49 protein-coding genes, 1 tRNA gene and 1 rRNA gene are annotated in these 53,218 nt (G+C 55.2%); 22 read left to right on the plus strand and 29 right to left on the minus strand.

Annotated features, from left to right (window positions below; genetic code table 11):
* Positions 1-70 precede the first annotated feature (70 nt).
* Positions 71-146, plus strand: a tRNA-Thr gene (locus DBY73_RS20690).
* 43 nt (positions 147-189) lie between these two features.
* A 5S ribosomal RNA gene (gene rrf / locus DBY73_RS20695) occupies positions 190-305 on the plus strand.
* Between the two features lie 107 nt (positions 306-412).
* Here the strand turns inward: rrf and DBY73_RS20700 are convergent.
* The 7 genes from DBY73_RS20700 to DBY73_RS20735 form a co-directional block, all read right to left on the minus strand.
* Positions 413-1,171: an amino acid ABC transporter ATP-binding protein gene (locus tag DBY73_RS20700; protein WP_112013089.1), complete on the minus strand. Its 759-nt coding sequence runs from the start codon at positions 1,169-1,171 to the stop codon at positions 413-415.
* 7 nt (positions 1,172-1,178) lie between these two features.
* Positions 1,179-2,282: an amino acid ABC transporter permease gene (locus DBY73_RS20705; RefSeq protein WP_112013090.1), complete on the minus strand. Its 1,104-nt coding sequence runs from the start codon at positions 2,280-2,282 to the stop codon at positions 1,179-1,181.
* A 10-nt stretch (positions 2,283-2,292) separates the two neighbouring features.
* Complete coding sequence (locus tag DBY73_RS20710; RefSeq protein ID WP_112013091.1) at positions 2,293-3,474, minus strand: amino acid ABC transporter permease; 1,182 nt, start codon at positions 3,472-3,474, stop codon at positions 2,293-2,295.
* A gap of 67 nt (positions 3,475-3,541) precedes the next feature.
* The gene (locus tag DBY73_RS20715) at positions 3,542-4,567 is read right to left on the minus strand and encodes an amino acid ABC transporter substrate-binding protein (protein WP_112013092.1); all 1,026 of its coding nucleotides are present in this window, start codon (positions 4,565-4,567) and stop codon (positions 3,542-3,544) included.
* A gap of 465 nt (positions 4,568-5,032) precedes the next feature.
* Complete coding sequence (locus DBY73_RS20725; RefSeq protein WP_112013094.1) at positions 5,033-5,254, minus strand: hypothetical protein; 222 nt, start codon at positions 5,252-5,254, stop codon at positions 5,033-5,035.
* A 259-nt stretch (positions 5,255-5,513) separates the two neighbouring features.
* The gene (locus tag DBY73_RS20730; RefSeq protein WP_112013095.1) at positions 5,514-8,627 is read right to left on the minus strand and encodes an efflux RND transporter permease subunit; all 3,114 of its coding nucleotides are present in this window, start codon (positions 8,625-8,627) and stop codon (positions 5,514-5,516) included.
* 11 nt (positions 8,628-8,638) lie between these two features.
* Positions 8,639-9,778 carry an efflux RND transporter periplasmic adaptor subunit gene (locus DBY73_RS20735; RefSeq protein ID WP_112013096.1) on the minus strand — a complete coding sequence of 380 codons (1,140 nt, stop codon included), beginning with the start codon at positions 9,776-9,778 and terminating at the stop codon, positions 8,639-8,641.
* Positions 9,779-10,157: 379 nt separating this feature from the next.
* Between DBY73_RS20735 and envR the strand changes: the two genes are divergently transcribed.
* Complete coding sequence (gene envR / locus DBY73_RS20740) at positions 10,158-10,805, plus strand: acrEF/envCD operon transcriptional regulator (RefSeq protein ID WP_112013097.1); 648 nt, start codon at positions 10,158-10,160, stop codon at positions 10,803-10,805.
* On the opposite strand, the gene DBY73_RS20745 is transcribed toward envR, so the two are convergent.
* The 14 genes from DBY73_RS20745 to DBY73_RS20810 form a co-directional block, all read right to left on the minus strand.
* Positions 10,800-12,884, minus strand: a complete 2,085-nt coding sequence (locus DBY73_RS20745; protein WP_112013098.1) for a bifunctional diguanylate cyclase/phosphodiesterase — start codon at positions 12,882-12,884, stop codon at positions 10,800-10,802. The two genes, envR and DBY73_RS20745, sit on opposite strands and share 6 nt — an antisense overlap.
* Positions 12,885-13,025: 141 nt before the next feature.
* Positions 13,026-13,190, minus strand: coding sequence for a DUF2556 family protein (locus tag DBY73_RS20750; protein WP_112013099.1), 165 nt, complete (start codon positions 13,188-13,190; stop codon positions 13,026-13,028).
* Between the two features lie 178 nt (positions 13,191-13,368).
* On the minus strand, positions 13,369-13,665 hold the full coding sequence (fis, locus tag DBY73_RS20755) for a DNA-binding transcriptional regulator Fis (protein ID WP_000462905.1): 297 nt from the start codon (positions 13,663-13,665) through the stop codon (positions 13,369-13,371).
* Between the two features lie 23 nt (positions 13,666-13,688).
* Complete coding sequence (dusB, locus tag DBY73_RS20760; RefSeq protein WP_112013100.1) at positions 13,689-14,654, minus strand: tRNA dihydrouridine synthase DusB; 966 nt, start codon at positions 14,652-14,654, stop codon at positions 13,689-13,691.
* A 330-nt stretch (positions 14,655-14,984) separates the two neighbouring features.
* Positions 14,985-15,725: a carbonic anhydrase family protein gene (locus tag DBY73_RS20765; protein WP_112013101.1), complete on the minus strand. Its 741-nt coding sequence runs from the start codon at positions 15,723-15,725 to the stop codon at positions 14,985-14,987.
* 137 nt (positions 15,726-15,862) lie between these two features.
* Positions 15,863-16,744 carry a 50S ribosomal protein L11 methyltransferase gene (prmA, locus tag DBY73_RS20770; protein ID WP_112013102.1) on the minus strand — a complete coding sequence of 294 codons (882 nt, stop codon included), beginning with the start codon at positions 16,742-16,744 and terminating at the stop codon, positions 15,863-15,865.
* An 11-nt stretch (positions 16,745-16,755) separates the two neighbouring features.
* Complete coding sequence (gene panF, locus DBY73_RS20775; RefSeq protein ID WP_112013103.1) at positions 16,756-18,207, minus strand: sodium/pantothenate symporter; 1,452 nt, start codon at positions 18,205-18,207, stop codon at positions 16,756-16,758.
* Positions 18,197-18,439, minus strand: a complete 243-nt coding sequence (locus DBY73_RS20780) for a YhdT family protein (RefSeq protein ID WP_112013104.1) — start codon at positions 18,437-18,439, stop codon at positions 18,197-18,199. Before DBY73_RS20780 ends, panF begins: the two co-directional genes overlap by 11 nt.
* A 108-nt stretch (positions 18,440-18,547) precedes the next feature.
* Positions 18,548-19,897, minus strand: a complete 1,350-nt coding sequence (gene accC / locus DBY73_RS20785) for an acetyl-CoA carboxylase biotin carboxylase subunit (protein WP_112013105.1) — start codon at positions 19,895-19,897, stop codon at positions 18,548-18,550.
* A gap of 10 nt (positions 19,898-19,907) precedes the next feature.
* The gene (gene accB / locus DBY73_RS20790; protein WP_112013106.1) at positions 19,908-20,369 is read right to left on the minus strand and encodes an acetyl-CoA carboxylase biotin carboxyl carrier protein; all 462 of its coding nucleotides are present in this window, start codon (positions 20,367-20,369) and stop codon (positions 19,908-19,910) included.
* A gap of 21 nt (positions 20,370-20,390) precedes the next feature.
* Positions 20,391-20,843 (minus strand): type II 3-dehydroquinate dehydratase, encoded by a 453-nt coding sequence (gene aroQ / locus DBY73_RS20795; RefSeq protein WP_112013107.1) that lies wholly within the window; start codon positions 20,841-20,843, stop codon positions 20,391-20,393.
* Between the two features lie 234 nt (positions 20,844-21,077).
* Complete coding sequence (gene msrQ, locus DBY73_RS20800) at positions 21,078-21,677, minus strand: protein-methionine-sulfoxide reductase heme-binding subunit MsrQ (protein ID WP_112013108.1); 600 nt, start codon at positions 21,675-21,677, stop codon at positions 21,078-21,080.
* Positions 21,678-22,679 carry a protein-methionine-sulfoxide reductase catalytic subunit MsrP gene (msrP, locus tag DBY73_RS20805; protein ID WP_112013109.1) on the minus strand — a complete coding sequence of 334 codons (1,002 nt, stop codon included), beginning with the start codon at positions 22,677-22,679 and terminating at the stop codon, positions 21,678-21,680. It lies immediately after the preceding gene.
* 77 nt (positions 22,680-22,756) lie between these two features.
* On the minus strand, positions 22,757-23,731 hold the full coding sequence (locus DBY73_RS20810) for an MDR family oxidoreductase (protein WP_112013110.1): 975 nt from the start codon (positions 23,729-23,731) through the stop codon (positions 22,757-22,759).
* 183 nt (positions 23,732-23,914) lie between these two features.
* Between DBY73_RS20810 and csrD the strand changes: the two genes are divergently transcribed.
* The 8 genes from csrD to tldD all read left to right on the plus strand — a co-directional run bounded on the left by csrD (position 23,915) and on the right by tldD (position 36,178).
* Positions 23,915-25,855, plus strand: coding sequence for an RNase E specificity factor CsrD (csrD, locus tag DBY73_RS20815; protein WP_112013111.1), 1,941 nt, complete (start codon positions 23,915-23,917; stop codon positions 25,853-25,855).
* A gap of 281 nt (positions 25,856-26,136) precedes the next feature.
* The gene (gene mreB / locus DBY73_RS20825; protein ID WP_000913396.1) at positions 26,137-27,180 is read left to right on the plus strand and encodes a rod shape-determining protein MreB; all 1,044 of its coding nucleotides are present in this window, start codon (positions 26,137-26,139) and stop codon (positions 27,178-27,180) included.
* Positions 27,181-27,241: 61 nt separating this feature from the next.
* Entirely contained in the window at positions 27,242-28,258 is a 1,017-nt protein-coding gene (gene mreC, locus DBY73_RS20830; RefSeq protein WP_112013112.1) for a rod shape-determining protein MreC, read from the plus strand.
* The gene (gene mreD / locus DBY73_RS20835) at positions 28,258-28,746 is read left to right on the plus strand and encodes a rod shape-determining protein MreD (RefSeq protein WP_112013113.1); all 489 of its coding nucleotides are present in this window, start codon (positions 28,258-28,260) and stop codon (positions 28,744-28,746) included. The genes mreC and mreD overlap by 1 nt, the downstream gene beginning before the upstream one ends.
* A 9-nt stretch (positions 28,747-28,755) precedes the next feature.
* Positions 28,756-29,349, plus strand: a complete 594-nt coding sequence (locus DBY73_RS20840; protein ID WP_112013114.1) for a Maf family protein — start codon at positions 28,756-28,758, stop codon at positions 29,347-29,349.
* Positions 29,339-30,808: a ribonuclease G gene (gene rng, locus DBY73_RS20845; RefSeq protein WP_112013115.1), complete on the plus strand. Its 1,470-nt coding sequence runs from the start codon at positions 29,339-29,341 to the stop codon at positions 30,806-30,808. Before DBY73_RS20840 ends, rng begins: the two co-directional genes overlap by 11 nt.
* A 43-nt stretch (positions 30,809-30,851) precedes the next feature.
* Positions 30,852-34,649 (plus strand): AsmA2 domain-containing protein YhdP, encoded by a 3,798-nt coding sequence (yhdP, locus tag DBY73_RS20850; RefSeq protein ID WP_112013116.1) that lies wholly within the window; start codon positions 30,852-30,854, stop codon positions 34,647-34,649.
* A gap of 83 nt (positions 34,650-34,732) precedes the next feature.
* On the plus strand, positions 34,733-36,178 hold the full coding sequence (gene tldD, locus DBY73_RS20855; RefSeq protein WP_112013117.1) for a metalloprotease TldD: 1,446 nt from the start codon (positions 34,733-34,735) through the stop codon (positions 36,176-36,178).
* A 49-nt stretch (positions 36,179-36,227) separates the two neighbouring features.
* On the opposite strand, the gene DBY73_RS20860 is transcribed toward tldD, so the two are convergent.
* Together DBY73_RS20860 and aaeR are read right to left on the minus strand one after the other, a co-directional pair.
* Complete coding sequence (locus tag DBY73_RS20860; protein WP_112013118.1) at positions 36,228-36,842, minus strand: YagU family protein; 615 nt, start codon at positions 36,840-36,842, stop codon at positions 36,228-36,230.
* Between the two features lie 221 nt (positions 36,843-37,063).
* Positions 37,064-37,990 (minus strand): HTH-type transcriptional activator AaeR, encoded by a 927-nt coding sequence (gene aaeR / locus DBY73_RS20865; RefSeq protein WP_112013119.1) that lies wholly within the window; start codon positions 37,988-37,990, stop codon positions 37,064-37,066.
* A 178-nt stretch (positions 37,991-38,168) separates the two neighbouring features.
* On the opposite strand from aaeR, the gene aaeX reads away from it, so the two are divergent.
* The 5 genes from aaeX to DBY73_RS20890 all read left to right on the plus strand — a co-directional run bounded on the left by aaeX (position 38,169) and on the right by DBY73_RS20890 (position 43,122).
* Entirely contained in the window at positions 38,169-38,372 is a 204-nt protein-coding gene (aaeX, locus tag DBY73_RS20870; RefSeq protein WP_003860416.1) for a p-hydroxybenzoic acid efflux pump operon protein AaeX, read from the plus strand.
* 7 nt (positions 38,373-38,379) lie between these two features.
* Complete coding sequence (aaeA, locus tag DBY73_RS20875) at positions 38,380-39,312, plus strand: p-hydroxybenzoic acid efflux pump subunit AaeA (RefSeq protein WP_112013131.1); 933 nt, start codon at positions 38,380-38,382, stop codon at positions 39,310-39,312.
* Between the two features lie 5 nt (positions 39,313-39,317).
* Positions 39,318-41,285 carry a p-hydroxybenzoic acid efflux pump subunit AaeB gene (gene aaeB, locus DBY73_RS20880; RefSeq protein ID WP_112013120.1) on the plus strand — a complete coding sequence of 656 codons (1,968 nt, stop codon included), beginning with the start codon at positions 39,318-39,320 and terminating at the stop codon, positions 41,283-41,285.
* An 85-nt stretch (positions 41,286-41,370) separates the two neighbouring features.
* On the plus strand, positions 41,371-42,825 hold the full coding sequence (locus DBY73_RS20885) for an NAD-dependent succinate-semialdehyde dehydrogenase (RefSeq protein WP_112013121.1): 1,455 nt from the start codon (positions 41,371-41,373) through the stop codon (positions 42,823-42,825).
* Between the two features lie 24 nt (positions 42,826-42,849).
* On the plus strand, positions 42,850-43,122 hold the full coding sequence (locus DBY73_RS20890) for a barstar family protein (RefSeq protein WP_112013122.1): 273 nt from the start codon (positions 42,850-42,852) through the stop codon (positions 43,120-43,122).
* Between the two features lie 62 nt (positions 43,123-43,184).
* Here the strand turns inward: DBY73_RS20890 and yhcN (DBY73_RS20895) are convergent, their stop codons facing one another.
* The 3 genes from yhcN (DBY73_RS20895) to argR form a co-directional block, all read right to left on the minus strand.
* Positions 43,185-43,451 carry a peroxide/acid stress response protein YhcN gene (yhcN, locus tag DBY73_RS20895; RefSeq protein ID WP_112013123.1) on the minus strand — a complete coding sequence of 89 codons (267 nt, stop codon included), beginning with the start codon at positions 43,449-43,451 and terminating at the stop codon, positions 43,185-43,187.
* A gap of 107 nt (positions 43,452-43,558) precedes the next feature.
* Complete coding sequence (gene yhcN, locus DBY73_RS20900) at positions 43,559-43,822, minus strand: peroxide/acid stress response protein YhcN (protein WP_112013124.1); 264 nt, start codon at positions 43,820-43,822, stop codon at positions 43,559-43,561.
* A gap of 376 nt (positions 43,823-44,198) precedes the next feature.
* Positions 44,199-44,669: a transcriptional regulator ArgR gene (gene argR, locus DBY73_RS20905; protein WP_014171847.1), complete on the minus strand. Its 471-nt coding sequence runs from the start codon at positions 44,667-44,669 to the stop codon at positions 44,199-44,201.
* A 396-nt stretch (positions 44,670-45,065) separates the two neighbouring features.
* Between argR and mdh the strand changes: the two genes are divergently transcribed.
* Entirely contained in the window at positions 45,066-46,004 is a 939-nt protein-coding gene (gene mdh, locus DBY73_RS20910) for a malate dehydrogenase (RefSeq protein WP_112013125.1), read from the plus strand.
* A gap of 55 nt (positions 46,005-46,059) precedes the next feature.
* Here the strand turns inward: mdh and degS are convergent, their stop codons facing one another.
* The 3 genes from degS to zapG all read right to left on the minus strand — a co-directional run bounded on the left by degS (position 46,060) and on the right by zapG (position 49,157).
* Complete coding sequence (gene degS, locus DBY73_RS20915; protein ID WP_112013126.1) at positions 46,060-47,127, minus strand: outer membrane-stress sensor serine endopeptidase DegS; 1,068 nt, start codon at positions 47,125-47,127, stop codon at positions 46,060-46,062.
* Positions 47,128-47,219: 92 nt separating this feature from the next.
* On the minus strand, positions 47,220-48,587 hold the full coding sequence (degQ, locus tag DBY73_RS20920; protein WP_112013127.1) for a serine endoprotease DegQ: 1,368 nt from the start codon (positions 48,585-48,587) through the stop codon (positions 47,220-47,222).
* A 171-nt stretch (positions 48,588-48,758) separates the two neighbouring features.
* Positions 48,759-49,157 carry a Z-ring associated protein ZapG gene (zapG, locus tag DBY73_RS20925; protein WP_112013128.1) on the minus strand — a complete coding sequence of 133 codons (399 nt, stop codon included), beginning with the start codon at positions 49,155-49,157 and terminating at the stop codon, positions 48,759-48,761.
* Between the two features lie 189 nt (positions 49,158-49,346).
* Here zapG and zapE point away from each other — a divergent pair, with 189 nt between their 5' ends.
* The 5 genes from zapE (at position 49,347) to sspB (ending at position 53,049) form a co-directional block, all read left to right on the plus strand.
* Entirely contained in the window at positions 49,347-50,471 is a 1,125-nt protein-coding gene (gene zapE, locus DBY73_RS20930; protein WP_112013129.1) for a cell division protein ZapE, read from the plus strand.
* Between the two features lie 290 nt (positions 50,472-50,761).
* A complete protein-coding gene (gene rplM / locus DBY73_RS20935; protein WP_003860434.1) occupies positions 50,762-51,190 on the plus strand; it encodes a 50S ribosomal protein L13 in 429 nt (142 codons plus the stop codon).
* 15 nt (positions 51,191-51,205) lie between these two features.
* Positions 51,206-51,598, plus strand: coding sequence for a 30S ribosomal protein S9 (gene rpsI / locus DBY73_RS20940; RefSeq protein WP_003025138.1), 393 nt, complete (start codon positions 51,206-51,208; stop codon positions 51,596-51,598).
* A gap of 306 nt (positions 51,599-51,904) precedes the next feature.
* Complete coding sequence (gene sspA / locus DBY73_RS20950) at positions 51,905-52,543, plus strand: stringent starvation protein SspA (protein ID WP_003860438.1); 639 nt, start codon at positions 51,905-51,907, stop codon at positions 52,541-52,543.
* Between the two features lie 5 nt (positions 52,544-52,548).
* Positions 52,549-53,049, plus strand: a complete 501-nt coding sequence (gene sspB, locus DBY73_RS20955) for a ClpXP protease specificity-enhancing factor (RefSeq protein ID WP_112013130.1) — start codon at positions 52,549-52,551, stop codon at positions 53,047-53,049.
* The last annotated feature ends 169 nt before the right edge of the window (positions 53,050-53,218 follow it).

The following is a 53,218-nucleotide window of genomic DNA, read 5'->3' on the forward strand; positions in this document are numbered from 1 at the left end:
CGTAGCGCCGATGGTAGTGTGGGGTCTCCCCATGTGAGAGTAGGGAACTGCCAGGCATCAAATTTAGCGTGCTGATATGGCTCAGTTGGTAGAGCGCACCCTTGGTAAGGGTGAGGTCCCCAGTTCGACTCTGGGTATCAGCACCACTTTATACTTAGGTTAAAGTTCGGCAAGAAGTAAAAGAATTTGTCTGGCGGCTTTAGCGCGGTGGTCCCACCTGACCCCATGCCGAACTCAGAAGTGAAACGCCGTAGCGCCGATGGTAGTGTGGGGTCTCCCCATGTGAGAGTAGGGAACTGCCAGACATCAAACAAGTGAAAAGGCCATCCGAAAGGATGGCCTTTTTGCGTTATGATTCTTGTGAAAATGGTAGGCCCAGTAAGCAATACGCGCCACTGGGCAAAACAGCAGGTCAGTGAATGACCTGCGACAGGAAAGCTCGCGTACGTTCTGACTTGGGATGTGCAAAGAACTCGTCGGGTGGCGCCTGCTCGACAATCTCACCGCGATCCATAAAGATCACCCTATCGGCCACCGTTCTGGCAAACCCCATTTCATGCGTCACACACAGCATTGTCATTCCGGATTGCGCCAATCCAATCATGGTATCCAGAACTTCTTTCACCATTTCAGGGTCAAGCGCGGAAGTTGGCTCGTCAAACAGCATGATCTTGGGCTTCATACAAAGCGAGCGAGCAATAGCCACCCGCTGCTGCTGACCGCCTGAAATTTGGCCCGGGAATTTATTCGCGTGTTCCGCGATACGCACACGTTCGAGATAGTGCATTCCCAATGCTTCGGCCTCTTTTTTCGGCATCTTTTGCACCCAAATCGGCGCCAGCGTGCAGTTTTGCAAAACGGTCAGATGCGGAAAGAGATTGAAGTGCTGAAACACCATCCCCACTTCCTGACGAACCCTATCGATATTGCGAATGTCTTCATTCAGCTCAATGCCATCGACAACAATACGCCCTTGCTGATGCTCCTCAAGATGGTTAATACAGCGAATGGTCGTGGATTTCCCGGAGCCAGAAGGGCCGCAAAGCACAATGCGTTCTCCCTGCTTTACCTTAAGATTAATGTCCTTCAGGACATGAAATTGTCCGTACCATTTATTCACATTTTCCAGCGTAATCATCGCGTCGGCGGGTGTCATAGTTATTTGGCTCATAATTTCCTCAGTACGGTGTACGCCCGGTGTTAAAGCGCTTTTCCAGATGCTGGCTGTAGCGCGACATGCTAAAACAGAAGATCCAGTAGATCAGGGCAGCAAAGACATATCCTTCGGTGGACATGCCGAGCCAGACAGGGTCAACGGTCGCCTGCTGCACGCTGCTAAAGAGATCGAACAACCCGATGATGATCACCAGGCTGGTATCTTTGAAAAGAGCAATGATCGTGTTGACCAGACCCGGAATAACCAGCTTGAGTGCCTGGGGGAGGATCACCAGCCCCTGAGTTTTCCAGTAGCCGAGCGCCAGTGATTCCGCGGCCTCATACTGTCCTTTGGGCAGAGCCTGCAGGCCCCCGCGGACCACCTCTGCAACGTACGCGGACTGGAAAAGAATCACACCGACCAGGGCTCGGATCAGTTTGTCTATCGTTGTGCCTTCTGCCATAAAGAGCGGCAGCATGACCGAGGACATAAACAAAACGGTGATGAGCGGCACGCCGCGCCAAAACTCAATGAAAATGACGGAGAGCACGCGAACTACCGGCATTTTTGAACGCCTACCCAGCGCAAGCAGAATTCCCCAGGGCAATGCGCCGGCGATCCCCACGGAAGCGATGATGAGCGTCAGCGTCAGTCCTCCCCACTGGCGTGTTTCCACGCGCTCCAGACCCAGAAAACCACCGTAAAGCAGCGCCCACACAACGATCGGATATGAAACCGCCCAGCAGGCAATATAGCGTCCACGATGAGGCAGTTTTTTCCAGAACATCGCGGCGATGGAGAGAAGGCCGATCGCGAGCGCCAGATTAATTCGCCAGCGCGCTTCATGAGGATACAGTCCATACATAAACTGGCCGAAGCGCTCGTGGATGAACACCCAGCATGCGCCTGCTTTCGTACAGTCAGCGCGAGTTGTACCGACCCAATTTGCCTGTAAAAGCGCCCAGTTAAGAAGTGGCGGGATCAGCTCCCAGATCAGCCATAAGCAAAAAAGGGTCAGCAGGCTGTTACTCCAGCTGGAGAACAAGTTCTTTCGCATCCAGATAATGAAATTCCCACCCGTAGAGCCGGAGGCGCGCGAAGAGTGAGACAATATGGCTTTTGTCATCATGGTGTCCTTAGCGCTCAACCAGGGCGATGCGGCGGTTATAGAGGTTCATCAGCAGCGAGATGGTTAGGCTGATAATCAGGTAAACGGACATCGTGATGGCAATGGTTTCAATCGCTTGCCCTGTCTGGTTAAGCACGGTACCGGCGAAAAGTGAAACCATATCGGGATAGCCTATGGCGGCGGCCAGAGATGAGTTTTTCACAATGTTGAGATACTGGCTGGTCAGTGGAGGAATAATGACCCGCAGCGCTTGCGGAATAATAACCTGGCGAAGCGTTACCGTATTGGGCAAACCGAGCGAGCGTGCCGCCTCATGCTGTCCGTGAGGAACGGCCTGAATCCCGGCACGGATGATTTCCGCGATAAAGGCTGAGGTATAAATCGAAAGTGCCAGCGTCAGAGAGGCCAGCTCAGGGATCAGCACCAGGCCACCCTGGAAGTTAAAACCCCGAAGGTGAGGGATATCCCAGTGCAGCGCGGCACCAAAAAGCCAGTGCGCAACGACGGGCAGACCGATAATAAGTGCTATCGCCGCTGGCCATGTCTTACGAAGTTCGCCTGTCTTAATTTGATGCTTACGGTGATAACGGAATAGCCCTGCCGATACGAGAAGCACTATAACAATAGCGGCAATGAAAGCGTACATCCCTTCTGCAAGCAGAGGTGAGGGAATGTACAATCCGCGATTGCTGAGAAATAGCAGGTCAAAGGCGTTTATGGCCTGACGTGGGCCCGGCAGGTTTCGCAGTACGGCAAAATACCAAAAGAAGATCTGCAGCAGCGGTGGGATATTACGAAACGTTTCGATGTAAATGGTCGATAATTTTCGCAGCAGCCAGTTTTCGGAAAGCCGGGCCAGGCCAATGAAGAAGCCGAGTATGGAGGCGCAGACAATGCACAGCGCCGAAACCAGAAGCGTATTGAGTAAGCCGACCACAAAGACGCGGCCATACGTATCTCCTTCCTGGTAATCAATAAGATGTTGAACAATGCCAAAACCCGCGCTGCGATCCAAAAAAGCAAAGCCGGAAGTAATACCGCGATTATTTAGGTTGGTAACGGTGTTATGGATTAAATAAATGGCGATAGCGACAACGGCGATAATAGCCAGTATCTGAAATATCCAGGCGCGAACCGCGGGATGAGAAAAGGATAGCGATCCTTTTACGGCTGAGCGGCGATGGGACATAAATGAACCTCGGTAACCGTGAATCTGGAGAGGGCACCGCAGCTGCAGTGCCCGTTACAGCAAATGCTTAACGTACCGGCGGAGCGTATTGAATGCCGCCGTTATTCCAGAGATTGTTCTGGCCACGTTTGATCTTCAGCGGGCTTTCCGATCCCACGTTGCGCTCGAAGATCTCAGAGTAGTTCCCGACCTTTTTAATGATGTTATAGGCCCACTTGTTATCCAGCTTCAGATCCTTGCCATAATCACCCTTTTTACCCAACAGGTGCGCCATATCCGGCGTTGAAGGATTCGCGGCTTTCTCATCGACGTTTTTCGAGCTGATACCCATTTCTTCGGCGTTCAACATGGCGAACAGCGTCCAGCGCACGATAGAGAACCAGTCTTCATCACCGCGGCGGACCACTGGGCCAAGAGGCTCTTTAGAAATGACTTCCGGAAGGACAATCCACTCGGCCGGATTGCTCAACTTAATACGCAGGGCATACAGCTGGGACTGGTCAGAAGCCAGCGTATCGCAACGACCTGACTCCAGCGCCTTAGCTGACTCATCTGAACGGTCGAAAGTGACCGGGGTATACTTCATGTCGTTCGCTTTGAAGTAATCCGCCACGTTAAGTTCGGTATCGGTACCGGCCTGAATACAGACGGTTGCACCGTCGAGCTCTTTGGCGCTTTTCAGCCCTGCTTTGTTGTGGGTGAGGAATCCGATCCCGTCATAATAGGTTACGCCAGTGAATGCCATTCCCATGCCCGCATCGCGAGAGGAGGTCCAGGTGGTATTACGGGAGAGCATATCTACTTCGCCTGACTGCAGTGCGGTGAAGCGTTCTTTTGCCGTCAGAGGCGTATATTTTACCTTGCTGTCATCACCGAAAACGGCGGCAGCAACGCCACGACAGACGTCAACGTCAATACCGGTAAATTTACCGTTTGCATCGGCATAGGAAAAACCTGGCAATCCGTCACTGATACCGCATTGGACAAATCCCTTCTTTTTAACGGCATCAAGTGTCGTACCCGCACGGGCTTGACCGGCAATTGCAAACAGCACTCCCGCAGCGGCCAGGCTGGCTATCATCATCTTTTTCATAGTGCATCCTGTGTGGCAAAAATTATCGTTATAAGGCGTGTTAAACGCTTTGAGCTGTCTATGGCGTTGGCCGACGTTTATTTAGCAAACCTAATGCCAGGTTTTTTACGCACGGACGAATAGCCGCTCAGAACGCATAATGCTGAGTGTAGACAGGCTTAAAAAAAATGAATGCCCTGCAATGGTGCGAATTTCCAATCTGCGCCACAAATTAGAGCAAAACTTTCCGGATTGTAGGATATAAACGAAAGATAGTTTTGGGCGTTAATATTGGCAGGGTATTTATCAGAAATAATATGTGAAAAGCGTCACGATGAAATACAGAAAAGGGAGAGGGTAAACAAATAAAATGTGACAGATAACGATCTGCTGCTAAAAAAAGGTCGCTGGTATTTAATTTAGCTTTAGTGCGTGCACCATTTAAAAGCAAAAGCGCGGATTTCGCCGCGCTTTCAAGAAGCATACTTACCTGGTCAAGGCGACGATACCTAGCGTCAAGCCTGCTACCGCGGCGGCTCCACCTGCGATAGCACCTGCCGTTTCCCAGTTATCCTGAGTCGTGCCTTTCATACAGGTATTGGTATGAACCAGACGGCCCTGATCGTCGTATACCGGTACACATGGGGAATCATGCGCGCAGCCAGCAAGGAGCGTCGCAAGAAGTGCAACGGGAATCAATCTTTTCATGATGTTACCTCAGTGAGTTCTCACATTCGTCGTTAAGCCAAAAGGACCATCAACGAATTGTTGGTTATTTTACCACTGAGATCTCTCTCTGCTGTACGAGGAATAATCTCAAAGTATGTTGATTGTAAAAATGATGGAGAAATACCGATTAGTTAATGAATTAATGGAGAAATTATGGATCTGGCTTTTCATATTAGCAGGCTAATGGATAGCTGGCGTGGAAATCAAAAAGGCGCACCGGGCGCCTTTTTGAAATGCATTACTCTTTATGGCTGGTAAACCTTCTGCGGACCACCACAAAGAAGACGGGCACGAAGAAGATAGCCAGCAGGGTGGCTGAGAGCATTCCCCCCATTACGCCAGTCCCGACTGCGTTTTGCGCACCGCTACCCGCACCGCTGCTGATGACCAGCGGCAATACCCCAAGAATGAACGCCAGAGAGGTCATCAGAATAGGACGCAGGCGCATCCGCGAGGCTTCAAGCGTTGCCTCGATGATTCCTTTGCCTTCTTTCTCCATAAGGTCCTTTGCAAACTCAACGATCAAAATGGCGTTCTTGGCGGATAAGCCAATGGTTGTCAGCAGGCCGACCTGGAAGTAGACGTCATTATTTAATCCGCGCAGCGACGCGGCAAGCAATGCGCCAATCACGCCCAGCGGCACGACCAACATAACGGAGAACGGAATAGACCAGCTTTCATAAAGGGCCGCCAGGCACAGGAACACGACAATCAGTGAAATGGCGTAAAGCGCGGGAGCCTGGTTACCAGAAAGCCGTTCCTGATAAGACATTCCCGTCCAGTCAAAGCCGATGCCAGAAGGCAGCTTAGAGGCCAGGCTTTCCATCATCGCCATGGCTTCACCGGTGCTCTTACCCGGTGCGGATTCGCCGAGAATTTCCATTGAAGGCATACCGTTGTAACGCTCGAGACGCGGTGAACCATATACCCAGTGCGCGCTGCTGAAGGCAGAGAAAGGCACCATTTCACCATTAGCGCTACGCACGTACAGCGTATTGATATCGCCAGGCAGCATACGGAACGGGGCATCGGCCTGGACGTAAACTTTTTTCACGCGTCCATGATCGATAAAGTCGTTCACATACGTTCCGCCCAGCGCGGTCGAAACGGTCTGGTTGATATCGGAAAGGCTGACGCCCAATGCCTGTGCTTTCTCCTGATCGATATTAAGCTTGAACTGCGGCGTATCTTCGAGGCCGTTAGGACGCACGCGCACCAGCAGATCGGGATATTCTTTCACCATCCCGAGCAGCTGATTGCGCGCCTGCGTCAGCTGCGTATGCCCAAGGTTTGCCTGATCGATCAGTTCAAAGTCGAAGCCCGTTGCGGTGCCCAGCTCAATGATTGCCGGCAGGTTAAACGGAAACACGAGGCCATCTTTTATCTGGCTGAAGGCTTTCGTCGCGCGGCCAACAATCGCTTCTACGCCGTTCTCTTCACCCGGGCGTTCTTCCCACGGCTTAAGGCTCACAAAAGCGATACCGGCGTTTTGCCCCTGACCGCTAAAGCTAAAGCCGTTAACGGTGAAGACAGATTCAACGTTGGCCTTTTCTTTGGTGAGATAATAATCCTGTACCTGATCGAGCACCTGTTGGGTACGCATCTGCGTTGCACCCGCGGGCAGCTGTACCATCGTCATAAAGACGCCCTGATCCTCTTCGGGCAGGAAAGAGGTTGGTAAGCGCAGGAAGAGCACCGCCATGCCGCCGACGATGATGACGTAAACCAGCAGATAGCGCCCGGTCTTACGTAAGATCCCGCTTACGCTGTTGCTGTAATGTTCTACGCTTCGGTCGAAAAGCGCATTAAACCAGCCAAAGAACCCCCCTTTTTTCTCATGGTGCTCGCTGGAAACGGGCTTGAGCAGCGTGGCGCACAGGGCAGGCGTCAAAATCAGCGCAACCAGCACGGAGAGCGCCATAGCCGAAACGATAGTCAGAGAGAACTGGCGGTATATTGCCCCGGTTGAACCGCCAAAAAAGGCCATTGGGATGAATACCGCCGAGAGCACCATGGCAATCCCGACCAGCGCCCCCTGGATCTGCTCCATCGATTTTTGCGTTGCCTCTTTAGGCGGCAGCTTGTCCTCGACCATCACGCGTTCGACGTTCTCAACGACGACAATGGCGTCATCCACCAGCAGGCCTATCGCCAGCACCATGCCGAACATTGTCAGCGTGTTAATCGAGAAGCCGAACGCCGCCAGCACGGCGAAGGTGCCGAGCAGTACGACAGGCACGGCAATCGTTGGAATAAGGGTTGCGCGCAAATTTTGCAGGAACAGGTACATCACCAGGAAGACGAGAACGATCGCCTCAAACAGCGTCTTCACCACTTCGTGAATAGAAATTTTCACGAATGGCGTGGTGTCGTAAGGGTAGACAACCTTCAGCCCCTGCGGGAAGAATGGCTGCAGCTGGGCAAGTTTACTCTTGATAGCGGCGGCAGTATCAAGCGCATTCGCCCCGGTTGCCAGCTTAATCCCAAGACCCGTTGCCGCCTGGCCGTTGATCTTGGTGACCATGTTGTAGTTCTCGCCGCCCAGCTCAATGCGTGCCACATCCTTCAGGTGAACCATCGAGCCGTCCTGGTTCACTTTCAGCGTCACGCGGCCAAACTCCTCCGGTGATTTCAGGCGAGTCTGAGCAATGATTGAGGCGTTTAGCTGCTGCCCTGGAACAGACGGCGTACCGCCCAGCTGACCCGCAGCGATCTGGTTATTCTGGGTTTTCAACTGGTTGATAACATCCAGCGGCGTGAGCTGGTATTTATTCATCGCGTTGTTGTCGAGCCAGATGCGCATGGCATACTGCGCGCCAAACAGCTGTACGTCGCCGACGCCAGAGGTCCGGCTAATGGCATCTTTAACGTTCGAGGCAACATAGTCGGAGATATCATCCTGGGTTAGGCTTTTATTGTCCGATACAAACCCCGCTACCAGCAGGAAGCTGCTGCTGGATTTCTCAACGCCGATACCCTGCTGCTGCACTTCCTGCGGCAGAAGCGGCATCGCCAGCTGAAGTTTGTTTTGCACCTGTACCTGAGCGATATCAGGGTCGGTACCGGACTGGAACGTCAGGGTGATGGTAACGTTACCTGCGGAGTCGCTGGTGGATGACATATACATCAGGTTATCGATACCGTTCATATTCTGTTCGATAACCTGCGTCACCGTATCCTGTACCGTCTGGGCGTCCGCGCCAGGGTACGTTGCCGTTACGGCAACGGCCGGTGGCGCGATGGTCGGATACTGCGCAACCGGCAGCTTTAAGATGGCCAGCCCGCCCGCAATCATCAAAATGATGGCGAGGACCCAGGCGAAAACGGGCCTCTGAATAAAGAAATTAGCCATGCTGTCGTCCCTTAACTGGCAGGTTGAGTAGCGGTATCAGGCGTTGCGACCACGGTCACGCCAGGGCGAACTTTTTGCAGACCGCTGACAATCACGCGATCGCCGTTCTTCAGCCCTTCGGTAATCAGCCAGCGATCGCCAATGGCCTGCGGTGCTTCCACGGTGCGCAACTCAACCTGATTTTTATCGTTTACAACCAGCACGGTTGCCTCTCCGCGCGGCGTACGGGTAACGCCCTGCTGAGGAACCAGAATGGCATTGGGCTGCGTACCTTCATCAATGCGGGCACGCACGAACATTCCCGGCAGAAGCAAATGCTGAGGATTGGGGAAAATGGCGCGCAGCGTAATGGAGCCGGTGCTTTCATCCACGGTGACATCAGAGAACTGCAGCGTGCCTTTTAAAGGGTACGGTTGACCGTTTTCCATGAGCAGCTCAACGGTGCTGGCGGCATTTCCCTTTTGCAGGCTCGTCTGCTTCAGGCGCATAAAATCATTGCTCGACTGCGTCACATCGACATATATCGGATCAAGCTGTTGAACGGTCGCCAGCGCGGTAGACTGACCGTTAGTGACCAGCGCCCCTTCGGTAACGCTGGATTTGCCGATACGTCCGTCAATAGGTGAAGTCACTTTGGTATAGGCGAGATTGATACGTGCGCTTTCAACGCCAGCCTGCGCGGCGACAACGCCGGCATCCGCCTGCTGCGCGGTGGCGACCGCCTGATCGTACTCCTGTTTACTGACGTACTGTGTCCCCACCAGCGGCAGATAGCGCTTCACGGTCAGGTGCGCAATATTGGCCGCAGCCTGGGCCTTCGCCAGCTCGCCCTTCGCATTGTCATACGCCGCCTGATACGTCGCGGGATCAATCTGATACAAAGATTCTCCGGCTTTGACGTCGCTGCCTTCTTCAAAGTTACGACGCAGGATGATGCCGCTCACCTGTGGGCGAACCTCTGCAACGCGAAAGGCGTCCGTTCTGCCCGGCAGCTCGGTGGTGACGGCCAATGGTCCACTTTTAATCACATGCACGCTGACCTGCGGAGCGGGGGCATGCTGCTGCGTGTTCCCCTGATCATCGCAACCTCCGAGAAGGGCTGCACAGACAAATAAACTGGTTAAGGGTAACAGCCTGAAGTGTTTCGTCATTTTTTTTCCTTTAAATACCCATGAACCGATATTCGCCGAGCATCGGGGAGGGGCTGGAAGACAAAATAAAAATGTAGCTGCGTATAATAAGCAGGGGCTTTGATATTTTTTGATTTATAAGTGCGAAGAGAGGAGGCTAGAGACAAAATCAGAATCACACCCGGTGTAATCCCCACGGTTATTATGTCAGTCTGTTACCGTAATCAGCATTTAAATATTCTTCTGGTGAATTAATGTGGTTATTTGTATTTGTACGGATTATGTATTCAGGTAATTGACTTTTTTTGTGCAAATATAAAGCGGTTAATGAGAGATACTTTTTATCTCTACACGGCGCGTATTCATAAAGGATTATTTCGATAAGTCATGAGCAACGGTTATGGCACGCAAAAAGAAAGATGAAGCACAAAAGACCCGCCAGCAGCTGATAGAGGCTGCTATCGAACAGTTTGCTATGCGCGGCGTGGCTAATACCACGTTGACCGATATTGCCGATGCCGCCAACGTAACCCGCGGTGCCGTGTACTGGCATTTTTCCAGCAAATCGGAAATTTTTAACGCTATCTGGGAGCAGCAGTTACCGCTGCGTGACATTATTCGAGACCGGTTAGCGTTATCGGAAAATGATAATCCTCTGCTGTTGCTTCGCGAGCAATTTATTGCTGCCTTGCAGTACATTGCGCGAGAACCCCGCCAGTATTCCCTCTTACAAATTCTTTATCATAAGTGTGAATTTCATAGCGATATGATATCAGAGTATGAAATACGAAATCGTATTGGGCTAAACGGCGATCGTTTTCGCACCGTGCTGGAGCGGTGCATATCAAAACGCGTGATCTCGCCGAACGTCAATGTTGAACTCACGCTGATTGCCTTCCACGGTTTTTTTAGTGGAATAATTAAAAACTGGTTAATGAATAGCGACAGTTTCAACCTATATCAGGAAGCGCCCGCGCTGGTGGATTACATTCTGGCGACGCTGCAGACTGCGCGAGTGCCGCCAGAGGCTTGCGAGGCGGCATTATGAGCGCATTTTAGAGGGGAACGCCTCCCCATCACGACAGAGCGCCTCGACGGTCTCGGCGGAGACCGGTTTTCCTAATAAATATCCCTGAAGCGTATTGCAGCCAAGCTCCGTCAAAAACGCCTGCTGCTCCACGGTTTCCACCCCTTCCGCAACCACTTTCAGGTTCAGCGTTTTAGCCAGCGCGACGATGGCCGATACGATCGTCGCATCTTCATTTTCCCCGCTCAGCTCTTTCACAAAGGCACGATCGATTTTGAGCTCGCAGGCGGGCAATCGTTTTAGATAAAGCAGGCTCGAGTAGCCTGTCCCAAAGTCATCAATCGAGGCTTTTACGCCTGCCTGCGTCAGCTCGGTCAGTACCCGCACGCTTTCGTCAGGGTTGCTCATGGCCGTGGTTTCAGTGACCTCAAGGATCAGCGTTTCAGGCGGAATGGCGTGGCGGGCAAGGCACTCAAGCACGGTCTTTACCAGTGACGGCTGCTCAAACTGCAGCGTAGAAAGGTTCACCGCCATCGACCAGCCCGCATGCCCCTGAAGATGCCACTCGCGCAGCTGGCGGCAGGCTTCATCGATGACCCAGTTGCCGATGGGAATGATAAGGCCGGTTTTTTCCGCCAGAGGGAGAAACTGGTCCGGGGTCAGCAGGCCTTGCTTAGGATGTTGCCAGCGCAGCAGCGCCTCAAATCCAAGGATCGGCCCGGTCGGCGCGTGGAATTTCGGCTGGTAGAGTAAGCGTAGTTCGTTACGATCTACCGCCATCCACAGATCGTTCATGAGCTGCAGGCTCGTCTGCGCCAGGGTGTTCATCGACGGCTGGAAAAAGTGATACCCGTTGCGGCCCATATGTTTGGTGTGGTACATGGCCGCATCCGCGTTAAACATCAGTTCGCGTTCATTCTTTCCGTCGTGCGGGTAGAGGGCTATGCCTATGCTGAGGGTGACCATCAGCTCATAGGGCTCAACGTTGAACGGGCTATCGATGGCGCGCACCAGCGCGCTGGCCAGCGAAGCGGCATCGTCCGGCGAGCCTGTCTCGGCCAGCAGGACAAACTCGTCTCCGCCGATACGCGCCAGCGTGTACTGGCCTTTCAGCGGCAGCAGCAGCCGCTGGGTAACGGCAACCAGAAGCTTGTCGCCAACATCATGACCATAGGCGTCATTGATGGCCTTAAAGCCGTCGAGATCCATAAACATCAGTGCGAAACGGTTCCCCTCACGGTCGGCTTTGCTGATGGCCTGATCGAGCCTGTCTTCCAGAAGAATACGGTTAGGAAGGCGCGTTAGCGTATCGTGCAGGGCAAGCTGAGCCAGCTCTCGATTGGCTTCCGCCAGCGAAGAGGCCAGCAGCGACGTGCGGGCCTGAAGACGGGCATCCAGCATTGAGACCAGCAGCGTAATGCCCAAAATGGAGAGCGCCATGACGCTCACCAGGACAGCGAGCCAGCTTCCGTTGATGCCGTGGTGGTGGACCATGGTCGATGAAGGGAACTGCGCGGCCTTCATGCCCGCGTAGTGCATGCCGGCGATGGCGATCCCCATCGTGATGGCGGCCCCCAGACGCATCAGGGCGACCTGCGCCGCCTCGTGGCGCAAGCGGAAGGTCAGCCATAGCGCGGTCAGCGAGGCGGCTAGGGCGATGGCAACCGAAATCGCCACCCACGTTTTATCCCAGATAATAGCCGGCGTGACTTCCAGCGCGGCCATTCCGGTGTAGTGCATGGCGGCAATGCCGGTTCCCATCACGAAGGCGCCGGGGATCAGCTGCCGCAACCGCAGGCGTTCACCGCTCACAATCCACAGGGCAAATAATGATGATGCAATGGCGATGATCATCGAGAAAATCGTCAGGCCTGTGCTGTAGCTCATGCTCATGGAGAGATCCATTGCCAGCATGCCGATGAAGTGCATCGCCCACACGCCAATCCCCATCGCAATGCCGCCACCCGCAAGCCAGACGCGCGCGGTGGTGCCCTGGCTTCCGGCCACGCGCGCAGCCATGTTTAGCGCAGTATAAGCAGCAAGGATCGCCACAACAAAAGAGATTACGACGAGTATTGGGTTGTATTGGCTTACCAGCATAGTCTGTTGAACTCGTTATGAGAGGCTAAGCAAGAGCGGTGGAGAAGGGCTGAGACATTATCATCGTCAGATAATGACTAAAAGGGATTTAAATCCCCGTTTTTAGTGGGTGATAGTGGAGTTTTAGGCGACGTTTAGCGTTCAGTCAAGATCGGAACAATTCACAAGTTTGAGGGGATTAACGGAGTTCATATTACGGCACTTATCGGTTTCGGTACTCATTAGCTCAATCCACTGCATCAGCAGCGCATCGAAAAGAAAAACGAAGAGCGCAAAAACGACCAGCCACCAGTATTTACGAAGCATTATGCCATTCCGGGTGAAAAGAGCCTGTGAGGTGCTGGGAATATACACCAATAACGGACGTTGAAAAGTGGGAAACGTGAAGGTTTACATTGTCTTGACAGACGGTGCGGAGGCGATAAAAAAGGCGCTTCCCCATGCCGAAGAGCGCCTTTTTAAACAAGCAGTTAGCTGATTAGTATCAGTTCATGCCGTATTTTTTCAATTTCTTACGCAGAGTACCACGGTTGATACCCATCATCAGCGCAGCGCGGGTTTGGTTACCGCGGGTGTATTGCATCACCATGTCCAACAGTGGCTGTTCAACTTCAGCCAGTACCAGCTCATACAGGTCATTAACATCCTGACCATTCAATTGAGCAAAATAGTTCTTCAGTGCCTGTTTAACCGAGTCACGCAGGGGCTTTTGAGTCACCTGATCCTGAGAGTTAACGGTGGAAACGGTCAGTACGTCAGAATTTACGCGTTGTTCGAACATAGTTCTGTCAGCTCTTTATTTCATTACGCAAGATTTTCGAAGTATGCCTCCAACGCCTCCAGCTGTTCGCTGGCATCCTCTATGGCGTTGAATGTGCGCCGAAACTGGTCATTTGGAGCGTGCTCCTGGAGATACCAGGAGACGTGTTTACGCGCAATTCGGTACCCTTTTGCCTGGCCGTAATGGTCATGCAATTCCCGAACGTGCGAACAAAGCAAGCGCTTGACCTCTGCCAGAGGCAGCGGGGCAAGCAGCTCCCCAGTGTCCAGATAATGCTGGATTTCCCGAAAGATCCAGGGTCTTCCCTGAGCGGCACGTCCTATCATCAGAGCGTCAGCTCCCGTATAGTCGAGCACAGCTCTGGCTTTAAGCGGGTCAGTAATGTCACCATTCGCGATAATCGGAATGGAAACTGTCTGCTTAACTGCCCGAATGCTGTCGTATTCAGCTTCACCGTTGAACAAACAGGCGCGAGTGCGTCCATGTATGGTCAGGGCCTGAATGCCACAGTCTTCGGCCAGTTGGGCAATCTCTACACAGTTACGGTGTTCCGGCGACCAACCCGTGCGAATCTTTAACGTAACAGGGACGTCCACTGCGCTGACAACCGCCGTCAGGATAGACTTCACCTGGTCGGGGTATTGCAGAAGGGCTGAACCTGCAAGCTTGCGATTCACTTTCTTGGCCGGGCACCCCATATTGATATCAATAATCTGGGCACCACTTTCCACGTTGATACGCGCGGCATCTGCCATCTCTTCCGGTACGCTTCCGGCAATTTGCACGGTGCGAATACCGGGTTCATCAATGTGCACCATCCGTAAACGGGATTTATCGCTTTCCCAAACCTGCGGGTTAGACGACATCATCTCGGAAACGGTTAGTCCTGCTCCCATCTCGTAGCACAGCGTCCTGAACGGCCGGTCGGTAATACCTGCCATAGGGGCTGCGATCAGGCGATTTCTGAGCTGGTGGTGTCCGATGCGCATGAGTTAAGAAATGACCATACTGTGACTGCAAGGCGGCGTATATTACGCATTTTTTGCACGAGATGAAAGGCCAAACTTTGAACAATCCACTGCGGTAGATCAAGGAATCGCCGCGTGGTTTTGCGAAGGGGATTTATTCACTATTTAAATCATTATGTTATGAGAGAATGGTGGTTTTATGTACGCTTACAATTTCCCGTAACTTCTCATCATTTCTGAAAAAATGAATCCCTTAGCCGGGATATTCTGCTGTTTTTAGCAGCAGAATATCCCGCTTCTTTGCGATCTGAGTCGCATTTTAGAACATGATATCAGCCTAAAAACGGGACGTTATTCAACAACCAGGCGACCGTGCAGTGACTGTACCGGGCGGTTATTATCGTGATGCATGGTATGGGTGAATTTCGCCAGCTGTTCAGCGGAGAGGGTTAGCGGCTTCTTGAGGACGACCCAGGTGACGCCTTCAGAGCACGGCGGAGTGGTCAGAGATCCGCTAAAGCGCCAGTAGGTTTTATTTTTGGGCAGCAGCTTATTCACATCCAGATTTTCTGTGATGGAGACGTTCTGCTCGGCCTGCTCGGGCATCACGCCCCACAGCTTTTCAAGCTCGGCATTTGCGGCGCCCTTATCGAACATGACCGCAACCACCACCAGCTCGCCCTTGTCGTTTTTGTGTACCAGATGCATCTCCATCGCGTACTTTTTGCCATGCACGGTATTTTCGCTCGGCGCGTGGAAATGGAGCTGCTGCAGCGTCCAGCTTTGCTTATCGAGGGTAATGCTGTCGCGGGTGTCGGCTTTTTCACTCGCCTGAATGGTATGGCCGTTGTTCGTTAGCGTGACGGGACCGTCGCTGTAGTGCGTTTGCAGCGGGGAGAAGTGGGCTTTCACCGTGGAATCAATGTCGATAGGGGATTGGTTCATTCCGGTTTGACACGTTTTGTAAGCGTCATCCAGTTCACCCCAATGTTCCGGTGCGCCTTCGCCCTGATAGCTCCAGTGGGAAGCGTAGGCCGATGTTGAGAGGATGCTTAGCGCCAGCAGCGCTACCTTGCCAGTAAAGTGTTTCATTATATTCTTCCTATGAATTTTTTTATTCAAATCAATAATTATCATTATGATTTGTGTGGTTATTTTAGCGGAGAAAGGAAGAAGCCGGGAGGAATATCAGAAGGAGAAAGGCGTGGTCAGAGGACCACGCCAAATGCTTATTTTTTACGACCGGTAATACGGCACCACTCTTCTTTCTCTACCACCGGGTCGAGGGTAAAAAGATCGGCATAGGCATTGCACACGCCGTCGGCCTGGCTCGCGAGGATGCCGGAAAGGCCCAGCAGGCCGCCCTCAACGGGCAGCACGCTGATTAACGGTGCCAGTTCGCGCAGTGGGCCTGCCAGAATGTTCGCGACGACGACGTCGGCTTTCATGGCTTCTGGCTGTGCATCCGGCAGATACAGCTCAAGGCGATCGGAGACGCCGTTGCGCTCGGCGTTATCGCGGCTGGCCTGAATGGCCTGCGGATCGATGTCGATCCCGATGGCTTTTGCGGCACCCAGCTTCAGCGCGGCGATCGCCAGGATCCCCGAGCCGCAGCCGAAGTCGATCACGGTTTTCCCTTCGAGATCCAGACCGTCCAGCCACTGCAGACAGAGCGACGTCGTGGGATGCGTGCCGGTGCCGAACGCCAGGCCCGGATCGAGCATCACATTCACCGCATTTTCATCAGGCACGTCGCGCCAGCTAGGGCAGATCCAGAGGCGTTTGCCGAACTGCATCGGGTGGAAGTTATCCATCCACTCGCGCTCCCAGTCCTTATCCTCAAGCTGCTCAATTTTATGGGTAAAGCCTGCGCCCAGCAGGGGATGGTTTTCCAGAATGGCAACCACCTCTTTCATATCGGTTTCGGCATCAAACAGGCCGATCACGTCGGTATCGCCCCACAGGCGCGTTTCGCCCGGCAGCGGCTCGAAGACCGGCGTGTCATGCGTGTCCTGGAAGGTGATAGAGACCGAGCCGGCCTCCATCAGCGCATCGCTCAGCTCTTCGGCGTTGGCGCCGGTTGTATTCAGTTTTAGTTGGATCCACGGCATGGCAAAACTCTTTATTTATCAGTAGAAATCATAGCGGGCTGCGGAACAGGGTGACCAAAACGGTTCCCGACCACAAACGCCAGTAAACTTAACAGTAGCGAAGGCACAATTGGATGGAAGCCCAGGTACTGAATCTTAAACGTTGCCAGCACGGCATACAGCACGCCGCCAACAATCATTCCGCTCAGCGCACCGGCAGCGTTGGCTCGCTCCCAGTAAAGCCCCAGCACCAGCGGCCACAGGAAGACCGCCTCAAGCCCACCGAACGCGAGCAGGTTGAGCCAGATGATCATCTCCGGCGGACGCCAGGCGGCCAGCAGCAGCAACGCCCCTAACAGCAGCGTAATCACGGCTGACATCCGCTTCAGGCGTCGCTCGTTTTCGACCTGCTCCGGGCGCAGGTTCAGATAGAGGTCTTTAATGATCGTAGCGGAACTCTGCAGTAGCTGGGCGTTAATGGTCGACATTATGGCGGCCATTGGCGCGGCAAGGAATATCCCCGCGGCAAAAGGCGGAAGCACTTTGACCATCAGTGTCGGGATCACCAAATCGGGAACCGTAAGGTCGGGGATCACCGCGCGTCCTAACGCACCCGCCAGATGCATACCGAACATCAGGATTGCAACAACGACCGTCCCGATAATAATGCCCCGGTGAACGGCTTTGCTGTCTTTATAGGAGATACAACGCACGGCGGTATGCGGCAGGCCAATCACCCCAAAGCACACCAGCACCCAGAACGACGTCATAAACGTTGGCGAAAGAATATCATCCGCACCCTGTGGGGAAATCAGTTTCGGATCAATCGCTTCAAGGGTTTCAACGGCATGGCTCAGGCCACCTGCGGCGTGAACAATTCCCACCAGCAGAACGATTGTGCCGACCAGCATCACCATCCCCTGCAGCGTATCGTTCAGCACGCTGGCGCGAAATCCGCCAAAGGCGGTATACAGCGCAATGCTCACCCCAAAGATGATAAGGCCCGTCTCATAGGGGATCCCAGCAGCGGTTTCCAGCAATCGTGCCCCGCCGATAAACTGTACCGTCATTGCACCAATAAACGCGACCAGCAGGCTTAAGCTTGCCAGCCACACCAGCAGACGGCTCTGGTAGCGCGCAAACAGCATATCGTTGAGCGTCACGGCGTTATAACGGCGTGCCAGAATGGCAAACTTTTTACCCAGTATACCCAGCGAGAGCCAGACGGCAGGCAGCTGAATCATTGCGAGCAGCACCCAACCTAACCCGTATTTATAGGCTGCACCGGGACCACCGATAAACGAGCTGGCGCTGATATAGGTGGCAGTAAGCGTCATGGCTAGCACGACTCCGCCCATCGAGCGACTGCCGAGGAAATACTCATTCAGGAAGGTGCCGGTAGTTCGCTTACGCATTGCATAAATGGACAAAACAAATACGACCACCAGGTACGCGACCAGCGGCAGAATGACTTCAAGCTGCATCATCATCCTCCAGCGGGATATCCCGGTAGATAAATTTCACCATTGCCCAGCACAGCAGGATAAAGACCAGCGGCACCAGCAGGCAGGCCATTTCGAACCAGTGCGGCAGGCCGGTTATGCCGATAGCGGAATCAGGTAAGTAAGCGGTTGCTAACCATGCGGCAAGATAGAGAAGGGTCAGCCACAGCGCCCAGCGCGCTTCTTTATGGGCCTGAACAAAACGCTTGTCCATTTTTTGTCCCTTGTGGATAAAGAAAGCGAGGATTGTACATGATGGGGCATGGCTCCCCCCAGAAATAAAAAAGGCCGGATTAACCGGCCTTTTAGCGTTGCTGCAAACTTACTTCTCTTGCAGACCGAGTTTTTTCTCCAGATAGTGGATGTTGGTTCCACCATTCTGGAAGTGCTCGTCGCTCATGATGCGCATCTGCAGATCAACGTTGGTTTTAATACCGTCGATGATCAGCTCCTGCAGGGCGTTCTTCATGCGGGCGATCGCCACGTCACGGTTTTCGCCGTAGCAGATAAGCTTACCGATCATGGAGTCATAGTACGGCGGTACGGTGTAGCCGGCGTAGATATGAGACTCCCAGCGTACGCCAAAGCCGCCCGGCGCGTGGAAACGCGTGATTTTACCCGGGCTTGGCAGGAAGGTGTTCGGGTCTTCGGCGTTAATACGGCACTCGACCGCATGGCCTTTCACCACCACTTCTTCCTGCTTGATGGACAGCGGCTGACCGGCTGCAATACGCAGCTGTTCTTTGATCAGGTCAACGCCGGTGATCATTTCGGTAACCGGGTGTTCAACCTGAATACGGGTGTTCATCTCGATGAAGTAGAACTCGCCGTTTTCGAACAGGAACTCGAACGTACCCGCGCCGCGATAGCCGATATCCACACACGCCTTGGCACAGCGCTCGCCGATGTAGCGACGCAGTTCCGGGGTGATGCCCGGTGCTGGCGCTTCTTCGACCACTTTCTGGTGACGACGCTGCATGGAGCAGTCGCGCTCTGCCAGATAGATCGCATTACCCTGACCGTCAGCCAGCACCTGAATTTCGATGTGGCGTGGGTTTTCCAGGTATTTTTCCATGTACACCATGTCATTGCTGAAAGCGGCTTTCGCTTCTGCTTTGGTCATGGAGATGGACTGCGCCAGTTCAGCATCGCTGCGTACAACGCGCATACCGCGACCGCCGCCGCCGCCGGACGCCTTGATGATAACCGGGTAGCCAATGCGTTTAGCATGGGCACGGTTGGCATCCATATCGTCGGTCAGCGGGCCGTCAGAGCCAGGCACGGTAGGAACACCGGCTTTCTTCATCGCGGTGATGGCCGACACTTTGTCGCCCATCAGGCGAATGGTATCGGCTTTCGGGCCGATGAAGATAAAGCCAGAGCGCTCAACCTGCTCGGCGAAGTTGGCGTTCTCAGAGAGGAAGCCATAACCCGGGTGAATAGCCACCGCGCCGGTGATTTCAGCGGCGCTGATGATCGCCGGGATGTTCAGATAGCTTTTTACGGACGGAGCCGGGCCAATACAGACCGTCTCATCCGCCAGCAATACGTGTTTTAAATCGCGATCCGCGCTTGAGTGCACGGCCACGGTCTTGATGCCCAGTTCTTTACAGGCACGAAGAATACGCAGTGCAATCTCGCCGCGGTTGGCGATAACAATTTTATCCAGCATGTGCGCCTCGTTACTCGATGACGACCAGCGGCTCGTCAAATTCTACCGGCTGACCACTTTCGACCAGAATCGCTTTCACAGTACCTGACTTATCAGCTTCGATCTGATTCATCATTTTCATGGCTTCAACGATGCACAGGGTATCGCCTACGTTGACTTTCTGACCGATTTCGATGAACGCTTTCGCGTCCGGGCTCGGGGTGCGGTAGAAAGTACCAACCATTGGGGAACGTACGATGTGGCCACTGATTTCTGCAGCTGCTGCAGGTGCGGCTTCTGCTGCTGGCGCAACGGCTGCGGAGAGCGCAGGCTGCTGCACTGGCGCAGCATAGGCTTGCTGCATGACCGGGAAGCTAGCGGCTGGGGCTGCACGGCTGATGCGTACAGACTCTTCGCCTTCAGAAATTTCCAGTTCGGAGATGCCTGATTCTTCAACCAGCTCGATCAGTTTTTTAATCTTACGAATATCCATGAGTGGGTTCCGTACTCTTGTTTAGTGTGATTGTGACAGGCGTTTTACCGCTGTCTGTAAAGCGTATGAATAACCGTCAGCGCCCAGACCACAGATAACGCCAGCAGCGATGTCTGACAGATAAGAGTGGTGGCGGAACGGCTCTCGGGCGTGCACGTTGCTCAGGTGGATCTCGATAAACGGGATGCTCACCGCGAGCAGTGCATCGCGAATAGCAACACTGGTGTGCGTAAACGCGGCCGGATTGATCAGGATATAGTCCACAGTGTCTTTAGCCTGATGAATACGGTCGATGATTGCGTACTCCGCGTTAGACTGAAAATGATCCAAATCCACATTCAGCGACGCTGCTTCCGTACTCAGACGGTTAACAATTTCGCCCAATGTTAGCGTGCCATACTTCTCCGGCTCACGGGTGCCGAGCATGTTTAAATTCGGCCCGTTTAAAACTAAGATTTGAAACTTGTCAGCCATTATGTCGCTATCTCCTGCGATTTTCCGGTAAAAAACAAAATATACCTTCAATGCACGATTGTCACCCTTTCAGAGGCTGAAAACCGCTGTCCGGAAAACCGAAGTCGCACATTATAACGATTTCGTAGCATTTGGCAGCTAAATACTGGTCTTATCAGGGAAGATTATCAACCGCTATCCGTAAAAGATTCGCGGTTGTCAGGTAATCTGCGGGAAAACGCACACTTTCAGGAGCTATCTAAACCATTGGCGAAACTTCTTGTAACGCCAGGCTAAAAGGGCCAAAGCCGCCAGCGCGTAGAGGATAGGCTGCGGGGATAATATCTTCACCGACCAAAGATAATGGACCGGCGCGAGGATCGCGACAAGATAGACGAAGTTGTGCAAAAGCTGCCAGCGTCTGCCCAGTTTACGCTGCGCATACTGCGTCGACGTCAGCGCGAGCGCAAGCAAAACCAGCCAGCTGATGATCCCCAGCGTCAGGTAAGGGCGCGACACCAGCTCGCGGCCAAGCAATGCCAGATTGTTAATGCCCAGCTCAAGCAGCGCGTAGCTGGTCAAATGCAGCGTCGCCCAGGCAAAGCACCATAGCCCTAAAAGACGGCGGGTGCGTATCAATAAAGGCTGTTTAGCGTAGCGCGCCAGCGGAGTCACCAGCAAGGTAGCGAGTAAAAATTTCAGAGCCATCCTACCGGTAAAATGCTGGATATCCTTTGCCGGATCGGCGCTGAAATAGCCCTGGCTGGCGGCCCAAAAGAGCCAGATAAAAGGAAGCAATCCGGCCAGGTGCAGCAGCACCTTAAGCCAGATTATCTGCTTTGCGGTTAAGCGCACCTAGAAGTTCTCCCGTAAATTAAGCCCACGATACAAAGACGCCACTTCGTCCGCGTAGCCGTTGAACAGCAGAGTCGGCTGACGCTTAACGTCCAGCGCGCCGCCGGAGCCAATAAACCGCTCGGTGGCCTGCGACCAGCGGGGGTGATCCACATGCGGGTTCACGTTGGCGAAGAAACCGTACTCGTCAGGCGCCGCCAGATTCCAGGTGGTTGGCGGACGTTCGCGGGTGAGCTTAATGCTGACGATCGATTTTATTCCCTTAAAGCCGTATTTCCACGGTACGGTCAGGCGGATAGGCGCGCCGTTTTGCGGCGGCAGCGCCTTGCCGTAGACGCCCACGGTCAGCAGCGTGAGGGGATGCATGGCTTCATCAAGCCGCAGCCCCTCGACGTAAGGATATTCCAGCCCGCCGCCGATAAAGCGATCCTTCTGCCCCGGCATTTCGTCCGGCGCGTATCGCGTCTGAAAGGAGACATATTTCGCGTTGCTGGTGGGTTCCACCATCGCCAGCAGCTTGTGCAACGGGAAACCGACCCATGGCACTACCATTGACCAGGCTTCCACGCAGCGCATGCGGTAAATTCGCTCTTCTAGCGTAAAGCGGGTCGTGAGGTCGTGGTGATCAAGGGTGAGCGGCTTCGCCACTTCGCCGTCGATTTTCAGCGTCCACGGATCGGTTTTCATACCGCCCGCGTTGGCGGCTGGGTCGGCCTTATCGAGGCCAAATTCGTAGAAGTTATTATAACCGGTGACTTTATCTTCGGGCGTCAGCGTCAGCTTGTTTTGCCACTGGGCGGGTTTGGTGAAGGTAAGCGGCGCGCCGGAAGGGGCTTTCGGGCGATCGTTGCCTTTAAACCAGTCGAGCAGATCGGCATGGGCTGCGGGAGTGAGCGTCAGGGCGGTGGCGCTGATGCCTAACATTTTCAGGATTTGGCGACGTTGCAGCATAAAGACAGATTCGGACGTTACGTCGGCTTCCGTCAGCTTTCGGGTTTTCATGGCATCCTCCGTCATGCGTTTTTCTAAGCATGACGGAGGAGAGGGATTAGCGCGAATATGTCACGAAAATTTGAAGATTAGGCAATCTTCACCAGCGCGCGACCGTGGAACTGGTTGTCCATGATTTTCGCTGCATATTCAGGCGCTTGTTCAAGGGCGATTTCCGTGGCGCTCTGCGTAAAGAATGCGTCAGGCAGGTCTTGCACCAGGCGTTCCCAGGCCTGCGCGCGGCGCGCGGCGGGGGTCATTACCGAATCAACGCCCTGCAGGCGCACGTTGCGAAGAATAAACGGCATTACGGTGGTGGGCAGCGCAAAACCGCCCGCCAGGCCGCAGGCCGCCACGCAGCCGCCGTAATTCATCTGCGCTAGCACCTTGGCCAGCACTTTGTCACCCACGGTATCCACCGCGCCGGCCCAAACCTGTTTCTCCAGCGGGCGCGTTTCGGCAAATTCGTCGCGCCCCAGAATACGGCTGGCGCCCAGCTGGCGCAGGTAGTCGTGCGTGCTTTCACGGCCGGTGACGGCAGCAACCTGATAGCCGAGTTTATGCAGCAGCGTGACCGCCGTGCTGCCCACGCCGCCGCTGGCGCCGGTCACCACAATCTCGCCATCCTGAGGACGAACGCCGGCATCTTCCAGCGCCATCACGCACAGCATGGCGGTAAACCCTGCGGTACCGACAATCATCGCTTTCCGGCCGTCCAGGCCTTTCGGCATCGGCACCAGCCAGTCGCCTTTTACGCGCGCCTGCGCGGCCAGTCCGCCCCAGTGGTTTTCCCCAACGCCCCAGCCGGTAAGCAGCACTTCCTGCCCGACGTGGAAGCGCGGATCTTCACTCGCGTGAACGCGGCCTGCAAAGTCGATGCCCGGCACCATTGGGAAATTTCGGATGATTTTACCTTTGCCCGTGATGGCCAGCGCATCCTTATAGTTTAGGCTGGACCAGTCAATATCGACGGTGACGTCGCCTTCCGGCAGGCGGCTTTCCTCAACGGTTTGCACCGAGGCCAGCGTTTTGCCTTCCTGCTGTTCTAAGATCAATGCCTGCATACGGGGTCCTCACTAAGTTTGACGATTGGAAAATAATCCCTGAAGACTATACTCGCTAAGTGAAACGCTATGCCGATTTAACGCAATAAATTGCCAGATACGCCAGGTTTGGTAGTATGTCGCATCTTAAATGCAAGTTAGTGCTTACTAGCATTCCCATCAACCCACGGAGTAATCTCAAGGATGCGATTAACGACGAAGTTTTCAGCTTTTACCACCTTGCTGACGGGGCTTACGATATTTGTCACGCTGATGGGATGTTCTCTCAGTTTTTACATTGCGATTCAGGACAAGCTGATGAATCGCGTCCAGTCGGTGGCGTCCGTCATTGATTCACGTTTGATTACGACGTCGTTTCCGGCGCTCTCCCGCGAGCTGGACGAGATGATGGTCCCGGTTGATATTGTCCAGATCGATATCATGCAGGGTAACAAGACGGTTTTCAGCCACGCCCGGCAAACAAGCTACCGCCCCGCGGGGACAATCAATCAGTATCGCGACGTGACGGTTCCGTCACTTAAACATCCCGGCATGTCCATCCACATGGTCTATCTCGACCCGATGGCGAGCTACTTCCGCTCATTGATGACCACCGCGCCGCTGACGGTCGCCGTTGCGTTTATCGTGCTGCTGATTTTTCTTGCGGTCCGCTGGCAGCGACGCCAGCTATCCGGGCAGGAGCTGCTGGAAATGCGCTCCATCCGTATTCTAAACGGCGAGCGCGGCCCGCAGGTACGCGGTTCGGTGTATGAATGGCCGTCCCGCACCAGCAGCGCGCTGGACGTGCTGCTGTCCGACATTCAGTTTGCCAGCGAGCAGCGCAGCCGCATGGATACCCTGATTCGCTCCTATGCCGCGCAGGACAATAAAACGGGCCTGAATAACCGCCTCTTCTTTGATAACCAGCTGGCGACGCTGCTGGAAGATCCTGAAAAAGTCGGCACGCACGGCGTGGTGATGATCGTTCGCCTGCCTGACTTTGACCTGCTGCGCGACACGTGGGGGCAGCGGGCGACGGAAGAAACCTTTTTTACGCTGATCAACCTGCTGTCCACTTTTATTATGCGCTATCCCGGCTCGCTGCTGGCGCGCTATCGCCGCAGCGATTTTGCCGTGCTGTTGCCGCATCGGACCCTGAAGGAGTCCGAGAGCATTGCCAGCCAGCTGCTGAAGGCGGTTGATGGTCTACCCCAGAGCAAAATGCTCGACCGGGACGACATGGTCCATATCGGCATTTGCGCCTGGCGCGGAGGGCAGAGTACCGAACAGGTGATGGAGCATGCGGAGGCCGCCACCCGCAATGCCGTGTTACAGGGCGCGAACGGCTGGGCAATCTATGATGACTCTCTGCCGGAAAAAGGGCGCGGCAACGTGCGATGGCGTACTTTGATTGAGCAAATGCTCAATCGCGGTGGACCCCGTATTTATCAAAAACCAGCGGTAACAATAAAGGGCAACGTGCACCATCGGGAGCTGATGTGCCGTATTTTTGACGGTACGGAAGAGGTTATTTCCGCCGAGTATCTGCCAATGGTGCTGCAATTTGGTCTTTCCGAAGAGTATGACCGCCAGCAAATTACCCGCATTATTCCGTTTTTATCATTCTGGCCTGAAGAAACCCTCGCATTACAGGTGACCGTTGAGTCATTGATTCGCCCGCGTTTTCAGCGCTGGCTGCGCGATATATTAATGCAATGCGAAAAATCGCAACGCAAACGCATTATTTTTGAACTTGCAGAGGCCGATGTAGGTCAACACATCAGCCGGTTACGTCCGGTGGTACGTTTGATCAATGCGCTCGGCGCGCGCGTAGCGGTCACGCAGGCGGGTTTGACGCTGGTGAGTACCGCGTGGATCCAGGAGCTGGATGTGGAATTATTGAAGCTTCACCCCGGGTTGGTAAGAAATATCGAGAAACGGACGGAAAACCAGCTGCTGGTTCAGAGCCTGGTCGAAGCCTGCAAGGGAACGCAAACGCAAGTATTCGCTACGGGCGTGCGCGCCAGGAGCGAATGGCAGACGTTGACAGCGCGTGGTGTTACCGGCGGTCAGGGGGATTTTTTTGCCGCCTCACAGCCACTTGACACCAATGTGAAAAAATATTTGCAAAGATACTCTGTTTGACCTGCCGTTTACTTTGTTTTCACGTAGAATATCGCGCCTGTAGCTTTGAGTACGTCGAGCAAAAAGCCAGTGAACGACCTTTAACGGGTTACAAATGAAAGTGAGGGACGCTACTGTTTACTCAGCCCTGAGGGATTCAGGAAATGAATTTGTAACAAAGGTAACGTACTGCACTAATTTTCACCGTAGCAGCTGATTTTTGCGCCTTGTCGCTGCTGTGTGTGGTTGGTAAAGTAAGCGGATTTTCTTATCCGCCCCAGCTTTCAGGATTATCCCTTAGTATGTTGAAAAAATTTCGTGGCATGTTTTCCAATGACCTGTCCATTGACCTGGGTACCGCGAATACCCTTATCTATGTAAAAGGACAAGGCATCGTATTGAATGAGCCTTCCGTTGTGGCCATTCGTCAGGATCGTGCTGGCTCGCCGAAAAGCGTTGCCGCAGTGGGTCATGACGCGAAGCAGATGCTGGGCCGTACCCCAGGCAACATCGCCGCCATCCGCCCAATGAAAGACGGCGTTATCGCTGACTTCTTCGTGACTGAAAAAATGCTTCAGCACTTCATCAAGCAGGTTCACAGCAACAGCTTCATGCGCCCAAGCCCGCGCGTGCTGGTGTGCGTACCTGTTGGCGCAACTCAGGTTGAACGTCGCGCTATCCGCGAGTCCGCTCAGGGCGCAGGCGCGCGTGAAGTCTTCCTGATTGAAGAGCCAATGGCGGCGGCAATTGGTGCGGGTCTGCCTGTATCAGAAGCGACCGGCTCTATGGTAGTGGATATCGGTGGTGGTACCACTGAAGTTGCCGTTATCTCCCTGAACGGCGTGGTGTACTCCTCCTCCGTGCGTATCGGCGGTGACCGTTTCGACGAAGCCATCATCAATTATGTTCGCCGTAACTACGGCTCTCTGATCGGTGAAGCCACCGCAGAGCGTATCAAGCATGAGATCGGTTCTGCCTACCCAGGTGATGAAGTGCGCGAAATCGAAGTGCGCGGTCGTAACCTGGCGGAAGGCGTTCCACGCGGCTTTACCCTGAACTCCAACGAAATTCTGGAAGCGCTGCAAGAGCCGCTGACCGGTATCGTGAGCGCGGTCATGGTTGCCCTCGAACAGTGCCCACCAGAGCTGGCGTCCGATATCTCCGAGCGCGGTATGGTTCTGACCGGTGGTGGTGCGCTGCTGCGTAACCTCGACCGCCTGTTAATGGAAGAGACAGGTATTCCTGTCGTAGTTGCAGAAGATCCACTGACTTGCGTCGCCCGCGGTGGTGGCAAGGCGCTGGAAATGATCGACATGCACGGCGGCGACTTGTTCAGCGAAGAGTAGTCATTGTGAAAGGGTAGCGCATCGCTACCCTTTCTCTCTGACGCGAGAATACGCATAGCCTATGAAGCCAATTTTTAGCCGTGGCCCATCGCTGCAGTTTCGCCTTATCCTGGCGGTTCTGGTTGCGCTTGGCGTCATTATTGCCGATAGCCGCCTCGGTACGTTCAGCCAAATCAGAACGTACATGGATACCGCCGTCAGTCCTTTCTACTTTGTATCAAATGGTCCCCGTGAACTGCTCGACTCCGTTTCTCAAACGCTGTCTTCACGCGACCAGCTCGAACTCGAAAACCGGGCATTACGCCAGGAGCTGCTGCTGAAAAACAGCGAGCTGCTGATGCTGGGGCAATACAAGCAGGAAAACGCGCGTCTGCGCGAACTGCTTGGCTCGCCGCTGCGCCAGGATGAGCAGAAAATGGTCACGCAGGTGATCTCGACCGTCAATGACCCTTATAGCGATCAGGTTGTGATCGACAAGGGCAGCGTCAACGGCGTGTACGAAGGTCAGCCCGTCATCAGCGATAAGGGCGTCGTGGGACAGGTGGTGGCGGTTGCCAAACTGACCAGCCGCGTGCTGCTGATCTGCGATGCTACCCACGCTTTGCCAATTCAGGTGCTGCGTAATGACATCCGCGTTATTGCGGCCGGTAATGGCTGCACGGACGATCTGCAGCTGGAGCATCTGCCTGCCAACACGGATATTCGCGTGGGCGACGTGCTGGTGACCTCCGGTCTGGGTGGACGTTTCCCTGAAGGGTATCCGGTAGGGGTGGTTTCCTCCGTTAAGCTCGACACCCAGCGTGCCTATACCGTGATTCAGGCGCGCCCAACGGCTGGCCTGCAGCGTCTTCGCTACCTGCTGCTGCTGTGGGGAGCCGACCGTAATGGAACGAACCCGATGACGCCGGAAGACGTGCATCGCGTAGCCAACGAGCGCCTGATGCAGATGATGCCGCAGGTTCTCCCGCCGCCTGACTCGATGGGGCCACCGGCGCCGGTTCTGGCTCCGGCGACGGGGATTACGCAGCCGACGCGGGATGCGCCGCCACCGCCGCAGCTCTCTTCAGGAGGGCAGTAGTGGCCAGCTATCGTAGCCAGGGACGCTGGGTAATCTGGCTCTCGTTCCTCATTGCACTGTTGCTGCAGGTTATGCCCTGGCCGGATAATCTCCTTGTTTACCGGCCAAACTGGGTGCTGCTCATTTTGCTCTACTGGATCCTCGCCCTCCCGCACCGCGTAAATGTCGGCACGGGTTTTGTGATGGGTGCCATACTGGATCTCATTAGTGGCTCTACGCTGGGCGTTCGCGCCTTATCCATGAGCATTATTGCGTACCTCGTCGCACTTAAATTCCAGCTCTTTCGCAACCTCGCGCTCTGGCAACAGGCTCTGGTGGTGATGCTGCTGTCGCTGGCTGCCGATATCGTTGTTTTCTGGGCAGAGTTTTTAGTGATCAACGTCTCTTTCCGACCGGAAGTGTTCTGGAGTAGTGTAGTTAACGGTGCGCTCTGGCCGTGGCTATTCCTGCTGATGCGTAAGATCCGCCAGCAGTTTGCCGTGCAATAAAAGGTTTCTATGACGTCTTTGTATCTTGCTTCCGGCTCCCCGCGCCGTCAGGAACTCCTGACCCAGCTAGGGGTGTCCTTTGAACGTATCGTTACCGGTATTGAAGAGAAGCGTGCTGCGGGCGAAAGCGCTGAGCAGTACGTTTCCCGTCTTGCGCGTGAGAAAGCGCAGGCAGGCGTGGCGCAAACGCCGCGCGACCTGCCGGTGCTGGGCGCCGATACCATCGTTATTCTTAACGGTGAAGTGTTAGAGAAACCGCACGATGCAGAACACGCGGCGCGCATGCTGCGCAACATGTCCGGGCAAACGCACCAGGTGATGACGGCCGTTGCGCTGGCGGATAGCCACAACGTGCTGGACTGCCTGGTGGTGACGGACGTGACGTTCAGAGTACTTACCGATGACGAGATCGCCGCCTATATTGCCAGCGGCGAACCGATGGATAAAGCAGGTGCATACGGTATTCAAGGGTTGGGTGGCTGTTTTGTCAGGAAGATAAATGGCAGCTATCACGCCGTAGTCGGCTTACCGCTGGTGGAAACGTATGAGTTGCTGAGCAATTTTAACTCACTGCGTGAGGGAAGGGATAATTATGACGGCTGAATTGTTGGTAAACGTAACGCCATCGGAAACCCGTGTGGCCTACATTGATGGTGGCATTCTTCAGGAAATCCATATTGAGCGTGAAGCTCGGCGCGGAATAGTAGGCAATATCTACAAAGGTCGTGTCAGTCGGGTACTGCCGGGTATGCAGGCGGCTTTTGTAGATATTGGACTCGATAAGGCGGCATTTTTACATGCCTCCGATATCATGCCGCACACCGAATGCGTGGCGGGCGAAGAGCAGAAGCAGTTCGCCGTCCGCGATATCTCCGAGCTGGTGCGCCAGGGCCAGGATCTGATGGTGCAGGTGGTCAAAGACCCACTCGGCACCAAAGGCGCGCGCCTGACGACAGACATTACCCTTCCTTCCCGCTACCTTGTCTTTATGCCCGGAGCCTCGCACGTAGGCGTATCGCAGCGCATTGAGAGTGAAAGCGAGCGCGAGCGCCTGAAAAAGGTGGTCAGCGCCTACTGCGACGAGCAGGGCGGGTTTATCATCCGCACCGCGGCGGAAGGGATCAGCGAAGAGGACCTTGCGTCTGATGCGGCCTACCTGAAGCGCGTCTGGACCAAGGTGATGGAGCGCAAAAAGCGTAACCAGACCCGCTACCAGCTGTACGGCGAGCTGGCGCTGGCGCAGCGCGTTCTGCGCGATTTTGCCGATGCACAGCTCGACCGCATTCGCGTGGACTCCCGCCTGACGTACGAGGCGCTGCTGGAGTTTACCGCTGAATACATCCCGGAGATGCCCGGCCTGCTGGAGCACTACTCTGGCCGCCAGCCGATCTTCGATCTTTATGATGTCGAAAACGAGATCCAGCGCGCGCTGGAGCGCAAGGTTGAGTTGAAATCCGGCGGCTATCTGATCATCGATCAGACCGAAGCAATGACCACCGTCGATATCAACACCGGGGCATTCGTCGGCCACCGCAATCTGGACGACACCATTTTCAACACCAACATCGAAGCGACGCAGGCCATTGCGCGCCAGCTTCGCCTGCGCAATCTGGGCGGCATTATCATCATCGACTTTATCGATATGAATAATGAAGACCATCGCCGCCGCGTGCTGCACTCGCTGGAACAGGCGCTGAGTAAGGATCGCGTGAAAACCAGCATCAACGGCTTCTCGCAGCTCGGTCTCGTGGAAATGACCCGCAAGCGCACCCGCGAAAGCGTGGAGCACGTGCTGTGTAACGAGTGTCCTACCTGTCACGGACGCGGCACGGTAAAGACGGTAGAGACCGTCTGCTACGAAATCATGCGTGAAATTGTTCGCGTTCACCACGCCTACGACTCTGACCGTTTCCTGGTCTATGCTTCTCCTGCGGTGGCGGAAGCGCTCAAAGGTGAAGAGTCGCACGCGCTGGCAGAAGTGGAAATCTTTGTCGGCAAACAGGTAAAAGTACAAATTGAGCCGCTCTACAACCAGGAGCAGTTTGACGTCGTCATGATGTAAAACGCAGTGTGCTGCGAGATTAAAGGCTGACAAGGAGAGACGCGTGAGGCGATTGCCGGGGATTTTATTGCTTACAGGGGCAACGCTCGTCGTTATCGTTGCGTTGCTCGTAAGCGGGCTACGTCTCGTTCTGCCGCATCTGGACAGCTGGCGTCCGCAGGTGCTGGCAAAAATCGAATCCGCCACCGGCGTGCCGGTGGACGTCAGCCAAATCAGCGCAAGCTGGCAAACCTTCGGCCCGACGCTCGACGCGCGGGATATCAACGCCAGCCTGAAAGACGGCGGCCACCTCAAAATTAAACGCGTTACCCTGGCGCTGGACGTCTGGCAAAGCCTGCTGCACCTGCGCTGGCAGTTTCGCGACCTCACTTTTTATCAGCTCCAGTTTCTGACCAACACGCCGCTAAAAGGCGGTGATAACGGTCAGGATCTCGAAACCAACCGCATCAGCGATCTTTTCCTGCGCCAGTTCGATCACTTCGATCTGCGCGACAGTGAAATCAGCTTTATTACCCTCTCCGGCGAGCGGGCGGAGCTGGCGATCCCGCAGCTGACCTGGCTTAACGGCAAAGATCGTCATCGCGCAGAGGGGCAGGTCAACCTCTCCAGCCTGAACGGTCAGCACGGGGTGATGCAGGTGCGCATGGATCTGCGTGATGACAACGGCCTGCTGAATAACGGCAGAGTGTGGCTGCAGGCCGACGACGTGGACGTGAAGCCGTGGCTGGGCGACTGGATGCAAAAAAACATGCAGTTAGAGACCGCCCGCTTCAGCCTTGAGGGCTGGATGACGCTGACGAACGGTGAATTTGCCAGCGGTGACATCTGGCTCAAGCAGGGGGGCGCAAGCTGGAGAGGCGATAATAATCCGCACCAGCTCTCCGTTGATAACCTCACTGCCCACGTGACCAAACAGAAAGAGGGCTGGCAGTTTGCCATTCCTGACACCCGCATCAGCATGGACGGTAAGCCCTGGCCGCGCGGTGCGTTAACGCTCGCCTGGATGCCGGAACAGGACGTGGGCGGGAAGAACAACACGCGCAGCGACGAGCTGCGCATCCGCGCCAGCAACCTGGACCTCAACGCCATCGAAGGGCTGCGCTCCATGGCGGCCAAAATCTCGCCCGAGCTGGGCGATATCTGGCTGGCAACGCAGCCGACCGGGAAGATTGACGCGCTGGGGCTGGATATCCCGCTTCAGGCGACGGAAAAAACCCGCTTCCTCGCCTCCTGGCAAAATTTGGCCTGGAAGCAGTGGAAGCTCCTGCCCGGCGCCGAGCATTTTAGCGGCAAGCTCGAAGGGAGCGTGGAAAACGGCAGGCTGACGGCCGAAATGACCGACGCCAAAATGCCGTACGAAACGGTATTCCGCGCGCCGCTGGAAATCGAAAAAGGCCGCGCGGTGCTGAACTGGCTGAAAAACGATAAGGGCTTCCAGCTCGACGGACGCCATCTCGATGTGAAGGCCAAAGCGGTACATGCGCGCGGGGATTTCCGCTATTTGCAGCCTGAGGGTGAAGAGCCGTGGCTGGGCATTCTGGCCGGCATCAGCACTGACGATGGCTCCCAGGCCTGGCGCTATTTCCCGGAAAACCTGATGGGCAAAGCGCTGGTCGACTACCTGAGCGGCGCGATCCAGGGCGGTCAGGCGGACAACGCCACGCTGGTGTACGGCGGCAATCCGCACCTCTTCCCCTACAAGCATAACGAAGGCCAGTTCCAGGTGCTGGTGCCGCTGCGCAACGCCACGTTTGCCTTCCAGCCCGACTGGCCCGCGCTCAAAAACCTCGATATGGAGCTGAACTTCATCAATGACGGCCTGTGGATGAAGGCCGACAGCGTTGCGCTGGGCGGGGTTACCGCCAGCGGCCTGACGGCAAATATTCCAGACTACTCTAAAGAAAAGCTGCTGATTGACGCAAACATCAACGGCCCGGGCAAAGCCGTTGGCCCGTACTTTGAAGAGACGCCGCTAAAAGACTCGCTGGCCGCCACGCTTGAGCAGCTGCAGTTGGATGGCGATGTGAATGCTCGCTTACATCTCGACATTCCGCTGGACGGCGAAATGACCACCGCCAAAGGCGATGTCCGTCTGAATAACAACAGCCTGTATATTAAGCCGCTGGAAAGCACCCTGAAAAACCTCAGCGGCCAGTTCAGCTTTGTGAACGGTAACCTGAAAAGCGAGCCGCTGAAGGCCACCTGGTTTAACCAGCCGATCGATATCGATTTTACAACCACCGAGGGCGAGAAGGCCTATCAGGTCGCGGTGAATATGGACGCGAACTGGCAGCCTGCCAAAATGGACGTATTGCCGAAGCCGATTGAAGCGGCGATTGGCGGCGCGGTGTCATGGAATGGCAAGGTGGCTATCGAGCTGCCCTATCACGCAGGCGCACGCTATAACGTCGACATCACGGGCGATCTGAAAAATATCAGCAGCAGTCTGCCCGCGCCGCTGGAGAAAAGTGCCGGGCAGTCTCTGCCGGTGAAGGTGAACGTCGATGGCAACCTCAACGGCTTTGCATTGACCGGCAGCGCCGGGGCGACGAACCACTTCAACAGCCGCTGGCTGCTTGGCCGCAAGCTGACGCTCGACAGAGCCATCTGGACCACCGACAGCCGCACCACGCCGCCGCTGCCGGATAAGTCGGGCATTGAGCTGAACCTTCCGCCGATGGACGGGGCCGAATGGCTGGCCCTCTTCCAGAAAGGCGTGGGGCAGAACGTTGACCAGGCCGCAGCATTCCCGCAGACGATTACCGTCCGCACGCCGGCCCTGACGCTGGGAGGACAGAAGTGGAACAACCTGAGCCTGGTTTCGCAGCCCACGGCGAACGGTTCCAAAGTCGAGGCCCAGGGTCGGGAAATTAACGGAACGCTCACCCTGCGCGATAACGCGCCGTGGCAGGCGGCAATCCGCTATCTCTATTACAACCCGACGTCCGCCACGACGGCTGATGCCGCAGCGAGCACCGCGCCGTTGAACAACGCCCGGATTGATTTTAGCGGCTGGCCGGATCTCCAGCTGCGCTGCGCAGAGTGTTGGCTGTGGGGGCAAAAATACGGGCGGATTGACGGCGATTTCACGATCAAAGGCAACACGCTTAGCCTTGCCGGCGGCTTGATCGATACCGGTTTTGGCCGCCTGACCGCGCAGGGCGAGTGGGTCAATAATCCCGGCCAGCAGCGCACCTCGCTGAAGGGCGACATTAAAGGCAACAAGCTGGATGCGGCAACCAACTTCTTTGGCATCAGCACGCCGCTGCGCGGCTCGTCGTTTGACGTTGATTACGATCTTCACTGGCGTGACGCCCCGTGGAAGCCGGATGAGGCCTCGCTCAACGGCATTCTGAAAACCCGCTTTGGCAAAGGCGAAATCGCCGACGTGAGCACAGGGCGCGCCGGGCAGATCCTGCGCCTGCTGAGTTTTGATGCGCTGCTGCGCAAGCTGCGCTTTGACTTCAGCGATACCTTCAGCGAAGGCTTCTACTATGATTCCATCCGCAGCACGGCGTGGATCAAGGACGGCGTTCTGCACACCGACGACACGCTGGTGGATGGCCTGGAAGCGGATATTGCCATGAAGGGCTCGGTGAACCTCGTGCGCCGCGAACTGGACATGGAGGCCGTGGTCGCGCCGGAAATTTCCGCCAGCGTGGGCGTGGCGGCGGCGTTCGTGGTGAACCCGATCGTCGGCGCAGCGGTGTTTGCCGCCAGTAAAGTGCTGGGCCCGCTGTGGAGCAAGGTCTCCATTCTGCGCTACCGCATCACAGGCCCGGTCGATAAGCCGCAGATTAATGAAGTCCTGCGCCAGCCGCGCAAAGATGCACAGCAATGATTTGACGTGGGCAGGTAATTGCCTCACTCTCAATAAATATGAATTTTTTACCGCCCAAGCGGCAACGAACGAGTAGCAATACGATGAGTCTGAACCTGGTAAGTGAACATTTGCTCGCAGCGAACGGCCTGAGCCATCAGGACCTGTTCTCCATTCTTGGTCAACTGACCGAACGCCGTCTCGACTACGGCGATCTCTATTTCCAGTCGAGCTATCACGAATCCTGGGTTTTAGAAGACAGCATCATCAAGGACGGTTCTTACAACATCGACCAGGGCGTCGGCGTTCGCGCCGTGAGCGGCGAGAAAACCGGCTTTGCCTATGCGGACCAAATTAGCCTTGCGGCGCTGGAGCAGAGCGCTCAGGCCGCGCGCACCATCGTGCGTGACGCGGGCGATGGCCGCGTGAAAACCCTGGGCGAGATCCAGCATTCCGCGCTTTATACCAGCATCGATCCGCTGCAGAGCATGAGCCGGGAAGAGAAGCTCGATATCCTGCGCCGCGTGGACAAAGTGGCCCGCGCCGCGGACAAGCGCGTGCAGGAAGTGTCCGCCAGCCTGAGCGGCGTGTATGAGCTGATTCTTGTCGCCGCGACCGACGGCACGCTGGCCGCCGACGTTCGCCCGCTGGTGCGCCTTTCCATTAGCGTACAGGTGGATGACAACGGCAAGCGCGAGCGCGGCTCAAGCGGCGGCGGCGGTCGTTTTGGTTACGACTGGTTCCTCGGCGACGTGGACGGCGAAGCGCGCGCGGACGCGTGGGCAAAAGAAGCCGTGCGCATGGCGCTGGTGAATCTTGGTGCGGTTGCGGCGCCTGCGGGGTCATTCCCGGTGGTGCTCGGCGCAGGCTGGCCGGGCGTGCTGCTGCACGAAGCGGTCGGTCACGGTCTGGAAGGCGATTTCAACCGTCGCGGCACCTCCGTGTTCAGCGGCCAGATGGGGCAGCTTGTCTCCTCCGAGCTGTGCACCGTGGTGGATGATGGCACCATGCAGGATCGCCGCGGCTCGATTTCCATCGACGATGAAGGGACGCCGGGCCAGTACAACGTGCTGATTGAGAACGGCGTGCTGAAAGGCTACATGCAGGACAAGCTCAACGCGCGCCTGATGGGCGTTGCGCCAACCGGCAACGGCCGCCGTGAATCCTACGCGCACCTGCCGATGCCGCGGATGACCAACACCTATATGCTGCCGGGCCAATCGACGCCTCAGGAGATTATCGAATCCGTGGATTACGGTATCTTCGCGCCAAACTTCGGCGGCGGCCAGGTGGACATCACCTCCGGCAAGTTTGTCTTCTCCACGTCAGAGGCCTATCTGATTGAGAAGGGCAAAGTCACCAAAGCGGTGAAAGGGGCAACCCTGATTGGCTCCGGCATCGAAGCGATGCAGCAAATTTCCATGGTCGGCAACGATCTGAAGCTGGACAACGGCGTGGGCGTTTGCGGTAAAGAGGGCCAGAGCCTGCCGGTTGGCGTAGGTCAGCCGACGCTGAAGGTGGATAACCTGACGGTGGGCGGCACGGCCTGACCGGAACGGTGATGAAAAATGGCGCTATCTTCGGGTAGCGCCATTTTTTTTAGCGTGCACTTCCCAGCGGGATCTCTGGGTCCGGCTCGTGGGTGATGCGGTTGCGCAGATCGCGGCGAATAATCTCGATCGACCAGAACCAGATCAAATGCCCGACAATCTCGGAAACGTGCTCATACCACGGCAGTTCAAAGAGCGGTGGCGTTAGCCCCATCAGCGGGAAGGAGATCATGTGGACGAAAAGCTGGGCTAACGCGCCGGCCAGCAGGCCCTGCCAGAGCTTAATTTTCGGGAAGACTTCTGCCACAACGCAATAGCCTACGGCGAAGACGATAGAGAAAATAATATGCGTCACGCCAACCCAGTTGAATATATGCCCGGCAAAGGTGTACACAGCCGCGTTAGGGTCAACAACGCCCAGCCAGTCGCGAAGGAAAATATAGGGCGGGTTAAGGAAATTACGCGAGCAGTCGATTTGGTTTGCCGCACGAATTAATTGCTCAGGGCCGCAGGCGCTGGTAAATAAATCAGCGGGGCTGCGCGGTGGAAGCGGAACCTCAGCGCCCCATTTCACAAACGCAGAGACAACGCCGGCGATCAGGCCAATGAACGCGGCGAGCCCGTAGCGCCTGCGCGATGGTGCAGTTCGTTCAAATAAATTCATTTTTTATTCCTTGTATAAACAGAATCCTGAAAAACATATTTTGTTATTTCTTTAACAACTATTTAACCATCTGATTAATCAGATGAATATACGATAGTCGTGACCGCGTCAGGCTGTCAATTCGCCAAATTTGATAATCAGAAGGCTCGCCTGAATAACCGTTCCGGTTATTCAGGATATATTTATAATAAAATATCGAAGCGGATGAGGATTTACGGAGATTATTCTTTTCTTCTTCCCCGCATTCCCTGAAACAACTCCGCGACCTCCACAAAATATTCCGTCAGATAGTTAATGCAGACCTGCACCTTCAGCGGCAGCTTATCCTTTTCGGTATACAGTGCGTAGACAGGGCGCGGATCGGACTGGTAGCGCGGGAACAGGATCTCCAGCTCGCCGCTGTTAATCTCGTTTATCACCCACATCAGCGGCACGTAGGCGATCCCGGCGCCCGCGACCAGCCAGCGGGAGATGGTCATCGGATCGTTCGTGACGAACCGGCCTACCGGCAGGAGCTTCGTGGAAAGCCCTTCCGGGGCGATGAGCTCAAACTCGTTATCCGGGCGAACGCTGTACTCCAGCCACGAGTGGTTGCTCAAATCGGCGGGCTTCTCCGGAATGCCGTACTGCGCCAGATAGCTTTTGGACGCGCACACCACCATCGGCATGCTGCCCAGGCGGCGAGAGAAGAGGCTGGAGTCCTGAAGGGCGCCCACGCGGATCACCACGTCCAGCCCGTCGGCGATCAGGTCCGGCGCGGGGATGCCCGTGACCAGATTGACGGTGAGGCCGGGATACTCTTTCAGCATTTCGGCGGTCATGGCGGCGAGAACATTTTGTGCCATAGTTGAAGAACAGCCGATGCGCAGGGTGCCGATGGGCGTGTTATTAAAAGCGTAGAGCTGTTCGTGAACGTCCTGCACCTCATGCAGCATGCGGCGGCAGCCCTGATAGTAAATTTTTCCGGCTTCCGTCAGTCCGATGCTGCGTGTGCTGCGGTTGAGCAGCTTGACCTGAAGCTCATCTTCCAGCTTTGATACCGTCTGGCTGATGGAGGATACGCTCATTTGCAGCTGCCTGGCGGCGGCGGTAAATGAGCCCTGTTCTACCACTTTGGCGAACACCGACATGCGTTTTAAACGTTCCATTGTTCACTCTGGCTTAAAAGTGATTTAGATCACATATTATAGATAACAGCATAACAGTTACGTTAATATATTATTAATTACATAATAGCTGCGCCACTCTCGCCCGGCTTTCTTGCCCCTTCGCGGTGGCGCAGGCTTAAAAATTCTGAAGCCTGCACTCTCTCTAATCAAGGTCAACATGAGTCTGTTTCCCGTTATCGTGGTGTTCGGTTTGTCGTTCCCACCGATATTTTTCGAGCTGCTTTTATCACTGGCGATCTTCTGGCTGGTGCGCAAGGTGCTGGTCCCTACCGGGATCTACGATTTCGTCTGGCACCCTGCATTGTTCAATACCGCGCTCTATTGCTGCCTGTTTTACCTGATATCGCGCATGTTTGTTTGAGGTTGATGTGAAAACGCTAACAAGAAAAATCTCCCGCACTGCCATCACGATGGCGCTCGTCATTCTCGCGTTCATCGCGATTTTCCGCGCCTGGGTTTATTACACCGAATCACCATGGACGCGCGACGCGCGCTTCAGCGCGGACGTGGTGGCGATAGCGCCCGACGTCGCCGGGCTCATCACCGCCGTCAACGTCCACGATAACCAGCTGGTCAAAAAAGACCAGGTGCTGTTTACCATCGATCGTCCCCGCTATCAGAAAGCCCTGGAGGAGGCGAATGCGGACGTGGCGTACTATCAGGCGCTGGCATCAGAAAAACGCCGTGAAGCCGGGCGCCGCAATCGCCTGGGCATACAGGCGATGTCCCGCGAAGAGATCGACCAGTCAAACAACGTGCTGCAAACCGTATTGCACCAGCTGGCGAAAGCCGAAGCCACGCGCGATCTGGCGAAGCTGGATCTGGAGCGCACCGTGATCCGCGCGCCGGCCGACGGCTGGGTGACCAACCTGAACGTCTACGCCGGCGAGTTCATTACGCGCGGCTCCACCGCCGTGGCGCTGGTGAAGCAGAACTCCTTCTACGTGCTGGCCTATATGGAAGAAACCAAGCTGGAAGGCGTGCGTCGGGGCTATCGCGCGGAAATTACACCGCTCGGCAGCAACCGCGTCTTTAAGGGCACCGTCGATAGCGTAGCGGCTGGCGTGACTAACTCCAGCAGCAGCAGCGACAGCAAGGGGATGGCAACGGTCGACTCCAATCTCGAGTGGGTGCGCCTGGCGCAGCGCGTGCCGGTGCGTATTCACCTCGACGAACAGCAGGGTAACCTGTGGCCGGCGGGAACAACGGCGACCGTGGTGATTACCGGTGAGAAAGACCGTGATGCCAGCCAGGACTCCTTCTTCCGTAAGCTCGCCCACCGCCTGCGCGAGTTTGGTTAATCGCTATGGGTATTTTCACCATCGCCAGCCAGCACCTGCGCTTTGCCGTGAAGCTGGCGTGCGCCATCGTGCTGGCGCTGTTCGTCGGCTTTCATTTTCAGCTGGAAACGCCTCGCTGGGCGGTGCTGACGGCCGCGATCGTGGCGGCCGGTCCGGCGTTCGCCGCGGGTGGAGAGCCCTATTCCGGCGCGATCCGCTACCGCGGCATGCTGCGTATCGTCGGGACCTTTATCGGCTGTATCGCCGCGCTCACCATTATTATTCTGATGATCCGCACGCCGCTGCTGATGCTGATGGTGTGCTGCATCTGGGCGGGCTTCTGTACCTGGATCTCTTCGCTGGTGAAAGTGGAAAACTCCTACGCCTGGGGGCTTTCCGGTTACACCGCGCTGATTATCATCATCACCATTCAGGCTGAACCGCTGCTCGCGCCGCAGTTTGCCGTCGAGCGCTGCAGCGAAATCGTGATTGGTATCGTCTGCGCCATCGTGGCGGATCTGCTCTTCTCGCCGCGCTCCATTAAGCAGGAAGTCGACCGCGAGCTCGATGCGATGATTGTCGACCAATATAAGCTGATGCAGCTGTGCATTAAGCACGGTGACAGCGAAGAGGTGGATAAGGCCTGGAGCGGGCTGGTGCGCCGCACGCAGGCGCTGGAAGGGATGCGCAGCAACCTGAATATGGAGTCCTCTCGCTGGACGCGCGCCAATCGCCGTCTTAAGGCGATTAACACCGTTGCCTTAACGCTCATCACCCAGGCGTGCGAAACCTACCTGATCCAAAACACGCGGCCTGAAGCGGTTACGGACACCTTCCGCGAGCTTTTTGAAGAGCCGGTCGAAACGGTGCAGGACGTACACAGGCAGCTTAAGCGCATGCGCCGGGTGATTGCCTGGACGGGCGAGCGCGACACGCCTGTGACGATCTACACCTGGGTGGGCGCCGCGACGCGTTACCTGCTGCTCAAGCGCGGCGTGATAGGCAATGCCAAAATCAGTGCTGCAGAAGAGGAAGTCCTGCAGGGCGAAGTGGTGATCAAAGCGGAGTCGGCCGAGCGCCACCACGCGATGGTCAACTTCTGGCGCACCACGCTGGCCTGTATGCTCGGCACGCTGTTCTGGCTCTGGACCGGCTGGACGTCCGGCAGTGGCGCGATGGTGATGATCGCCGTCGTGACCTCGCTGGCAATGCGCCTGCCGAATCCGCGTATGGTCGCCATTGATTTTCTGTATGGGACGATAGCCGCGCTGCCGATCGGGGCCCTCTATTTCCTGGTGATCCTGCCGTCAACCCAGCAGAGCATGCTGCTGCTCTGCATTAGCCTCGCGGTGATGGCGTTCTTCATCGGTATTGAAGTGCAAAAACGCCGCCTGGGATCGCTCGGGGCGCTGGCGAGCACCATCAATATTCTCGTGCTGGACAATCCGATGACGTTTCACTTCAGCCAGTTCCTCGACAGCGCGCTGGGCCAGCTGGTGGGCTGCTTCCTGGCGATGATGGTGATTCTGCTGGTGCGCGATAACTCGCAGGCGCGGACCGGCCGCGTGCTGCTGAACCAGTTCGTTTCTGCTGCCGTATCGTCCATGACCACCAATACCGCGCGGCGCAAAGAGAACCATCTGCCCGCGCTGTACCAGCAGCTGTTTTTACTGCTCAACAAATTTCCGGGCGACATTGCCAAGTTCCGCCTGGCGCTGACCATGATCATTGCGCACCAGCGCTTGCGCAACGCGCCGGTGCCGATCAATGACGATCTGTCGTCGTTCCACCGCCAGCTGCGCCGCACGGCCGACCATGTCCTGTCGGCCTCCAGCGACGACAAGCGACGCCGCTACTTTAAGCAGCTGCTGGAAGAGCTCGATATTTATCAGGAAAAACTGCGGATGTGGGAAGCGCCCAGGCAGGTTACCGAGCCGGTAGATCGGCTGGTGCTGATGCTCCATCGCTATCAAAGTGCCCTTACCGAGAGCTGACAAGCCAAAAACCGACGCCAAAAGCGTCGGTTTTTTTATGGCTATACTTATCTGAGCAGGCTCTTACATCAGGAAGGGAGGACACATGACTACCCAGGCTCTTCAGGACTCAATTCTTTTTCAGAATGGATATTTCGTTAACGGCATCTGGAAAACGCTTGATACCACCTTCGACGTGCTTAATCCGGCGACGGGCGAGGTGATAACGAAAGTCGCGAAGGCGGGCAAAGCCGAAACCGAGGAGGCGATTGCCGCAGCAACCAAAGCCTTCCCGGCCTGGCGCGCAAAAACCGCCAAGGAGCGCTCGGCAATTCTTTACCGCTGGTACGAGCTGATTATTGAAAACAAAAGCTGGCTCGGGCGGCTTATGACCACCGAGCAGGGCAAGCCGCTTAAAGAAGCGGAAGGCGAAGTCGAGTATGCCGCCAGCTTCATTCAGTGGTTTGCCGAGCAGGCCAAGCGCGCAAACGGCGAAATTATTCCCCCGGTCAAGCCCGGCTCGCGCATTCTGGCGACCCGCGAACCCGCTGGCGTGGTGGCGGCCATTACCCCCTGGAACTTCCCGATGGCGATGCTGACCCGCAAGCTGGGGCCCGCGCTGGCCGCCGGCTGTACGGGCGTGATTAAACCGGCAAACAATACCCCGCTCAGCGCCTTTGCGCTGCTCGTCCTGGCGAAGCAGGCTGGCATACCGGACGGCGTTCTCAACGCCGTGGCAGGCAACACGTCTGAGATCAGCGATGCGATAATGGCCAGCCATGACGTGCGGAAAATTTCGTTCACCGGCTCCACGGCGGTGGGGAAAACGCTGATGCGCAACGCCGCCGAAACGATGAAGAAAGTATCGATGGAACTGGGCGGCAACGCGCCCTATATCGTCTTTGAGGATGCGGATATTGATGCCGCCGTCAAAGGGGCGATTGCCAATAAGTTCCGCAATGCCGGGCAGGTGTGCGTCAGCGTGAACCGCTTCTATATCCAGGAAACGGTATACGACAAATTTGTGAACCAGCTGGCCGATGCGGTGAACGCGCTGAAGGTGGGTAACGGCCTGGAGGAGGGCGTGGTGGTTGGGCCGCTGATTGAGCCTTCGGCGGTGAAAAAGGTGAAAGAGCATGTCGAAGACGCGGTGGCCAAAGGTGCAGCCGTGCTGGCGGGCGGGAAGCCGCACGCGCTCGGCGGAAACTTCTGGTCGCCAACCGTGCTGGGCGATTGTCACGAAGGGATGAAGCTCGCCGAGGAAGAGACCTTTGGTCCGGTAGCCGCCTGCTTCCGCTTCACTTCTGAAGATGAGGTGATCATGCGAGCCAACAATACGCCGTACGGACTGGCGGCCTACTTCTATACCCAGAATCTCTCCCGCGTGTTCCGCGTGTCGCAGGCGATAGAGAGCGGCATGATCGGCATTAACGAGTGCGCGGTCTCAACGGAATTAGGTCCCTTCGGCGGGGTGAAAGAGTCCGGTCTGGGTCGCGAGGGATCCGTACTCGGTCTGGAAGAGTTCCTTGAAGTGAAGACCCTGCATATCGGGGGATTATGACGGATATAGACGGGGTGGCTGGCAATGAAAATTTATACGTTTGATTTTGATGAAATCGACAGTCAGGAAGACTTCTATCGCGAATTTATCCGGGCCTTTAACCTGGATCGGGAAAGCGTCACCAATCTGGATACGCTCTGGGATGTTGTCACCGGAAGTCAATTGCCGTTACCGCTGGAGATCGAGTTTATCCATCTGCCGGATAAGCTGCGCAGACGCTTCGGCGCGCTGGTTTTGCTGTTTGATGAAGCGGAAGAGGAGCTGGAGGGACAGTTACGCTTTAACGCGCGCCACTAAATAAAAAAGCCCCTGAACCGGGAAGCTCAGGGGCAAGTCGTATGATGAGATACGACGAGGGTTTATTTATACAGTTGTGCCGTCGCGTGCCAGTGATCGCCCTGGTTCAGTTCGGTAACGCGATAGCTGCTTGCCCCGGCTTTTTCCGCTTTCGCGGCGAGTTCCTGACGAATATCCATTGGGGAGCCGGTGATGGAGGTCACGGAGACGCTGCCCATCGGCTGCAGAGTTTGCGCCTGTTCAGCATTAACCTGCTGTACGGCCGCGCTCGCGCCAAATGAAATTACGGAAGCTAAACCAAGGGTTGCGATAATCGATTTCATGTTCATAGTCTTTACTCCTGAATAGGGTTTCCTCAACGGCTAGAAGGGTTAAACCGCTTTTTTTATGCCTGGTGCCGCTGAGTGGAGAACGATGTCTTAGGTATTACAAAAACTTATTTGTACAGCTCTGCGGTGGCATGCCAGTGGTCGCCGGAGCGCGCTTCAATGATGCGATAGGATGAAGCGCCTTGCTCTTCCGCTTTTTTGTTCAGCATTTCACGCATGTCCATCGGAGATGTTCCAACAGCGCCTACGGAAACGGTGCCGATAGCCTCGCGGGACTGCGCCTGATCGGCGTTGATTGCATCAGCGGCGAAAGCACCGAATGACAGGACGGACAGGACGCTCAGAGCTGCTACAGTTGTTTTGATTTTCATGATTCTTTACCTCGTCGAATTTTTTGTGGGGTCTTGTTTCGTGACCCTCATCACAAAATCAAGTATACACTAGTAACGCTAAAAATTAATACCAGACTAATTGTTTCGTAGGTTGCCACGTTTTAATGCGTGAGGTTTTTATAACCTATTGGAATTAAAATGCGCGTTATTTGAACAATTCAATGAGTAATATATAAGAAAATCATAGAGATAACACACTTTGATTTTTTGTGCTTTTTTTTGATTTGGTATTCACCAAATGAATGTTAATGGCCAGTAAAAAGCACTATTTGTTAAAGGCAGAGGCGAGATAAAACAGGGGGAAATGAGGGTGGAGCAGAACAATCCCCGCAGCAGGGCGCCGCGGGGAGGGCAATCAGAGTTCCTGTTCGAACAGGTCCAGAATTGCTTCGTAGAGATCTTTTACTGAGAAACCGTTGGCTGGCGTGGTGAAGATCGTATCGTCACCGGCAATCGTGCCGAGAATGCCTTTCGGTTTGCCCAGCGAGTCCAGCATGCGTGCAATCAGCTGCGCGGCGCCGGGGCTGGTATGGATCACGACAACGGCATCGTTGTAGTCGATATCCAGCACCAGATTTTTCAGCGGGCTGGAGGTGGTCGGCACGCCAAGCTCCGCAGGCAGGCAATAGACCATCTCCATTTTGGCGTTGCGGGTACGTACCGCGCCAAACTTGGTTAACATGCGGGAGACTTTCGACTGGTTTATGTTATCGAATCCTTGTTCCTGCAACGCCTGAACGATTTCTCCCTGAGAACTGAATATCTCTTCTTTGAGCAGCGCTTTAAACGCCTTTACTAAATCTTCTTGCTTAGACGAGCTTCGCATAAGTCACCCGGAATATGACGAAAGAAACAACATTATTATGCATGTGGATGAATTTTTATGCAAATTATCTGCCAGCGCTTAGGCTGAAATAATGTTATGAAAGGGAGAGATTTTATCAGATTTCGTTATCAGAAAACATGCCTGGCTCACGCTGCGAAAATAAGCTTAAAAGTAAATTAAATGTTATCAAAATGATGTTGTTTTGGTGGCGTAGCAGGGTGTATTGTAACCCCCTCTTAATACGTTGCTGCCGAAGCCCGATAGTCTTCTGGCGAAGGTGAAAGACGCGCGACCTCAAATTCTTTAGCTACGAAAATTGTAATTATTTACCTGCTGAATTATGGTCGCCGCAACGGATTTACAGATACTTAAGTTAACCATAATAAGGAGTTTAGGATGAAAGTCGCAGTCCTCGGCGCTGCTGGTGGTATCGGCCAGGCGCTTGCCCTACTACTGAAAACCCAACTGCCTTCAGGCTCAGAACTCTCCCTGTACGATATTGCTCCGGTTACCCCAGGCGTGGCGGTTGATCTGAGCCACATCCCGACAGCTGTGAAAATCAAAGGCTTCTCCGGTGAAGATGCGCGTCCTGCACTACAGGGTGCTGACGTGGTGCTGATCTCCGCAGGCGTTGCGCGTAAGCCCGGCATGGACCGTTCAGACCTGTTTAACGTCAACGCGGGCATTGTGAAAAACCTGGTGCAGCAGATTGCGGAAACCTGCCCGAAAGCCTGCGTAGGCATCATCACTAACCCGGTGAACACCACCGTGGCTATCGCGGCAGAAGTGCTGAAGAAAGCCGGTGTTTACGACAAGAACAAGCTGTTCGGCGTGACCACGCTGGATATCATCCGCTCCAACACCTTCGTTGCCGAGCTGAAAGGCAAACTGCCAACGGAAGTTGAAGTGCCGGTCATCGGCGGTCACTCTGGCGTGACGATCCTGCCTCTGCTGTCGCAGATCCCGGGCGTGAACTTCACCGAGCAGGAAGTGGCTGACCTGACCAAACGTATTCAAAACGCGGGCACCGAAGTGGTGGAAGCGAAGGCAGGTGGCGGTTCTGCAACCCTGTCTATGGGCCAGGCGGCAGCTCGTTTTGGTCTTTCTCTGGTCCGTGCGCTGCAGGGCGAGAAGGGCGTTGTTGAATGCGCCTATGTAGAAGGCGACGGCGAGCACGCGCGCTTCTTCTCTCAGCCGCTGCTGCTGGGTAAAAACGGTATCGAAGAGCGTAAATCTATTGGCACGCTGAGCGCGTTTGAGCAAAACGCGATGGAAGGCATGCTCGATACGCTGAAGAAAGATATCACCCTGGGCGAAGAGTTCGTTAACAAGTAAAACGCACTTTCCCGGCAAAAAAAACGGAGCTTGTCGCTCCGTTTTTTTATGCTTATCAGCTGGTGGCCGGGTATTCCTGAATCGTGACCTGTATGGTCAGCTTCTTATCGTTACGCATGACTTCAACAGGAATAATGGAGCCAGGGCGGATTTCCGCCACCTGGTCCATGGTCTCCAGCGCCGACACCGCCGGCACACCGTTCACGGACAGGATCACATCGTTCACCTGAATGCCTGCGTTCGCCGCTGGCCCGCCTGGCGCCACCTCGTTCACCACAATTCCCTGAATCTGATCGATGCCGCCGCCCTGGGTATGCATTGGCGCAATCTCACGGCCGCCGATACCGATATAGCCACGGATCACGCGGCCATCGCGGATAAGCTTATCCATGATTTTGGTCGCCAGCTGGAACGGAATAGCGAAGCCGATACCTTCCGGCGTTTCGCCGTCGTTGCTCTTATCGAAGGAGAGGGTATTAATGCCCATCAGCTCGCCCAGCGAGTTCACCAGCGCGCCGCCGGAGTTACCGTGGTTGATTGACGCATCGGTTTGCAGGAAGTTCTGCCGACCCGATGGGTTCAGGCCGATGCGCCCGGTGGCGCTGATGATCCCCTGGGTAATGGTTTGCCCGAGGTTATAAGGGTTGCCGATTGCCAGCACCACGTCGCCGATATGCGGCGTGCGCTTGCGGTTAATCGGAATGGTCGGCAGGCCGCCCGTGGCGTTAATTTTGAGTACCGCCAGGTCGGTCAGGCTGTCCGAGCCGACCAGCAAGGCCTCAAATACGCGGCCGTCCTGCAGCGCGACGATAATCTGGTCGGCATCGTTGATCACGTGCTTATTGGTAATGATATAGCCGCGATCGTCCATAATCACGCCGGAGCCGAGCGTGCGGATTTCCAGCTGGTTATGGGCCGAGCTGTTCAGCCCGCGGTTATAGACGTTTACCACCGCAGGCGCGGCGCGGCGAACCGCCTGATTATAGGTCGCTGGCGTTTCATCCGCACTGTCAAACTGCGGTGCCGACAGCTTATTAAACTGCCGTAATGACGGTACAACCACCAGAAGCAGGCCAGCGACGATCAAACCGATGGCTACAGAACGAAAGAGCTTTAAAAGCATGATGCGCGTATCGTAAATAAAGGAACGGTTTGCAGCATAGCATGAGTTATCCGGACATCACACGAAGCGGTGATGTCCGGCGTCGCAAATGCTTAACGCAGTAAAATGTAGAGCGTGTCTTTGCCGCGGATTATCTGCAGCGCAATGACCGCCGGTTTGCTTTCCACCACCTTGCGCATTTCCGCGATAGACTGCACGCGGGTGCGGTTCACGCCAATAATAACGTCTTCCTGGTGCAGGCCGGCCTGCGCGGCGGGGCTACTTTTTTCAACGGTATCGACGCGGATGCCCTTAGTGCCATCCTTAAGCTGCCCGTCGCTGAGCGTCGCTCCCTGCAGCGCCGGTGCGATCAGCTCGGCGCTCGCTGATGAAGAGGTGCTCTTATCCAGCGTGACCTCAACGTCCAGCGGCTTGCCGTCGCGAATCAGGCCAAGCTTCACTTTGGCGCCCGGCTCCGTGGTGGCAATACGCGAACGCAACTCGGCGAAGCTGCTGAGCGGTTTGCCGTTCAGGCTGACGATCACATCGCCCGACTTCACGCCGGCTTTTGCCGAGCCGGAGTTCGGCAGCACTTCGCTAACAAACGCTCCACGCTGCACGTTGACGTTAAAGGCTTTGGCGATGTCGGCGCTCATTTCCATCCCTTTGATGCCGAGCAGCCCGCGCTTCACCTCGCCAAACTGGATGAGCTGCGCAGAGAGGGTTTTGGCCATATTGCTGGGGATGGCGAAGCCAATGCCGATGCTGCCGCCGCCGGGCGCGAGAATGGCGGTGTTAATACCGATCAGCTCGCCGTTCAGGTTGAGCAGCGCGCCGCCGGAGTTGCCGCGGTTGATTGACGCATCGGTCTGAATAAAGTTTTCCAGCCCTTCCAGGTTCAGGCCGCTGCGGCCCAGCGCGGAGACAATGCCGGAGGTGGCGGTCTGGCCTAAACCGAACGGGTTACCGACCGCGACAGCGAAATCGCCCACGCGCAGCGTGTCGGAGTCCGCGATGGCAATCTGGGTCAGCTTGCTTGGGTTTTGCACCTGCAGCAGCGCGATGTCGCTCTGGTCATCGCCGCCAATCAGCTTCGCGTCAAATTCCCGTCCGTCATTAAGCTGGACGCTAATTTTATCCGCCTGGCTGATGACGTGGTTGTTCGTCAGGATATAGCCTTTGGCCGCATCAATAATAACCCCAGACCCCAGCCCCTCGAAAGGCTGCGCCTGCGGATCCGGAGACTCATCACCGAAATACTTCTTCAGCTCTTCCGGCACGCGCTGGCTTTGCTGCGCCGTGCCTTCTACCTTCACGCTCACCACGGCAGGCAGCACTTTCTCCAGCATCGGCGCGAGGCTTGGAATGGCGGCCTGTCCAGGGACCTGCGAGGGCAGCGCCGCTGAAGCAGGGAAGGACGCCGAGAGAGATAACCCGACACTTAACGCTAACGCGCTTAACAGCTGGTTTTTTTTCTTCATCGATGCGGACTCTCGTAACCTGGAATGAAAGAAGAATGGCCCCAAAAACATCTTGATGTTATTGAATTTTCAACCGGTGAACAATGAGGTGTTTGACTAAATAATAGCTGGGGACGGGAAGAAAGGACGGGCGCAATAGATGCGCCCGTAAAATTTATTCAGGTTGTGCGATTAATCGCGTTTTGCGCCACCGCGCAGCAGGCCGGAGGCGCCGTCGGAATAGTCGCGCGGCATCTGTACGGGAGCCTGATCGTTGCTGGCCTCCGAGTCAGCCAGGCGGTTGCGGAACGGGTTGGTTTCCGCCGTCATCTCTGGCAGCAGGCTGCTGGAGCTTTTCGCCATGTGCTGATACAGCTGACGGTAATCCGTCGCCATGTTGTCCAGCAGCTCGGCGCTACGGGCAAAGTGGCTGACCAGCTCTTCACGATACTCTTCCAGTTCAGCTTTGTTTTTTTCCAGTTCGTACTGTAATGACTGCTGCTGACGCAATTTGCGATTACCGAAACGCATGGCCACGGCACCAATGATAATGCCGACCACTAAACCGATTAGCGCATATTCCCAGGTCATGAACTTCTCCCGTTGTCTTGTGATTCCGTAGGGTGTTGGCTCGGCTCCTGCCTGTGCCTGATAATGCCACTATAACCGCTATTTCCGCAGAAGTGGAATCCTGACGTATCATCGCGTAGTGTAGAACGGCCTTTTTTTCATCAGTCACGCCCGCTGGTGAGGTTTAATTGAAGGAATAACAATAAGATTATGCAAAGCCTGTCCCCCGCATCGCGATACCAACACGCCCTGAACGAGGGCTCACACCAGCCGGATGACGTTCAGCGCGAAGCGGTTAATCGTCTGGATACCCTTTATCAGGAACTCACCGCCAACCCCGCAGAAGCCGCGCAGGGCGGTGGGCTGAAGGCCGCGTTCGGTCGGCTGCTCGGCAAGAAAGAGCCGCAGGTACATGCCCCGGTTCGCGGCTTATACATGTGGGGCGGCGTCGGACGCGGAAAAACCTGGCTGATGGACATGTTCTACCAAAGCCTGCCGGGAGCGCGTAAACAACGCCTGCACTTTCATCGGTTTATGCTGCGCGTCCACGAAGAGCTGACGGCACTGCAGGGAACAAGCGATCCGCTGGAGATTGTTGCCGACAGGTTTAAAGCGGAAACGGACGTGCTCTGTTTCGACGAATTTTTTGTCTCTGATATTACCGACGCGATGCTGCTCGGCGGCCTGATGAAAGCCTTGTTCGCGCGTGGCATTACGCTTGTGGCAACCTCAAATATCCCGCCGGATGAGCTATACCGCAACGGCTTACAGCGGGCGCGCTTCCTGCCCGCAATCGACGCCATCAAGCAGCACTGCGACATCATGAACGTGGACGCGGGCGTCGATTATCGTCTTCGCACGCTCACCCAGGCGCACCTGTGGCTTTCACCGCTGAACGTACAGACCACGGCGCAGATGGATAAGCTTTGGCTGGCGCTGGCGGGCGCTAAGCGCGAAAACGCGCCCGTGCTGGAGATTAACCACCGTCCGCTGCAAACGCTGGGCGTGGAGAATCAAACGCTGGCCGTTTCTTTTGCCACGCTGTGCGTAGACGCCCGCAGCCAGCATGATTACATTGCGCTATCGCGCCTCTTTCACACGGTGATGCTTTTTGACGTGCCCGTAATGACGAAGCTCATGGAGAGCGAAGCCCGCCGCTTCATTGCGCTGGTGGATGAGTTCTACGAGCGTCACGTCAAGCTGGTGGTGAGTGCGGAAGTCCCTTTATATGAGATCTACCAGGGCGAGCGGCTGAAGTTTGAGTTCCAGCGCTGCCTGTCGCGCCTGCAGGAGATGCAGAGTGAGGAATACCTGAAGCTGGAGCATATGCCGTAAATGCCACCCTCTCCTCGTGGGAGAGGGGCTGGGGGTGAGGGCACCAGACCGCACAATACCCACCCCCGAAAAACCCATTCCAAATCACATTTAAGGGTCGATCTTTGACCTCAACTTCTCTATAATCTTGCGACCCCACGTTACGAGAAGGTTTTTTTCCCGAAACTTTCTATGTGTCGGCATTAGCTATTCGAAGGGGTAGGTTTGCCGGACTTTGTCGTGTGAACCTCAACTGACTAAACGTTTGGGTGTTCACCAACGTGTAACTTATTTATTTGGGTAAGCTTTTAATGAAAACTTTTACAGCTAAACCAGAAACCGTACAACGCGACTGGTATGTTGTTGACGCGACCGGTAAAACTCTGGGCCGTCTGGCTACTGAACTGGCTCGTCGCCTGCGCGGTAAGCATAAAGCGGAATACACTCCGCACGTTGATACTGGTGACTACATCATCGTTCTGAACGCAGACAAAGTTGCTGTTACCGGCAACAAGCGTACTGACAAAATGTACTACCATCACACCGGCCACATCGGTGGTATCAAAGAAGCGACCTTTGAAGAGATGATTGCTCGCCGTCCTGAGCGTGTGATTGAAATCGCGGTTAAAGGCATGCTGCCAAAAGGCCCGCTGGGTCGTGCTATGTTCCGTAAACTGAAAGTTTACGCAGGCAATGAGCACAACCACGCGGCACAGCAACCGCAAGTTCTTGACATCTAATCGGGATTATAGGCAATGGCTGAAAATCAATACTACGGCACTGGTCGCCGCAAAAGTTCCGCAGCTCGCGTGTTCATCAAACCGGGCAGCGGTAAAATCGTAATCAACCAACGTTCTCTGGAACAGTACTTCGGTCGTGAAACTGCCCGCATGGTAGTTCGCCAGCCGCTGGAACTGGTTGATATGGTAGAAAAACTGGATCTGTACATCACTGTTAAAGGTGGTGGTATCTCCGGTCAGGCAGGTGCGATCCGTCACGGTATCACCCGCGCTCTGATGGAGTACGACGAGTCCCTGCGTGGCGAACTGCGTAAAGCTGGCTTCGTTACCCGTGATGCTCGTCAGGTTGAACGTAAGAAAGTCGGCCTGCGTAAAGCACGTCGTCGTCCTCAGTTCTCCAAACGTTAATCTTTTTCTGCTCACGCAGAACGATTGGCGAAAAACCCGCTTCGGCGGGTTTTTTTATGGATAATGCGCAGGTTATCCACAAAACTATTCCATATATCTTCTCTTTTTCCACATTTCCAGAATCCCCTCACCACAAACCCATCAAAATCTGGTAAACTATCATCCAATTTTCTGCCCAAATATCGGTGAATACTCGATTTTTGTTCGATTCTTGAACAATGTGTTTTCTCTGGGATGGGCGATATTTCATCTGGCTGGCCCCGAAGGGCCAGTAGCAGTAAATTCTGAATATACCTGGAGGTTTTCATGGCTGTCGCTGCCAACAAACGTTCGGTAATGACGCTGTTTTCTGGTCCTACTGACATTTATAGCCATCAGGTTCGTATCGTGCTGGCCGAGAAGGGTGTCAGTTTTGAGATCGAGCATGTGGAAAAGGATAACCCGCCTCAGGATCTGATCGATCTCAACCCGAGCCAAAGCGTACCGACGCTGGTGGATCGCGAGCTGACCCTGTGGGAATCCCGTATCATTATGGAATACCTGGATGAGCGTTTCCCGCATCCCCCGCTGATGCCTGTTTACCCTGTTGCGCGTGGTGAAAGCCGCCTGTACATGCAGCGTATCGAGAAAGACTGGTATTCGCTGATGAACGTGATCGTAAACGGTTCATCTTCCGAAGCGGACGCCGCGCGTAAGCAACTTCGTGAAGAGCTGCTGGCCATCGCGCCGGTGTTTGGCCAGAAGCCTTTCTTCCTGAGCGACGAGTTCAGCCTGGTAGATTGCTACCTGGCGCCGCTGCTGTGGCGTCTGCCAACCCTGGGCGTAGAGTTCAGCGGCCCGGGCGCGAAAGAGCTGAAAGGCTACATGACTCGCGTATTCGAACGCGACTCCTTCCTGGCATCTTTAACTGAACCGGAACGTGAAATGCGTCTCGGCCGAGGCTAACGACTGTGGAAATGTCACAACTTTCACCACGCCGTCCGTATCTGCTGCGCGCCTTCTATGAATGGCTGCTGGATAACCAGCTCACGCCGCACCTGGTTGTGGATGTGACGTTGCCGGGGGTCCAGGTTCCTATGGAATACGCGCGCGACGGCCAGATTGTACTGAATATCGCCCCGCGTGCGGTGGGCAACCTTGAGCTGGCGAATGACGAAGTGCGCTTCAATGCGCGCTTTGGCGGTGTACCACGCGTGGTTTCCGTGCCGCTGGCAGCCGTACTGGCTATCTATGCGCGTGAAAACGGTGCGGGCACCATGTTCGAGCCGGAAACGGCTTATGATGAAGATGTTGCCAGCCTGAACGATGAAGACGGTTCGTCTGAAAACGAAAGTGAAACGGTGATGTCCATTATCGACGGTGATAAACCGGACCATGCCGATGACAACGATCCGGATGACGATCCCCCGTCGCCACGTGGTGGGCGACCCGCTCTACGCGTCGTTAAATAGATTAATGCTTCTTATAAACCAGCCAGTTAACAATAACTGGCTGGTTTTTTTTGCATCATAGCCTGGCGGTGTTTTTATTATGTTATAGATGCTGATGATAAGTTTCGACTCGGTAAGCATTGATATAAAAAAATTTAAAGCAAAAATTATTAATACAGCGAATATTATA

The sequence above is a fragment of the Enterobacter sp. RIT418 genome (genome assembly GCF_003057745.1).
Classification (GTDB): Bacteria; Pseudomonadota; Gammaproteobacteria; order Enterobacterales; family Enterobacteriaceae; genus Enterobacter.

Coding starts and splice junctions, on each gene's coding strand:
- DBY73_RS20700 (WP_112013089.1), bottom strand. CDS start 1,171: ATGAGCCAAATAACTATGACACCCGCCGACGCGATGATTACGCTGGAA.
- DBY73_RS20705 (WP_112013090.1), bottom strand. CDS start 2,282: ATGACAAAAGCCATATTGTCTCACTCTTCGCGCGCCTCCGGCTCTACG.
- DBY73_RS20710 (WP_112013091.1), bottom strand. CDS start 3,474: ATGTCCCATCGCCGCTCAGCCGTAAAAGGATCGCTATCCTTTTCTCAT.
- DBY73_RS20715 (WP_112013092.1), bottom strand. CDS start 4,567: ATGAAAAAGATGATGATAGCCAGCCTGGCCGCTGCGGGAGTGCTGTTT.
- DBY73_RS20725 (WP_112013094.1), bottom strand. CDS start 5,254: ATGAAAAGATTGATTCCCGTTGCACTTCTTGCGACGCTCCTTGCTGGC.
- DBY73_RS20730 (WP_112013095.1), bottom strand. CDS start 8,627: ATGGCTAATTTCTTTATTCAGAGGCCCGTTTTCGCCTGGGTCCTCGCC.
- DBY73_RS20735 (WP_112013096.1), bottom strand. CDS start 9,778: ATGACGAAACACTTCAGGCTGTTACCCTTAACCAGTTTATTTGTCTGT.
- envR (WP_112013097.1), top strand. CDS start 10,158: ATGGCACGCAAAAAGAAAGATGAAGCACAAAAGACCCGCCAGCAGCTG.
- DBY73_RS20745 (WP_112013098.1), bottom strand. CDS start 12,884: ATGCTGGTAAGCCAATACAACCCAATACTCGTCGTAATCTCTTTTGTT.
- DBY73_RS20750 (WP_112013099.1), bottom strand. CDS start 13,190: ATGCTTCGTAAATACTGGTGGCTGGTCGTTTTTGCGCTCTTCGTTTTT.
- fis (WP_000462905.1), bottom strand. CDS start 13,665: ATGTTCGAACAACGCGTAAATTCTGACGTACTGACCGTTTCCACCGTT.
- dusB (WP_112013100.1), bottom strand. CDS start 14,654: ATGCGCATCGGACACCACCAGCTCAGAAATCGCCTGATCGCAGCCCCT.
- DBY73_RS20765 (WP_112013101.1), bottom strand. CDS start 15,725: ATGAAACACTTTACTGGCAAGGTAGCGCTGCTGGCGCTAAGCATCCTC.
- prmA (WP_112013102.1), bottom strand. CDS start 16,744: ATGCCGTGGATCCAACTAAAACTGAATACAACCGGCGCCAACGCCGAA.
- panF (WP_112013103.1), bottom strand. CDS start 18,207: ATGCAGCTTGAAGTCATTCTGCCGCTGGTCGCGTACCTGGTGGTCGTA.
- DBY73_RS20780 (WP_112013104.1), bottom strand. CDS start 18,439: ATGGACAAGCGTTTTGTTCAGGCCCATAAAGAAGCGCGCTGGGCGCTG.
- accC (WP_112013105.1), bottom strand. CDS start 19,897: ATGCTGGATAAAATTGTTATCGCCAACCGCGGCGAGATTGCACTGCGT.
- accB (WP_112013106.1), bottom strand. CDS start 20,369: ATGGATATTCGTAAGATTAAAAAACTGATCGAGCTGGTTGAAGAATCA.
- aroQ (WP_112013107.1), bottom strand. CDS start 20,843: ATGGCTGACAAGTTTCAAATCTTAGTTTTAAACGGGCCGAATTTAAAC.
- msrP (WP_112013109.1), bottom strand. CDS start 22,679: ATGAAAACCCGAAAGCTGACGGAAGCCGACGTAACGTCCGAATCTGTC.
- DBY73_RS20810 (WP_112013110.1), bottom strand. CDS start 23,731: ATGCAGGCATTGATCTTAGAACAGCAGGAAGGCAAAACGCTGGCCTCG.
- csrD (WP_112013111.1), top strand. CDS start 23,915: ATGCGATTAACGACGAAGTTTTCAGCTTTTACCACCTTGCTGACGGGG.
- mreB (WP_000913396.1), top strand. CDS start 26,137: ATGTTGAAAAAATTTCGTGGCATGTTTTCCAATGACCTGTCCATTGAC.
- mreC (WP_112013112.1), top strand. CDS start 27,242: ATGAAGCCAATTTTTAGCCGTGGCCCATCGCTGCAGTTTCGCCTTATC.
- DBY73_RS20840 (WP_112013114.1), top strand. CDS start 28,756: ATGACGTCTTTGTATCTTGCTTCCGGCTCCCCGCGCCGTCAGGAACTC.
- rng (WP_112013115.1), top strand. CDS start 29,339: ATGACGGCTGAATTGTTGGTAAACGTAACGCCATCGGAAACCCGTGTG.
- tldD (WP_112013117.1), top strand. CDS start 34,733: ATGAGTCTGAACCTGGTAAGTGAACATTTGCTCGCAGCGAACGGCCTG.
- DBY73_RS20860 (WP_112013118.1), bottom strand. CDS start 36,842: ATGAATTTATTTGAACGAACTGCACCATCGCGCAGGCGCTACGGGCTC.
- aaeR (WP_112013119.1), bottom strand. CDS start 37,990: ATGGAACGTTTAAAACGCATGTCGGTGTTCGCCAAAGTGGTAGAACAG.
- aaeX (WP_003860416.1), top strand. CDS start 38,169: ATGAGTCTGTTTCCCGTTATCGTGGTGTTCGGTTTGTCGTTCCCACCG.
- aaeB (WP_112013120.1), top strand. CDS start 39,318: ATGGGTATTTTCACCATCGCCAGCCAGCACCTGCGCTTTGCCGTGAAG.
- DBY73_RS20885 (WP_112013121.1), top strand. CDS start 41,371: ATGACTACCCAGGCTCTTCAGGACTCAATTCTTTTTCAGAATGGATAT.
- DBY73_RS20890 (WP_112013122.1), top strand. CDS start 42,850: ATGAAAATTTATACGTTTGATTTTGATGAAATCGACAGTCAGGAAGAC.
- yhcN (WP_112013123.1), bottom strand. CDS start 43,451: ATGAACATGAAATCGATTATCGCAACCCTTGGTTTAGCTTCCGTAATT.
- yhcN (WP_112013124.1), bottom strand. CDS start 43,822: ATGAAAATCAAAACAACTGTAGCAGCTCTGAGCGTCCTGTCCGTCCTG.
- argR (WP_014171847.1), bottom strand. CDS start 44,669: ATGCGAAGCTCGTCTAAGCAAGAAGATTTAGTAAAGGCGTTTAAAGCG.
- mdh (WP_112013125.1), top strand. CDS start 45,066: ATGAAAGTCGCAGTCCTCGGCGCTGCTGGTGGTATCGGCCAGGCGCTT.
- degS (WP_112013126.1), bottom strand. CDS start 47,127: ATGCTTTTAAAGCTCTTTCGTTCTGTAGCCATCGGTTTGATCGTCGCT.
- degQ (WP_112013127.1), bottom strand. CDS start 48,587: ATGAAGAAAAAAAACCAGCTGTTAAGCGCGTTAGCGTTAAGTGTCGGG.
- zapG (WP_112013128.1), bottom strand. CDS start 49,157: ATGACCTGGGAATATGCGCTAATCGGTTTAGTGGTCGGCATTATCATT.
- zapE (WP_112013129.1), top strand. CDS start 49,347: ATGCAAAGCCTGTCCCCCGCATCGCGATACCAACACGCCCTGAACGAG.
- rplM (WP_003860434.1), top strand. CDS start 50,762: ATGAAAACTTTTACAGCTAAACCAGAAACCGTACAACGCGACTGGTAT.
- rpsI (WP_003025138.1), top strand. CDS start 51,206: ATGGCTGAAAATCAATACTACGGCACTGGTCGCCGCAAAAGTTCCGCA.
- sspA (WP_003860438.1), top strand. CDS start 51,905: ATGGCTGTCGCTGCCAACAAACGTTCGGTAATGACGCTGTTTTCTGGT.